At 70.7% G+C, this 56,037-nt stretch carries 57 protein-coding genes (2 of these 57 cut by a window edge); 29 read left to right on the top strand and 28 right to left on the bottom strand.

Going from position 1 to position 56,037, the window contains the following annotated elements:
- Positions 1–1,080, bottom strand: partial view of an MFS transporter gene (locus IE275_RS05060; RefSeq protein ID WP_189707970.1) — the 5' portion only. The gene continues 456 nt to the left of window position 1, outside the view; 1,080 of the gene's 1,536 nt are visible here — the first part of the coding sequence; the start codon lies at positions 1,078–1,080; the stop codon falls past the left edge of the window.
- Positions 1,081–1,304: 224 nt separating this feature from the next.
- Here IE275_RS05060 and IE275_RS05055 point away from each other — a divergent pair, with 224 nt between their 5' ends.
- Genes IE275_RS05055 through IE275_RS05035 form a run of 5 tightly spaced genes read left to right on the top strand, consistent with a single transcriptional unit; the run spans position 1,305 to position 4,538 of the window.
- Positions 1,305–1,988 carry a TetR/AcrR family transcriptional regulator gene (locus IE275_RS05055; protein ID WP_189707968.1) on the top strand — a complete coding sequence of 228 codons (684 nt, stop codon included), beginning with the start codon at positions 1,305–1,307 and terminating at the stop codon, positions 1,986–1,988.
- Positions 1,989–1,993: 5 nt separating this feature from the next.
- The gene (locus IE275_RS05050) at positions 1,994–3,202 is read left to right on the top strand and encodes a sensor histidine kinase (RefSeq protein ID WP_189707966.1); all 1,209 of its coding nucleotides are present in this window, start codon (positions 1,994–1,996) and stop codon (positions 3,200–3,202) included.
- A gap of 59 nt (positions 3,203–3,261) precedes the next feature.
- Positions 3,262–3,963, top strand: a complete 702-nt coding sequence (locus IE275_RS05045; RefSeq protein ID WP_229870104.1) for a response regulator — start codon at positions 3,262–3,264, stop codon at positions 3,961–3,963.
- Between the two features lie 49 nt (positions 3,964–4,012).
- Positions 4,013–4,282 (top strand): type II toxin-antitoxin system Phd/YefM family antitoxin, encoded by a 270-nt coding sequence (locus IE275_RS05040; protein ID WP_189707964.1) that lies wholly within the window; start codon positions 4,013–4,015, stop codon positions 4,280–4,282.
- Entirely contained in the window at positions 4,275–4,538 is a 264-nt protein-coding gene (locus IE275_RS05035; protein WP_189707962.1) for a type II toxin-antitoxin system RelE family toxin, read from the top strand. The genes IE275_RS05040 and IE275_RS05035 overlap by 8 nt, the downstream gene beginning before the upstream one ends.
- Before the next feature lie 133 nt (positions 4,539–4,671).
- Here the strand turns inward: IE275_RS05035 and ychF are convergent, their stop codons facing one another.
- Positions 4,672–5,760: a redox-regulated ATPase YchF gene (ychF, locus tag IE275_RS05030; protein WP_189707960.1), complete on the bottom strand. Its 1,089-nt coding sequence runs from the start codon at positions 5,758–5,760 to the stop codon at positions 4,672–4,674.
- 388 nt (positions 5,761–6,148) lie between these two features.
- Here ychF and IE275_RS05025 point away from each other — a divergent pair, with 388 nt between their 5' ends.
- Complete coding sequence (locus IE275_RS05025) at positions 6,149–6,721, top strand: DUF6542 domain-containing protein (protein WP_229870103.1); 573 nt, start codon at positions 6,149–6,151, stop codon at positions 6,719–6,721.
- A gap of 41 nt (positions 6,722–6,762) precedes the next feature.
- Here IE275_RS05025 and ppgK read toward each other — a convergent pair whose 3' ends face one another.
- Both ppgK and IE275_RS05015 read right to left on the bottom strand, forming a co-directional pair.
- Complete coding sequence (gene ppgK / locus IE275_RS05020) at positions 6,763–7,509, bottom strand: polyphosphate--glucose phosphotransferase (protein ID WP_189707958.1); 747 nt, start codon at positions 7,507–7,509, stop codon at positions 6,763–6,765.
- A gap of 29 nt (positions 7,510–7,538) precedes the next feature.
- On the bottom strand, positions 7,539–8,579 hold the full coding sequence (locus tag IE275_RS05015) for a 4-hydroxy-3-methylbut-2-enyl diphosphate reductase (RefSeq protein WP_189707956.1): 1,041 nt from the start codon (positions 8,577–8,579) through the stop codon (positions 7,539–7,541).
- 125 nt (positions 8,580–8,704) lie between these two features.
- Here IE275_RS05015 and xseA point away from each other — a divergent pair, with 125 nt between their 5' ends.
- From xseA to IE275_RS05000, 3 genes are all read left to right on the top strand, one after another.
- Complete coding sequence (gene xseA, locus IE275_RS05010; protein ID WP_189707954.1) at positions 8,705–9,913, top strand: exodeoxyribonuclease VII large subunit; 1,209 nt, start codon at positions 8,705–8,707, stop codon at positions 9,911–9,913.
- Between the two features lie 10 nt (positions 9,914–9,923).
- Positions 9,924–10,145, top strand: a complete 222-nt coding sequence (locus IE275_RS05005; RefSeq protein ID WP_189707951.1) for an exodeoxyribonuclease VII small subunit — start codon at positions 9,924–9,926, stop codon at positions 10,143–10,145.
- 219 nt (positions 10,146–10,364) lie between these two features.
- Complete coding sequence (locus IE275_RS05000) at positions 10,365–10,955, top strand: malonic semialdehyde reductase (RefSeq protein WP_189707949.1); 591 nt, start codon at positions 10,365–10,367, stop codon at positions 10,953–10,955.
- A 91-nt stretch (positions 10,956–11,046) separates the two neighbouring features.
- Here the strand turns inward: IE275_RS05000 and IE275_RS04995 are convergent, their stop codons facing one another.
- Entirely contained in the window at positions 11,047–11,571 is a 525-nt protein-coding gene (locus IE275_RS04995; protein WP_189707947.1) for a DUF4245 domain-containing protein, read from the bottom strand.
- 127 nt (positions 11,572–11,698) lie between these two features.
- On the opposite strand from IE275_RS04995, the gene glpX reads away from it, so the two are divergent.
- Positions 11,699–12,733, top strand: a complete 1,035-nt coding sequence (gene glpX / locus IE275_RS04990; protein WP_189707945.1) for a class II fructose-bisphosphatase — start codon at positions 11,699–11,701, stop codon at positions 12,731–12,733.
- 64 nt (positions 12,734–12,797) lie between these two features.
- On the opposite strand, the gene IE275_RS04985 is transcribed toward glpX, so the two are convergent.
- Together IE275_RS04985 and IE275_RS04980 are read right to left on the bottom strand one after the other, a co-directional pair.
- Entirely contained in the window at positions 12,798–13,178 is a 381-nt protein-coding gene (locus IE275_RS04985) for a WhiB family transcriptional regulator (RefSeq protein WP_189707943.1), read from the bottom strand.
- A gap of 163 nt (positions 13,179–13,341) precedes the next feature.
- A complete protein-coding gene (locus tag IE275_RS04980) occupies positions 13,342–14,031 on the bottom strand; it encodes a DUF1707 SHOCT-like domain-containing protein (RefSeq protein WP_189707940.1) in 690 nt (229 codons plus the stop codon).
- A 166-nt stretch (positions 14,032–14,197) separates the two neighbouring features.
- Here IE275_RS04980 and IE275_RS04975 point away from each other — a divergent pair, with 166 nt between their 5' ends.
- The 4 genes from IE275_RS04975 to IE275_RS04960 all read left to right on the top strand — a co-directional run bounded on the left by IE275_RS04975 (position 14,198) and on the right by IE275_RS04960 (position 20,582).
- Positions 14,198–15,865 carry a fumarate hydratase gene (locus IE275_RS04975; RefSeq protein ID WP_189707938.1) on the top strand — a complete coding sequence of 556 codons (1,668 nt, stop codon included), beginning with the start codon at positions 14,198–14,200 and terminating at the stop codon, positions 15,863–15,865.
- A gap of 173 nt (positions 15,866–16,038) precedes the next feature.
- Positions 16,039–17,424 (top strand): class II fumarate hydratase, encoded by a 1,386-nt coding sequence (locus tag IE275_RS04970; protein ID WP_189707936.1) that lies wholly within the window; start codon positions 16,039–16,041, stop codon positions 17,422–17,424.
- Between the two features lie 73 nt (positions 17,425–17,497).
- On the top strand, positions 17,498–18,190 hold the full coding sequence (gene fomD / locus IE275_RS04965; RefSeq protein WP_189707933.1) for a cytidylyl-2-hydroxypropylphosphonate hydrolase: 693 nt from the start codon (positions 17,498–17,500) through the stop codon (positions 18,188–18,190).
- A gap of 301 nt (positions 18,191–18,491) precedes the next feature.
- A complete protein-coding gene (locus IE275_RS04960; RefSeq protein WP_373299173.1) occupies positions 18,492–20,582 on the top strand; it encodes a SpoIIE family protein phosphatase in 2,091 nt (696 codons plus the stop codon).
- A gap of 65 nt (positions 20,583–20,647) precedes the next feature.
- Here the strand turns inward: IE275_RS04960 and IE275_RS04955 are convergent, their stop codons facing one another.
- On the bottom strand, positions 20,648–23,077 hold the full coding sequence (locus IE275_RS04955; protein ID WP_189707929.1) for a transglycosylase domain-containing protein: 2,430 nt from the start codon (positions 23,075–23,077) through the stop codon (positions 20,648–20,650).
- 289 nt (positions 23,078–23,366) lie between these two features.
- On the opposite strand from IE275_RS04955, the gene IE275_RS04950 reads away from it, so the two are divergent.
- The 5 genes from IE275_RS04950 (at position 23,367) to IE275_RS04930 (ending at position 28,272) form a co-directional block, all read left to right on the top strand.
- Positions 23,367–24,296, top strand: a complete 930-nt coding sequence (locus IE275_RS04950; protein ID WP_189707927.1) for an SPFH domain-containing protein — start codon at positions 23,367–23,369, stop codon at positions 24,294–24,296.
- Entirely contained in the window at positions 24,293–24,550 is a 258-nt protein-coding gene (locus IE275_RS04945; RefSeq protein WP_229870102.1) for a type II toxin-antitoxin system antitoxin, read from the top strand. The genes IE275_RS04950 and IE275_RS04945 overlap by 4 nt, the downstream gene beginning before the upstream one ends.
- Positions 24,551–24,713: 163 nt before the next feature.
- The gene (locus tag IE275_RS04940; protein WP_189707924.1) at positions 24,714–25,238 is read left to right on the top strand and encodes a PadR family transcriptional regulator; all 525 of its coding nucleotides are present in this window, start codon (positions 24,714–24,716) and stop codon (positions 25,236–25,238) included.
- Positions 25,235–25,924, top strand: a complete 690-nt coding sequence (locus IE275_RS04935; RefSeq protein ID WP_189707922.1) for an ABC transporter ATP-binding protein — start codon at positions 25,235–25,237, stop codon at positions 25,922–25,924. The genes IE275_RS04940 and IE275_RS04935 overlap by 4 nt, the downstream gene beginning before the upstream one ends.
- Complete coding sequence (locus IE275_RS04930; protein WP_189707920.1) at positions 25,921–28,272, top strand: ABC transporter permease; 2,352 nt, start codon at positions 25,921–25,923, stop codon at positions 28,270–28,272. The genes IE275_RS04935 and IE275_RS04930 overlap by 4 nt, the downstream gene beginning before the upstream one ends.
- Before the next feature lie 85 nt (positions 28,273–28,357).
- Here the strand turns inward: IE275_RS04930 and IE275_RS04925 are convergent, their stop codons facing one another.
- The 4 genes from IE275_RS04925 to IE275_RS04910 form a co-directional block, all read right to left on the bottom strand.
- Positions 28,358–28,786: a hypothetical protein gene (locus IE275_RS04925; protein ID WP_189707918.1), complete on the bottom strand. Its 429-nt coding sequence runs from the start codon at positions 28,784–28,786 to the stop codon at positions 28,358–28,360.
- Between the two features lie 4 nt (positions 28,787–28,790).
- Entirely contained in the window at positions 28,791–29,204 is a 414-nt protein-coding gene (locus tag IE275_RS04920; protein ID WP_189707916.1) for a roadblock/LC7 domain-containing protein, read from the bottom strand.
- Positions 29,205–29,382: 178 nt separating this feature from the next.
- On the bottom strand, positions 29,383–30,339 hold the full coding sequence (locus IE275_RS04915; protein ID WP_189707914.1) for a MarR family transcriptional regulator: 957 nt from the start codon (positions 30,337–30,339) through the stop codon (positions 29,383–29,385).
- A gap of 189 nt (positions 30,340–30,528) precedes the next feature.
- Entirely contained in the window at positions 30,529–31,473 is a 945-nt protein-coding gene (locus IE275_RS04910) for a LysR substrate-binding domain-containing protein (protein WP_189708699.1), read from the bottom strand.
- A gap of 163 nt (positions 31,474–31,636) precedes the next feature.
- On the opposite strand from IE275_RS04910, the gene IE275_RS04905 reads away from it, so the two are divergent.
- A complete protein-coding gene (locus IE275_RS04905; protein ID WP_189707912.1) occupies positions 31,637–32,191 on the top strand; it encodes a peroxiredoxin in 555 nt (184 codons plus the stop codon).
- 6 nt (positions 32,192–32,197) lie between these two features.
- Positions 32,198–32,731 (top strand): alkyl hydroperoxide reductase, encoded by a 534-nt coding sequence (locus tag IE275_RS04900; RefSeq protein ID WP_189707910.1) that lies wholly within the window; start codon positions 32,198–32,200, stop codon positions 32,729–32,731.
- Positions 32,732–32,788: 57 nt separating this feature from the next.
- On the opposite strand, the gene IE275_RS04895 is transcribed toward IE275_RS04900, so the two are convergent.
- From IE275_RS04895 to IE275_RS04875, 5 genes are all read right to left on the bottom strand, one after another.
- Positions 32,789–34,144: an AI-2E family transporter gene (locus IE275_RS04895; protein ID WP_189707907.1), complete on the bottom strand. Its 1,356-nt coding sequence runs from the start codon at positions 34,142–34,144 to the stop codon at positions 32,789–32,791.
- 136 nt (positions 34,145–34,280) lie between these two features.
- A complete protein-coding gene (locus IE275_RS04890) occupies positions 34,281–35,009 on the bottom strand; it encodes an aggregation-promoting factor C-terminal-like domain-containing protein (protein WP_189707905.1) in 729 nt (242 codons plus the stop codon).
- A 58-nt stretch (positions 35,010–35,067) separates the two neighbouring features.
- A complete protein-coding gene (locus IE275_RS04885) occupies positions 35,068–35,742 on the bottom strand; it encodes an aggregation-promoting factor C-terminal-like domain-containing protein (RefSeq protein WP_189707903.1) in 675 nt (224 codons plus the stop codon).
- 421 nt (positions 35,743–36,163) lie between these two features.
- The gene (phoH2, locus tag IE275_RS04880) at positions 36,164–37,489 is read right to left on the bottom strand and encodes an RNA 5'-3' helicase PhoH2 (protein ID WP_189707901.1); all 1,326 of its coding nucleotides are present in this window, start codon (positions 37,487–37,489) and stop codon (positions 36,164–36,166) included.
- Positions 37,490–37,839: 350 nt separating this feature from the next.
- Entirely contained in the window at positions 37,840–38,613 is a 774-nt protein-coding gene (locus tag IE275_RS04875) for an isoprenyl transferase (protein ID WP_189707899.1), read from the bottom strand.
- Between the two features lie 801 nt (positions 38,614–39,414).
- Here IE275_RS04875 and IE275_RS04870 point away from each other — a divergent pair.
- Positions 39,415–40,575, top strand: a complete 1,161-nt coding sequence (locus tag IE275_RS04870; protein ID WP_189707897.1) for a winged helix DNA-binding domain-containing protein — start codon at positions 39,415–39,417, stop codon at positions 40,573–40,575.
- Between the two features lie 7 nt (positions 40,576–40,582).
- Here the strand turns inward: IE275_RS04870 and IE275_RS04865 are convergent, their stop codons facing one another.
- Both IE275_RS04865 and IE275_RS04860 read right to left on the bottom strand, forming a co-directional pair.
- The gene (locus IE275_RS04865; RefSeq protein ID WP_189707894.1) at positions 40,583–41,380 is read right to left on the bottom strand and encodes a class I SAM-dependent methyltransferase; all 798 of its coding nucleotides are present in this window, start codon (positions 41,378–41,380) and stop codon (positions 40,583–40,585) included.
- A gap of 74 nt (positions 41,381–41,454) precedes the next feature.
- Positions 41,455–42,021 (bottom strand): dihydrofolate reductase family protein, encoded by a 567-nt coding sequence (locus IE275_RS04860; protein ID WP_189707892.1) that lies wholly within the window; start codon positions 42,019–42,021, stop codon positions 41,455–41,457.
- Between the two features lie 71 nt (positions 42,022–42,092).
- Between IE275_RS04860 and IE275_RS04855 the strand changes: the two genes are divergently transcribed.
- The 7 genes from IE275_RS04855 to IE275_RS04825 all read left to right on the top strand — a co-directional run bounded on the left by IE275_RS04855 (position 42,093) and on the right by IE275_RS04825 (position 49,519).
- Entirely contained in the window at positions 42,093–42,470 is a 378-nt protein-coding gene (locus IE275_RS04855; protein ID WP_189707890.1) for a DUF192 domain-containing protein, read from the top strand.
- Positions 42,471–42,573: 103 nt separating this feature from the next.
- Complete coding sequence (locus IE275_RS04850) at positions 42,574–43,020, top strand: hypothetical protein (protein WP_189707888.1); 447 nt, start codon at positions 42,574–42,576, stop codon at positions 43,018–43,020.
- 5 nt (positions 43,021–43,025) lie between these two features.
- Positions 43,026–45,203, top strand: a complete 2,178-nt coding sequence (locus IE275_RS04845; protein ID WP_189707886.1) for a hypothetical protein — start codon at positions 43,026–43,028, stop codon at positions 45,201–45,203.
- Positions 45,196–45,864, top strand: coding sequence for a hypothetical protein (locus IE275_RS04840; RefSeq protein ID WP_189707884.1), 669 nt, complete (start codon positions 45,196–45,198; stop codon positions 45,862–45,864). Before IE275_RS04845 ends, IE275_RS04840 begins: the two co-directional genes overlap by 8 nt.
- 226 nt (positions 45,865–46,090) lie before the next feature.
- Positions 46,091–46,561, top strand: coding sequence for a hypothetical protein (locus tag IE275_RS04835; RefSeq protein ID WP_189707882.1), 471 nt, complete (start codon positions 46,091–46,093; stop codon positions 46,559–46,561).
- A 10-nt stretch (positions 46,562–46,571) separates the two neighbouring features.
- Positions 46,572–48,863 (top strand): hypothetical protein, encoded by a 2,292-nt coding sequence (locus tag IE275_RS04830; protein WP_189707880.1) that lies wholly within the window; start codon positions 46,572–46,574, stop codon positions 48,861–48,863.
- 2 nt (positions 48,864–48,865) lie between these two features.
- Positions 48,866–49,519 carry a hypothetical protein gene (locus tag IE275_RS04825; protein ID WP_189707878.1) on the top strand — a complete coding sequence of 218 codons (654 nt, stop codon included), beginning with the start codon at positions 48,866–48,868 and terminating at the stop codon, positions 49,517–49,519.
- 30 nt (positions 49,520–49,549) lie between these two features.
- Here IE275_RS04825 and IE275_RS04820 read toward each other — a convergent pair whose 3' ends face one another.
- From IE275_RS04820 to IE275_RS04780, 9 genes are all read right to left on the bottom strand, one after another.
- Entirely contained in the window at positions 49,550–50,167 is a 618-nt protein-coding gene (locus IE275_RS04820) for an OmpA family protein (protein ID WP_189707876.1), read from the bottom strand.
- An 8-nt stretch (positions 50,168–50,175) separates the two neighbouring features.
- On the bottom strand, positions 50,176–50,760 hold the full coding sequence (locus tag IE275_RS04815; RefSeq protein ID WP_189707874.1) for a hypothetical protein: 585 nt from the start codon (positions 50,758–50,760) through the stop codon (positions 50,176–50,178).
- Positions 50,761–50,794: 34 nt separating this feature from the next.
- Entirely contained in the window at positions 50,795–51,427 is a 633-nt protein-coding gene (locus IE275_RS04810; RefSeq protein WP_373299179.1) for a pilus assembly protein TadG-related protein, read from the bottom strand.
- Positions 51,424–51,666, bottom strand: a complete 243-nt coding sequence (locus IE275_RS04805) for a Flp family type IVb pilin (RefSeq protein ID WP_189707872.1) — start codon at positions 51,664–51,666, stop codon at positions 51,424–51,426. Before IE275_RS04805 ends, IE275_RS04810 begins: the two co-directional genes overlap by 4 nt.
- A gap of 111 nt (positions 51,667–51,777) precedes the next feature.
- On the bottom strand, positions 51,778–52,563 hold the full coding sequence (locus IE275_RS04800) for a response regulator (RefSeq protein WP_189707870.1): 786 nt from the start codon (positions 52,561–52,563) through the stop codon (positions 51,778–51,780).
- Positions 52,564–52,612: 49 nt separating this feature from the next.
- The gene (locus tag IE275_RS04795) at positions 52,613–53,917 is read right to left on the bottom strand and encodes a sensor histidine kinase (protein ID WP_308435632.1); all 1,305 of its coding nucleotides are present in this window, start codon (positions 53,915–53,917) and stop codon (positions 52,613–52,615) included.
- A gap of 8 nt (positions 53,918–53,925) precedes the next feature.
- The gene (locus IE275_RS04790) at positions 53,926–54,813 is read right to left on the bottom strand and encodes a DUF5936 domain-containing protein (RefSeq protein ID WP_189707869.1); all 888 of its coding nucleotides are present in this window, start codon (positions 54,811–54,813) and stop codon (positions 53,926–53,928) included.
- 16 nt (positions 54,814–54,829) lie between these two features.
- Positions 54,830–55,774, bottom strand: a complete 945-nt coding sequence (locus IE275_RS04785; RefSeq protein WP_189707866.1) for a type II secretion system F family protein — start codon at positions 55,772–55,774, stop codon at positions 54,830–54,832.
- Between the two features lie 5 nt (positions 55,775–55,779).
- A protein-coding gene (locus tag IE275_RS04780; RefSeq protein WP_189707864.1) for a TadA family conjugal transfer-associated ATPase crosses the window boundary here: on the bottom strand, positions 55,780–56,037 show its final stretch. Its footprint extends 1,080 nt past the window's final position; only the last 258 of its 1,338 coding nucleotides appear in the window; its start codon lies beyond the right edge, outside the window — the gene reads right to left on this strand; its stop codon occupies positions 55,780–55,782.

Here is a 56,037-nt window from a genome sequence, read left to right as displayed (position 1 = left end):
CGACAGCCAGAACAGTCCGGCGGCGAAGACCAGCGTGCCGACGGCGAGCAGGGCACGCGGGCCGGTCTTCGCGATCAGGGCGCTGCTCAGGGTGGCCGTGACGGCCGCGCCGACGGCGAAGGCGAGGAAGGCGAAGCCGGTCCGCATCGGGCTGAAGCCGAGCACGATCTGGATGAAGAGGGTGAGGAAGTAGAAGAGCGCCATCAGCGCGGCGCCGATCGTCAGCATGATCACGTACGAGCCGGAGCGGGCGGGCGAGGCCCAGATCCGCAGCGGCATCAGCGGGGAGGACGTCCGGGCCTCGATGATCAGGAACACCACCAGCAGCGCGGCGCCGCCCACGATCGGCAGGACGGTGGCGGTGTCGCTCCAGTCGTGCGAGGCGGCGTTCATCAGGCCGTACACGAGGAGGGAGGTGCCGCCGGTCACGGAGATCGCGCCGGGCAGGTCGAGCCGGCCGCGGCTGGGGGTGGACTCCCGGAAGGCGCGGGGCGCGCCGAGCAGCACCAGCAGGCCGATGGGTACGTTGACGAAGAGCACCCAGCGCCAGCTCAGTGCGTCGGTGAAGACACCGCCGAGGACGTTGCCGAGGGCGCCGCCGAGGCCGGCGACCGCGCCGTAGACGCCCATCGCCTTGTTGCGTTCGGCGCCGGGCGCGAAGGTGCTGGTGAGCAGGGCGAGCGCGGCGGGGGCCACCAGTGCGGCGGCGACGCCCTGGAGGGCGCGGGCGGCCAGCAGCAGTTCCTGGCTGTTCGCCATGCCGCCGAAGAGCGAGGCGGCGGTGAGCAGGGCGATGCCGGCGATGAACGCCCTGCGCTGGCCGAACTTGTCCGCGATCCGGCCGCCGAGCAGCAGCAGGCCGCCGAAGGCGAGCGCGTAGGCGTTGACGACCCATTCCAGGTTGGTGGCCGAGAAGTCCAGCGCCTGCTGGATCGAGGGGAGGGCCACGTTCACGATCGACACGTCCAGCACGACCATCATCTGCGCGACGGCGATGAGGGTCAGGGCGAGGGACTTGTGGGCGGAACCGCCGGGCGGGGCCTCCCGCGCCGACATCTTTGCCTGTGGCTGTGTGGACACGGATCACTCACTCCTGAGAGGACCTGTGGGGCAGTCGGCGGCCCCTATGGGACACCTTGCCCCGAATTTATGAGACAGACTGTTCCGAATCTCTGGAACAGGATGCACCATAGACATCTGTGGGGCAAGGTGTCCCAGAGCGGGATCCGAGGCAGACTGTCCCAGAACCCCTGGCACGGCGGTCCTCCCCCGACCCCGCCGCGCGCACGACCGAACGGAGCCGGATGTCCGCATCTCCCGTCCCCGAGCCGACCGGCGCCCTCGACGCCCCCGACGCACCCGGCCGCGGCCCCGACCCGCGCGCCGAGCGCAGCCGGGCCGCCGCCCTCGCCGCCGCCCGCGACCTGCTGGTCGAACAGGGCTGGTCGGCGGTGACCCATGTCGCGGTCGCGGCCCGCAGCGGAGTCGGCCGCTCGACCCTCTACCGCCACTGGCCCGACGCCTCCGGCCTGGTCCGGGACGTCATCGCGCAGCGCATCTCCACCGCCCGCGTGCCCCTGACCGGCGTGCTGCGCGAGGACCTCGTCCACCAGCTCGACGGCCTGCGCCACCTCCTGCACGACCCGGTGAGCGACCGCGGACTGCGCGCCGTCATCGAACGCGCCGGCGTGGACCCGGTCTTCGCCCGTCTCAAGGAGGACCTCTACCGCCACGGCTCCCAGGACTTCCGCACCATCCTCGAAGCCGCCCGCACCCGCGGCGAACTCGCCCCGGACCTCGATGTCGACCTCGCCGTCGACCAGCTCGCCGGCCCCCTGATGTACCGCCGGCTGCTGGCCGGCCGCCCGGTCACCGAGGAGTACGCGCGCCGGGTCGTGGACGACTTCCTGGCCGCCCACGCGCCCCGGGGCACGGTCCGCGACGGGGGCCGGGACACCCCGGCCGACGAACACCCCCTCGTACCCTGATGGACATGGCCTCCTCACCCGTCGCCGCGCCGGCCGAGCCCGTCTTCCGGATCGACCGGACGATGGCACTGGTCGGCGCCTGCCAGTTGTTGGAGCTGGGCTGGATCGTCCTGGGCCGGACGGCGGACGGCGCGCTCGCCGCGCTGGCCAGCTGCGCCGCCGCGGCCGCCGGCTGGCTGGCGCTCGGGTTCCGCGCCCGACGGCCGCTCGCCGCCGCCGTGGTCGCCCTGCTGGTGACGCTGGTCTACTACACGCACGCCGGCATCAACGGCCCCACGCCCGCCCTGATCTTCATGGTCGCCCTCTACAGCGTCGCCAGATCGGGCCAGCTGACCGCGGTCGTCGCCCTCGCGGTGCTCATCATGCTGGTGATCGCCTACGGCGAGCTGGGCGTCGTCGACCAGCAGCGCAGCGTCGACAACATGTCGATCGCGCTGCTCAGCGGCTGGTTCCTCAGCGTGATCGCGTTCAGCCACGCGATGCGCACCCGACAGGCCTATCTGGCCGAGGCCGAGGCGCGGGCCCTGGCCGCGGAGCGCGAACGCGACGTACGGGCCAAGCAGTCGGCGACCGAGGAACGGCTGCGGCTGGCCCGCGAGCTGCACGACGTGCTGGGCCACAACATCTCGCTGATCCACGTGCAGACCAACGCCGCCCTGCACCGCAGCACCCGCCGCCCCGGACAGACCGCCGAACTCATCACCGCCCTGGAGTTCGTCCGCGACACCAGCAAGGAGGCCCTGCGCGAACTGCGGGGCACCCTCGGGGTGTTGCGGCAGGTGGACGAGGCCGCGCCCACCGCGCCGACGGCCGGCCTCGACCGGCTCGGCGAACTGGCCGACCGGGCCGCCGTCACCGGCCTGAACGTGAAGGTCACCGTCGAGGGCGAGCAGCCCGTCCTCTCCCCCAAGATCTCCCTGGCCGCCTACCGCATCGTCCAGGAGTCCCTGACCAACATCACCCGGCACGCCCAGGCCGCCCACGCCACCATCGAGGTCACCTACACCCCGGACACCCTGCGCGTCCGCATCGAGGACGACGGCCAGGGCACCGCCGACACCGGCTCCCAGGGCAGCGGCATCGCGGGCATGACCGAGAGGGCCCGCGCACTGGGCGGCCGGCTGACCGCGCACGACACCGGCCAGGGCTTCCGGGTGGACGCGACCCTGCCGCTCGCCCCGGCGGAGCCCTTCCCCGAACGGAGCGTCAACTGATGTGCCCCGCGGGCCGATTCATCCACGACATCACGGAACTCCCTGTTTAGGGTGGCCTCATGACGACGACGATGCCGCCGACACCGACGCCCCCACGCATCAGAGTGCTGCTCGCCGACGACCAGAAACTCGTCCGCGCCGGGTTCCGCTCCATCATCGACGACGAGGACGACATCGAGGTGGTCGGCGAGGCCTCCACCGGCACCGAGGCCGTCCACCTGACCCACGCGCTGCGCCCCGACGTCGTCCTGATGGACATCCGCATGCCCGAGGAGGACGGCCTCGCGGCCACCCGCCGCATCGTCTCCGACGACGCGCTCTCCGAGGTCCGCGTGGTCATCCTCACCACGTTCGACGTGGACGACTACGTGTACGGCGCCCTGCGCGCCGGCGCCTCCGGCTTCCTGGTCAAGGACACCGAGCCGATGGAACTGCTGCACGGCATCCGGGTCTGTGCCCGCGGCGACGCCCTGATCGCCCCCGCGGTGACCCGGCGCCTGATCGCCGAGTTCGCGGGCCGCGTGGTCCAGCCGGACGTCAGCCCCCGCCTCAACGTCCTCACCGAGCGGGAGTTCGAGGTCATCCGCCTGGTCGGCGCCGGCCTCACCAACGACGAGATCGCCGCCCGCCTCGTCCTGAGCCCCTACACCGCCAAGACCCATGTCAGCCGCATCATGAGCAAACTCAACGTCCGCGACCGCACACAGCTGGTGATCATCGCCTACGAGAGCGGCATGATCAAACCAGGCTGGCTGGGCTGACCTCGGCGAGCGATTGTGTACACATGGCACACTCGGTACCCTTGGGCGCATGACGCACCCGTTGCCCATAGAGTCCATCCGCGATGTCCGGGCTCACCTGGCCGAGGTCGTGGAGCGCGCGGATCGCGACGACGTGCCCACGGTGATCACGCGCCGAGGCAGGCAGGTGGCCGCGGTCGTGTCCATCGAAGTGCTCCGGAAGTACCAGGAATGGGAAGAGCGCGAGATCAACCGGATCATCGACGAGCGCATGGCCAACCCGGCGCCCGGCATCCCGATCGAGGACATCATGAGGGAGACGCTGGCACGCGGTGACTGAGTACCGAACCGTCTTCCGCCCCGAGGCGCAGGCCGAGCTTCGGAAGATCCCCCGCGACATGGCGCTGCGCATCCTGGCCAAGCTGACCGAGCTGGAAGGCGACCCGCTCGGCTTCAACACCACCGCACTCGTGTCCCAGCCGGACCGCCGCCGGCTACGGGTCGGCGACTACCGCGTCGTCTACACGATCGACAACGGAGAGCTGGTGGTCTGGGTCGTTCACGTGGGACACCGGTCCACCGTTTACGACACCTGATCGCCACCGACGACACGTCGGAGCATCCGGCACCCGTCCGGCACGGCAACGACGAAGGGGTCGGACTCGACAGAGCCCGACCCCTTCTGACGTGCACGTTCGACTCGACACCTCCCGTGCAGCATGTGCACCGCTACACGTTGAAGCGGAACTCCACCACGTCCCCGTCCTGCATCACATACTCCTTGCCCTCCATGCGGGCCTTGCCCTTGGCGCGGGCCTCGGCGACCGAGCCGGTCTCCACCAGGTCGGCGAAGGAGATGACCTCCGCCTTGATGAAGCCCTTCTGGAAGTCGGTGTGGATCACGCCGGCGGCCTCGGGGGCGGTGGCGCCCTTCTTGATCGTCCAGGCGCGGGACTCCTTGGGACCGGCCGTGAGGTAGGTCTGGAGGCCGAGGGTGTCGAAGCCGACGCGGGCCAGGGTGGCCAGGCCGGGCTCCTCGGCGCCGACGGACTCCAGGAGCTCCATGGCGTCCGCCTCGTCCAGCTCGGCGAGGTCCTGCTCCAGCTTGGCGTTGAGGAAGATCGCCTCGGCGGGGGCGACCAGCGCGCGCTGCTCGTCCTTGAAGGTCTCGTCGACCAGCTCGTCCTCGTCGACGTTGAAGACGTAGAGGAAGGGCTTGGTGGTCAGCAGGTGCAGGTCGTGCAGGAGCTCCTCGTTGCCCGAGCCCTGGACGATGCCCGCGGAGAAGAGGGTGTCGCCCTTCTCCAGGATCTCCTTCGCCGCCTCGACCGCTGCCACCTTCGGCGCGATGTCCTTCTTGATCCGCGACTCCTTCTGGAGGCGCGGCAGGACCTTCTCGATCGTCTGGAGGTCGGCGAGGATCAGCTCGGTGTTGATCGTCTCGATGTCGTCCTTGGGCGAGACCTTGCCGTCGACGTGCACGACGTTCTCGTCCTTGAAGGCACGGATGACCTGGCAGATCGCGTCGGACTCACGGATGTTCGCGAGGAACTTGTTGCCCAGGCCCTCGCCCTCGCTCGCGCCGCGGACGATGCCCGCGATGTCGACGAAGTCGACGGTCGCCGGGAGGATCCGCTGCGATCCGAAGATCTCGGCGAGCTTCGTCAGGCGGGCGTCGGGGACACCGACCACGCCGACGTTGGGCTCGATCGTGGCGAACGGGTAGTTGGCCGCCAGCACGTCGTTCTTGGTCAGGGCGTTGAACAGGGTCGACTTGCCGACATTCGGCAGACCGACGATTCCGATCGTGAGCGACACGTTGCGACTTCCCGTAGTGAGAGGGCCAGGGGGCCGGTGCCCGGGTTTCCCGCGAGGGAGCGGACCAGGGGGTCTCAGGGCCGGCCGATCCACCAGTTTACGGCGTGCCCGGCATCGGGCCGGCGGACCTGTCGAACGGATGGCCAAGGTCCCTCCCCCGGCGTGTCTCACGCCCGATTCGCCACATAAAACGACCTAACTTGGTGGGGTGGAGCAACACAGGACGCGTCCCCCCCACCCCGCTCACCCCGGCCCGCGACGCGACACCCCGCTGCCGCCCCTTCCACCTCAGGCGGACCGTGAGCGGGGGGAACGGGAACGAGGGGAACGGGGGGCACGAGGGGAACGGGGCCGAGAGCGGGAGCGTGGACGCGGGCGGGAGCGTCAGGTGCCACGCGCCGTCCCCCGGGCCGCGCGGGCCGGCCGTGACGCCGCCGGGTCCGCCGGCCGGTCCCCGGGGTCCTCGCGGCCCGCGTCCGGCGCCCCGCGGCCGCCGCGTGTGCCCCGCCCGTCCGCCGGCGGCAGCCGTCCGGCACCGTTCTCCGTCCGCCGGCTGCCGAACCCCCGGCTCACCGGTCTCGGCAGCGGGCTGTTCGGCTCCGCGGTGATGTTGGCGCTGGGGGGTCTGGACATCCTGCTCTTCGGGGCGTCACTGACGGTGTACGGCGTGCTGTTCCTGCCCGTGTGCGTCCTGACCGCCCTGTGGGTGCGCCCCGGCGACCTGCCGGCCCCGCCCGTGGTCATGCCGATCGCCTTCGCGGTGGGCGTGCTGCCCGTGGCCGACGGCGGCGACGGTGCCGCGGCCCGGCTGATGGGCCTGGTCACGGCGCTGGCCACGCAGGCCGGCTGGCTGTACGCGGGCACGCTCGCCGCCGCCGTGACCATCCTCGTCCGCGGTGTACGCAGGGCGACGGCCCGCCGCCGCGCCGCCACCGCCCAGGCCGTCCGCCGCCCCCGCTAGGAGGCGCGGCCGGGAGGGCCGCCGGGGCTGCCCGGCAGGCGTCAGCTCTCCTTCGCCGCCCGCATCGCCGCTCCCACGATCCCCGCGTTGTTCTGGAGCTGCGCCGGGACGATCTCCGCCCTGATGCCCTCGATGAAGTGCAGGAACTTGTCGGACTTGCGGCTGACCCCGCCGCCGATGATGAACAGCTCGGGCGAGAACAGCATCTCGACATGGGCGAGGTACTTCTGGACGCGGTGGGCCCAGTGCTCCCACGTCAGCTCGTGGTCCTCCCTGGCCTTGCTGCTGGCGCGCTTCTCCGCGTCGTGTCCGTGCAGCTCCAGGTGGCCCAGCTCGGTGTTGGGCACCAGGACGCCGTCGACGAACAGGGCGCTGCCGATGCCCGTGCCGAACGTCAGCAGGATGACCGTCCCGCTGCGGTCGCGGCCCGCACCGAAGGCCACCTCGGCGACGCCCGCCGCGTCCGCGTCGTTGACGACGGTCACGGGCAGGCCGCCGAGGCGCTCACTGAACAGTGCGCGCGCATCGGTGTCGATCCAGCTCTTGTCGACGTTGGCCGCCGTGCGGATGGTGGATCCGCCGGTGACCACGCCGGGAAAGGTGAGGCCGACCGGGCCGGTCCAGCCGAAGTGCTCCACGACCTGCCGCACGCCGTCGGCGACACCCTCGGGCGTCGCCGGATGCGGTGTGAGCACTTTGCAGCGCTCCTGGGCCAGGTCGCCCCTGTCCAAATCCACAGGGGCGCCCTTGATCCCGGATCCGCCGATGTCCACGCCGAAGATCTGCATGGCCCTACGTTACGACGATCGACTGACAGTCACTCAGTCGAGGCGGCGGGCCGTGCCTCCGCCGCGCCGCTGCCGCCCCGCTCGGCCACCAGCGCCGCCGCCTCCTCGCGCAGGTCCCGGCGCAGCTCCTTCGGCAGCGAGAACGTGATGTGCTCGTCGGCCGCCTTGACCAGCTCCACGTCGCCGTAGCCGCGCTCGCCGAGCCAGCCCAGGACCTCCTCGACGAGGACCTCGGGGACGGAGGCACCGGAGGTGACGCCGACCGTGGTCACGCCCTCCAGCCAGGCCTCGTCGATCTCGCTGGCGAAGTCCACCAGGTACGCCGCCCGCGCACCGGCGATCTTGGCGACCTCGACGAGCCGCACGGAGTTGGAGGAGTTGCGCGAGCCGACCACGATGACCAGCTCGGCCTCGGCGCCCATCTGCTTCACGGCGAGCTGACGGTTCTGCGTGGCGTAGCAGATGTCGTCGCTGGGCGGCGAGATGAGCTGCGGGAACTTCTCCTTCAGCGCGTCGACGGTCTCCATCGTCTCGTCGACGGAGAGGGTGGTCTGCGACAGCCAGACGACCCTGGACGGGTCACGGACCTCGACCTTGGCGACGTCGGCCGGGCCGTCGACGAGCTGGATGTGGTCGGGGGCCTCGCCGGAGGTGCCGATGACCTCTTCGTGGCCCTCGTGCCCGATCAGGAGGATGTCGTAGTCCTCGTCGGCGAAGCGGACGGCTTCCTTGTGGACCTTGGTGACCAGGGGGCAGGTCGCGTCGATGGTGGCGAGCTTCCCGCGCGCGGCCTCCTCGTGGACGACCGGGGCGACGCCGTGCGCCGAGAACATGACGATGTTGCCGGGCGGCACCTCCTCCGTGCGCTCGACGAAGACGGCGCCCTTCTTCTCCAGGGTCTGCACGACGTACTTGTTGTGGACGATCTCGTGCCGGACGTAGACCGGGGCCCCGTACTGCTCCAGGGCCTTCTCCACGGCGATCACGGCACGGTCGACGCCCGCGCAGTAGCCCCGGGGAGCGGCGAGCAGGACACGGCGGCGGCCAGGCGAAGCAGTCATGCGTCCCATCGTAAGGCCGGGCCCGAAGGGCCGGAGTTCCCCTCGGGGGTGAAGCGGAGTCCCTCGCGGGGCGGAGCGGACGGACCACGTCGGCCTGACCGGCATTGTCGGTGGTGGCCACTACGCTCGGTCGCATGGCTGTGAACACGTCCGCGGACGCCCCGCTGCCCGTCGGCGAGGTGTCGCGGCTCATCGGGGGGTGGATCGACCGGCTCGGCGCGGTGTGGGTCGAGGGTCAGATCACCCAGTTGTCCCGGCGCCCGGGTGCGGGCGTCGTCTTTCTGACCCTGCGGGATCCGGCGCACGACATCTCCGTGGGCGTGACCTGCTACCGGCAGGTGTTCGACGCGGTGGCGGACGTGGTCGGCGAGGGCGCCCGGGTCGTCGTCCACGCGAAACCGGAGTGGTACGCGCCGCGGGGCCAGCTGTCGCTGCGGGCCGTCGAGATCCGGCCGGTGGGCGTCGGAGAGCTGCTGGCCCGGCTGGAGCAGCTGAAGAAGTCGCTGGCCGCGGAGGGGCTCTTCGCGCCCGAGCGGAAGAAGCCGCTGCCCTTCCTGCCGCAGCTCATCGGGCTGGTGTGCGGCAGGGCCTCGGCCGCCGAGCGGGACGTCCTGGAGAACGCCCGGCACCGCTGGCCCGCCGTCCGCTTCGAGGTGCGCAACGTCGCGGTGCAGGGGGTGCACGCGGTCACCCAGGTCGTGCAGGCCGTGAAGGAGCTGGACGCGCTCGACGAGGTCGACGTGATCGTCGTCGCCCGGGGCGGCGGCAGTGTGGAGGACCTGCTGCCGTTCTCCGACGAGCAGCTGGTCCGCGCGGTCGCGGCCTGCCGTACGCCGGTGGTCTCCGCGATCGGGCACGAGCCGGACAACCCGCTGCTGGACCATGTGGCCGACCTGCGCGCCTCCACCCCGACCGACGCCGCGAAGAAGGTCGTCCCGGACGTGGGCGAGGAGCTGGAGCGGGTGCGGATGCTGCGGGGGCGGGCGCGGCGGTGCGTGGAGGCGTTCGTGGAGCGGGAGGAGCGCGGGCTCGCCCACGCGCTCGCGCGGCCGGCGATGCAGGATCCGCACCGGATGATCGACGAGCGCGCCGACCAGGTCGCCTCGCTGACCGACCGGTCCCGGCGCTGCCTGCGGCATCTGCTGGACCGCGCGGACTCCGAGCTGACGCACACGCACGCGCGTGTGGTGGCCCTCTCGCCCGCCGCCACGCTGAAGCGGGGGTACGCGGTGCTCCAGAAGGCCGACGGGCACGTGGTCCGGGATCCGGCCGAGGTGGCGGCGGACGAAACGCTGCGCGCGCGGGTCGCCGAGGGCGAGTTCACTGTTCGAGTCGACAACTAGGACTGGACGCATGACGAGCAAGACCGAGGAAACCCTGGGGTACGAGCAGGCCCGCGACGAGCTGGTCGAGGTCGTCCGCCGCCTGGAGGCGGGGGGCACGACGCTGGAGGAGTCCCTCGCCCTGTGGGAGCGGGGCGAGGAGCTGGCCAAGGTGTGCCGGCGCTGGCTGGAGGGCGCACGGGCGCGGCTGGACGCGGCCCTGGCCGACGAGGAGGAGAAGGGGGAGGGCTAGGGAGGGGCTGGGAGGGCCGCCGGTCGGGCCGGAGAGGCCGGGGAGCCCGGAGAGGCCGGGGAGCGAGCGGGCCCGGGGGGCCGGAGGACGCGCGAGAGGCTGTGAAGCGGATCACCACGATCCGGATTTTGTTGAACCTTGAACTTCATTGGCGTAGCGTCATGGACGTCAGCCGGTCCGGCGTTCCGGATCCGGACGCGCACCCCAGGAAGTCGACAGATGTCTCTCGTTCTTGACCCCGCCGCCCAGGACCTGCTGTTCCGCGAGGCCCGCACCGCGAACACCTTCACCGACGAGCCGGTGACCGAGGAGCAGGTCCAGGCGATCTACGACCTGGTCAAGTTCGGCCCGACCGCCTTCAACCAGACCCCGCTGCGCATCACCCTGGTCCGCTCGGCCGAGGCCCGCGAGCGCCTGGTGAAGCACCTGGCCGAGGGCAACCAGGCCAAGACCGCCGCCGCCCCGCTGGTCGCGATCCTCTCCGCGGACAACGAGTTCCACGAGGAGCTGCCGCAGCTCCTCCCGCACTTCCCGCAGGCCAAGGACATGTTCTTCGCCGAGCGCCCGGTCCGCGAGAGCGCCGCCGCGCTGAACGCCGCCCTCCAGGCCGCTTACTTCATCATCGGCGTGCGCGCCGCCGGTCTGGCCGCCGGCCCGATGACGGGCCTGGACTTCGAGGGCCTCCGCAAGGAGTTCCTGGACGACGACCACACGCCGCTGATGGTCGTCAACATCGGCAGGCCGGGCGAGGACGCCTGGTTCCCGCGCTCCCCGCGACTGGCGTACGACGAGGTCGTCACCACCGTCTGAGAACTCACCGCCCGACGGCGGCGACGCAGACACGAAGAGGCCCCCGGCTCGGCAGCCGGGGGCCTCTTCACGCGTATGCGGAAGGCGGCGCTCAGGCCGTCTTCAGCGCCTTCGCCATCTCGGTGAGCCGCTCGAAGGGCGCCGTGCCCGCCACGACCGTCGTCGAGCCGTCGGTGCCCTCCAGCACGAGCGCGTCGTAGCGGCCGCCGGTGTAGCGGGTCCAGGTGCTGCCGCCGATCTCCTCGGTGGCCTTGGTCGCCGTCGAGCCCTGGCTGGCCTCGTCGATGAACTCCGCGCGCTTCTGAGTGGACTGCTCGACGGTGACGTACTCCCCGTCGGGGGCGTGGAAGCCGAGATGCCAGGAGTCGAAGTCGGCGCCGTCGAAGCGCACGGACGTCGCCTTCCAGGTCTCGGGCAGGCCCTCGGGCGCGGCCACCGGGTACGACGCCGCGCGGCGCGCGGTGAGCAGTTCGACGCGGTAGTCGACCCGCTTGATGTCGGGAGTGTGATCGTCGTGCGGGATGAAGAGGTAGATCACCCACGCCGCGATCACGATGAGACCCAGGGAGAGGATCATGTCCCGGGCCGACTTCTGCTTGCCGTTCGCACCTGCCACGCCCCCTATCGTCGCAGGTGCCCGGCGCGCTCATCCGTGGGGGCCCCTGCTCATTTTGTCGGACTGACGATAGAGTCGATCCTCGAACCCTCATCCGGCCGTCGTCGTATCAGAAAGGTGCGCTCCGATGACCGAGCATCATCATTTGCCGTCCGAACTCGATGTCCCCTCCGAGGCCCCCGACCGCAACCTCGCCCTGGAACTGGTCCGTGTGACCGAAGCCGCCGCCATGGCCGCCGGCCGCTGGGTGGGCCGCGGCGACAAGAACGGCGCCGACGGTGCCGCGGTGCGCGCGATGCGGACCCTCGTCTCCACCGTGTCGATGAACGGCGTGGTCGTCATCGGCGAGGGCGAGAAGGACGAGGCGCCGATGCTCTTCAACGGCGAGCGCGTCGGTGACGGGACGGGCCCCGAGGTCGACATCGCCGTGGACCCGATCGACGGCACCACGCTGACGGCGAAGGGCATGCCGAACGCGATCGCCGTCCTCGCGGCCACCGAGCGCGGCGCCATGTTCGACCCGTCCGCCGTGTTCTACATGGACAAGCTGGTCACCGGCCCCGAGGCCGCCGAGTTCGTCGACATCAACGCGCCCGTCGAGGTCAACATCCGGCGGGTCGCCAAGGCCAAGCGGGCCACGCCCGAGGACGTCACCGTCGTCATCCTCGACCGGCCGCGGCACGAAGGCATCATCAAGGAGATCCGGGACACCGGCGCCCGGATCAAGCTGATCTCCGACGGCGATGTGGCCGGCTCCATCCTTGCGCTGCGCGAGGGCACCGGCGTCGACCTGCTGCTCGGCATCGGCGGCACCCCCGAGGGCATCATCTCGGCCTGCGCGGTGAAGTGCCTCGGCGGCACCATCCAGGGCAAGCTGTGGCCCAAGGACGACGAGGAGCGGCAGCGGGCGATCGACGCGGGCCACGACCTGGACCGGGTGCTGACCACCGAGGACCTGGTGCAGGGCGAGAACGTGTTCTTCGTCGCCACCGGGATCACCGACGGTGAGCTGCTGCGCGGCGTGCGGTACCGGTCGGAGACCGCGACCACCGACTCGATCGTGATGCGGTCGAAGTCCGGGACGGTGCGGCGGATCGACTCGGAGCACCGGCTGAGCAAGCTGCGGGCCTACAGCGCCGTCGACTTCGACCGCGCGAAGTAGCCACTACGGACAGTGGGGCGTCCCCGGTGCGGAGGGGACGCCCCACTGTCGTGCGAGCGGCTCGTCAGCCCGCCTGCGCTATGTGGCCGGCCGTCGTCCTCGCCGCCTTCTTCAGCTCCATGTCACGGCGCCGGCGGCGGGCCAGTACGACGCGGCGCTCGGCGGCGGTGAGGCCGCCCCAGACGCCGTAGGGCTCGGGCTGGAGCAGTGCGTGTTCGCGGCACTCCACCATCACCGGACAGCGCGCGCAGACCCGCTTGGCGGCCTCCTCGCGGGAGAGCCGGGCGGCGGTGGGCTCCTTGGACGGTGCGAAGAACAGCCCCGCCTCGTCGCGCCGGCACACCGCCTCGGTGTGCCAGGGAGCGTCTTGGTCCCTGTCACGCGCTGGCACCCGCTGGGCCGGAACGGCGGCGACCTTCAGGGACGAATGCGGCGGTTGCAGCACGGGTCTACTCCTGACGACGGCTTCGCGAGCGAGAGGCGATGCAGCAAGGCCTACCCGCTGTACGCGCGCCTATGCACTGAGTTCCGAACCGCTGGGTTCCGGGGACCGCCGTGCGCAACCGTGCGCGGACCGGTTGGTTTCGGCCGTGACGGCTCCATGGCCGTCAATGGTCCAGGTGCTTGCGCAGACTTCTGTCGACCTTGCGGTGCACCCGGTCGAGGATGTCCTCGACGAGCTTGCCGCGCTTGGGCCGGCCCTCGATGTTGCCCAGCACCGCCCAGCCGTCGACGTACACCACGGGCGCCTCGGGGGAGGCCGCGTCGAGGGTGTGCACCTCGAAGTTGCCGAGGACGCCGCCGCCGGTGCCGTGCAGCGACACGTTCTCCGGGACGCGGACCTCGACGTTGCCGAAGACCGCGAAGGCCTTGACCACGACCTGCTGGTACTCGAAGAGCGCCTCGCTGAGGTCGATCTCGACGGTGCCGAAGATCGCGTACGCGTGGATCCGGCGGCCCGCGCGCCAGCGGCCCCGGCGGACGGCGCTGCTGAACACCGCGATCACGTTGTCGTCGGGGTCGGCGGGGATCGCTCCGGCGGTGGGGCGCGACGGGGCGGAGTGGGGGCTCGCGCGCCGCTCGTGCGCGGCGGGCAGGTCCCGGATGAACACCTCCAGTTCGCCGACCGTCTTCGCGGCCAGCACGCCCTCGACGCGCTCGGCGTGCTCGTCGGCGGTCAGCCGGCCCTCGGCCAGGGCCTCGCGCAGGATGTCGGCGATACGGTCACGGTCGGCGTCCGAGGCCCGCAACTCGGCAACCGGTGTGGGGGCGGCGGCGGTCTGCTTCTGAAGGTCCACCCGGCCAGCGTACCCACACACGATAGATCGCGATAGTCCCCCTCGCGGGGCGGCCGCCGTCGAACTGAGCCTTACCTCACAAGCTCGGCGCCGGAGGCAGGTTCTACGCTGGTGAGGCCCGCCAGCGTCGGCGGGGCACCGTCCGCCGAGTGAGGAATGGGCTGAGATGCCTGAGTTCGCATACACCGATCTGCTCCCCATGGGAGAGGACACCACCCCCTACCGGCTGGTGACCTCCGAGGGTGTCTCCACCTTCGAGGCCGACGGGCGGACCTTCCTCAAGGTGGAGCCCGAGGCGCTGCGCAAGCTGGCCGCCGAGGCCGTCCACGACATCCAGCACTACCTGCGCCCGGCCCACCTCGCGCAGCTGCGCCGGATCATCGACGACCCCGAGGCGTCGGCCAACGACAAGTTCGTGGCGCTGGACCTGCTGAAGAACGCGAACATCGCGGCGGCGGGCGTGCTGCCGATGTGCCAGGACACCGGCACCGCGATCGTCATGGGCAAGCGCGGACAGAACGTGCTGACGGAGGGCGGCGACGAGGCGGCCCTCAGCCAGGGCATCTACGACGCGTACCTGAACCTCAACCTGCGCTACTCGCAGATGGCTCCGCTCACCATGTGGGAGGAGAAGAACACCGGCTCCAACCTCCCGGCCCAGATCGAGCTGTACGCCACCGACGGCGCCGCGTACAAGTTCCTGTTCATGGCGAAGGGCGGCGGCTCGGCCAACAAGTCGTTCCTCTACCAGGAGACGAAGGCCGTCCTGAACGAGGCCTCCATGATGAAGTTCCTGGAGGAGAAGATCCGCTCGCTCGGCACGGCCGCCTGCCCGCCGTACCACCTGGCGATCGTCGTCGGCGGCACGTCCGCCGAGTACGCGCTGAAGACCGCGAAGTACGCCTCCGCGCACTACCTGGACGAGATCCCGGCCGAGGGCTCGCCGCTCGGCCACGGCTTCCGGGACAAGGAGCTGGAGGAGAAGGTCTTCGAGCTGACGCAGAAGATCGGCATCGGCGCCCAGTTCGGCGGCAAGTACTTCTGCCACGACGTGCGCGTGGTCCGCCTCCCCCGGCACGGCGCGTCCTGCCCCGTCGCCATCGCCGTGTCCTGCTCCGCCGACCGCCAGGCGGTCGCGAAGATCACCGCCGAGGGCGTCTTCCTGGAGCAGCTGGAGACCGACCCGGCGCGTTTCCTGCCGGACACCACGGACGAGCACCTCGACGAGGCGTCGGACGTCGTCCGGATCGACCTCAACCAGCCGATGGAGTCGATCCTCGCCGAACTGACGAAGTACCCGGTGAAGACCCGTCTGTCGCTCTCCGGACCGCTCGTCGTCGCCCGCGACATCGCGCACGCCAAGATCAAGGAACGCCTGGACGCGGGCGAGGAGATGCCGCAGTACCTGAAGGACCACCCGGTGTACTACGCCGGCCCGGCGAAGACCCCCGAGGGCTACGCCTCCGGCTCCTTCGGCCCGACCACCGCCGGCCGGATGGACTCCTACGTCGAGCAGTTCCAGGCCGCGGGCGGCTCCAAGGTCATGCTCGCCAAGGGCAACCGTTCGCAGCAGGTCACCGACGCCTGCGGCGGCCACGGCGGCTTCTACCTCGGCTCCATCGGCGGCCCGGCCGCCCGCCTCGCCCAGGACTGCATCAAGAAGGTCGAGGTCGTCGAGTACGAGGAGCTCGGCATGGAGGCCGTCTGGAAGATCGAGGTCGAGGACTTCCCGGCCTTCATCGTCGTCGACGACAAGGGCAACGACTTCTTCAAGGACCCGGCCCCGGCACCGACGTTCACCTCGATCCCGGTGCGGGGCCCGGGTCTGGTGTGATCCGGTGACGCACGCCCGCCCCCGGTCGACGCGGGGCGGGCGGCGCCGCGGGGCCCGGCCTGCCGTCCCGCCCGGGGCGTCGCGGCCGGGCGGAGACCCGTCTCACAGGACCGACGCCCTCCGGACGGCCGAACGCGCGGAACATCCGCGGCGCCCCGTTCGCTGTACCGGTCATGAGCGACTACCGCATCGAGCACGACTCCATGGGCGAGGTCCGGGTCCCGGCCGAGGCCAAGTGGCGGGCGCAGACCCAGCGCGCCGTCGAGAACTTCCCCGTCTCCGGCCAGCGCATCGAGCGGGCGCACATCGAGGCGCTGGCCCGGATCAAGGGCGCCGCGGCGAAGGTCAACGCCGGGCTCGGGGTGCTCGACAAGGACATCGCCGACGCCATCCAGGAGGCCGCCCTGGAGGTGGCCGAGGGCCGGTGGGACGAGCACTTCCCCGTCGACGTGTTCCAGACCGGCTCGGGCACCTCGTCCAACATGAACACCAACGAGGTCATCGCCACCCTGGCCGGTGAGCGGCTCGGGCGGGACGTGCACCCCAACGACCACGTCAACGCCTCGCAGTCGTCCAACGACGTCTTCCCGTCGTCGATCCACATCGCCGCCACCGCCGCCGTCACCCGCGATCTCGTCCCGGCCCTGGAGCATCTCGCCGACGCGCTGACCCGCAAGTCGCGGGAGTTCGCGGACGTCGTGAAGTCGGGGCGCACCCACCTCATGGACGCCACGCCCGTGACACTGGGCCAGGAGTTCGGCGGGTACGCCGCCCAGGTGCGGTACGGCGTCGAGCGGCTGAGGGCGTCCCTGCCCCGGCTCGCCGAGCTGCCGCTGGGCGGCACCGCCGTGGGCACCGGGATCAACACCCCGCCCGGCTTCTCCGCCGCCGTCATCGCGGAGGTCGCCCGGGCCACCGGGCTGCCGCTGACCGAGGCGCGCGACCACTTCGAGGCGCAGGGCGCCCGGGACGGGATCGTCGAGACGAGCGGGCAGCTGCGGACCATCGCGGTCGGGCTGACCAAGATCGCCAACGATCTGCGGTGGATGGCCTCCGGTCCGCGCACCGGTCTGGCCGAGATCAGCCTCCCCGACCTCCAGCCCGGCTCCTCGATCATGCCCGGCAAGGTCAACCCGGTGATCCCGGAGGCGGTGCTGATGGTCGCCGCGCAGGTCGTCGGGAACGACGCGGCCGTCGCCACGGCCGGCGCGGCCGGCAACTTCGAGCTGAACGTCATGCTGCCGGTCATCGCCCGCAACGTCCTCGAATCCGTCCGGCTCCTCGCCAACGTGTCCCGGCTGCTCGCCGACCGGACCGTGGACGGCATCGTCGCGCACCGCGAACGCGCCCGCGAGTACGCCGAGTCCTCCCCGTCCGTGGTCACCCCGCTCAACAAGTACATCGGCTACGAGGAGGCCGCGAAGGTCGCCAAGAAGGCGCTGGCACAGCGGCGGACGATCCGGCAGGTCGTCCTGGAGGGCGGCTACGTGGAGCGCGGCGACCTGACGGTCGAGCAGCTCGACGAGGCGCTGGATGTCCTGCGGATGACACACCCGTAACCTTTCCCGCCACCGGGCCAGAACCGTGACGCGTGCGACAGCGTCGTATGCCCATGGCACCTAATATCTGTTCATGGCAGACGGCGGAGTGGTGAGGCGCGTGGGAACGGGTGGTACGGCGGCCTTCTGGGAGCCCGGGGACCAGATCCTGTGGCGGTACCGGGAGAACGGCGGCGCGGGCTTCCACATCGCCCGCCCGGTCACCGTCGCCCGGGACGACGAGGACGTGCTCGCCGTCTGGCTCGCCCCGGGCACCCAGGTCGTCAAGCCCGTCCTCACCGACGGCACCCCGCCGCACCAGGAACCGCTGCGCACCCGCTACACCCGCCCGCGGACCGTCCAGCTCGACCGCTGGTTCGGCACCGGGGTGCTGAAGCTGGCCCGGCCCGGTGAGCCCTGGTCGGTGTGGCTGTTCTGGGAACCGGGCTGGCAGTTCAAGAACTGGTACGTCAACCTGGAGGCCCCGCTGGCCCGTTGGGACGGCGGGGTGGACTCCGAGGACCACTTCCTCGACATCTGCGTGTATCCGGACCGCACCTGGGACTGGCGCGACGAGGACGAGTTCGCGCAGGCCCAGCAGGACGGCCTGATGGACGGGGCGGCCGCCGAACGGGTGCGCGCGGCGGGACGCGCGGCCGTGGACGTGATCCGCGCCTGGGGTCCGCCGTTCGACGAGGGCTGGCAGCACTGGCGCCCGGAGCCGTCGTGGGCCGTACCGTTGCTTCCGGAGGACTGGGACCGTACGCCCGCGCACGTGTCCACATGAGACCCTTGATGCGCCCCGGGGCGGGAAACGTAGGATCGTCCTCCGCAAGAGCATGCAACAGCAACTCCCGGGGCAGGCGCCGGGTCTGACCGAACGTCACCGAGGGGCGGCAGGACGTGAGCGAGGGGTACGAACGCACCACCGGCGGGGCCGAGGGCCGCGCCCGGTTCCCCGGTGGCACAGGAACAGCCTCTGACCACGCGGGAATTCCGTTCCGGGGACAGCTATTCCGGGTATCGGGTTCTCTGCGGGACGAACTGCGCGCGCGGCGCGCAGCCCCGGACGGATGGATGCGACACGCGTGACGGAGCAGCCCACCAGCTACGAACGCCCCCAGGGCGTCGACCCCACGGACCCCCGCGGGGCGCGCCTGCGTTCCCCGGCGCCGGGCGCGGCCGCTTTACCGCCCGCCGTCGCCCAGGGCCGCGCCGAGGACACCTCCAACGCCACCACGCCCGGTGAGAAGAGCGGCAAGGCGGGCAAGGGCGGCAAGGGAAAGGATCCGGCCGGTTCGGACCCCGAGCACTCCCAGCCGTCGGCGGGCGCCGAGCCGGACACCCACCGGCCGCGTCCGGCCCCCGAGTCCATCCCCGCCCAGCCGGGCGGCGAGGCGCGCTCGGAGCGCCGTACGGGACAGGGCCTGACGCCCGGCCGGCCCACGCCGATGCGCCGCGACGGCGACCGGCTGCGCTTCGTGGGCGCCGCGACCCGGCGGATCGCCCGGGGCCTGGACCTGGACGAGATCGTGATGGGGCTGTGCCGGGCCACCGTGCCCACCTTCTCCGACGCGATCCTCGTCTATCTGCGCGACCCGCTGCCGGTCGGCGACGAGCGGCCGGTGGCCGACCGCGTCATGCTGCGGCTGCGGCGCACCGACCGCATCCCGGACGAACGGGACACCGAGACCGGTTTCGCCGCGCTCGCCCTGCCGCCGCCCGAACCCGCCGAGCTGAACGCCGAGTTGTCGGCCGCCGTCGCCGAACTGTGCGAGGTGCGGCCCGGCGGGGCGCTCGCGGAGGTGCTGCGCGGGGTGCGTCCGGTGTTCGCCGACAATCCCGCCGCCCGCGCCGCGCTGCCCGAACTCCTGGGCGAGGACAGCACGTTGGTGGTGCCCGGCGGCCAGCGGGCCGTCCTGGCCCCGCTGCGGGGCCGGCGCCGGGTGATCGGCGCGGCGGTCTTCCTGCGCCGCCCGGAGCGCATCCCGTTCGAGAACGACGACCTGCTCGTGGCCGCCCAACTCGCCACGCACAGCGCCCTCGGCATCGACAAGGCGGTCCTGTACGACCGTGAGGCGTACATCGCCGACGAGCTCCAGCGCACCATGCTCCCGGAGACCCTGCCCCGCTGCACGGGCGTCCGGCTGGCCTCCCGCTATCTGCCCGCCGCGGAGACCGCGCGGGTCGGCGGCGACTGGTACGACGCGATCCCGCTGCCCGGCAGCCGGGTGGCGCTGGTGGTGGGCGACGTCATGGGGCACTCCATGACGTCGGCCGCGATCATGGGCCAGCTGCGCACCACCGCCCAGACCCTCGCCGGGCTCGACCTGCCCCCGCAGGAGGTGCTGCACCACCTCGACGAGCAGGCCCAGCGGCTGGGCACCGACCGCATGGCGACCTGCCTGTACGCCGTCTACGACCCGGTCTCGCACCGCATCACCATCGCCAACGCCGGCCATCCCCCGCCCGTCCTGCTGCACCTGGGCGGCCGGGCCGAGGTGCTGCGGGTGCCGCCGGGCGCGCCGATCGGCGTGGGCGGTGTGGACTTCGAGGCGGTGGAGCTGGACGCGCCGGCGGGCGCCACCCTGCTGCTGTACACCGACGGCCTGGTGGAGTCCCGGCTGCGGGACGTGGCGACCGGCATAGAGCAGCTGCGGGAGAAGCTGGCCGCGACCGCGCAGCTCACCGGGCCCGATCACCCGCCGCCGCTGGAGGCCCTGTGCGACGAGGTGCTCGACATGCTCGGGCCGGGCGACCGGGACGACGACATCGCGCTGCTCGCCGCCCGCTTCGACGGGATCGCGCCGAGCGACGTGGCGTACTGGTTCCTGGAGCCGGAGGACGCGGCACCGGGCCGGGCCCGGCGGCTGGCCCGGCGGGCCCTGTCCCGCTGGGGCATGGAGGACATGACCGACTCGGTGGAGCTGCTGGTCAGCGAGGTCGTGACCAATGCGGTGCGGTACGCCTCGCGGCCCGTCACCCTGCGGCTGCTGCGCACCGATGTGCTGCGCTGCGAGGTCGGCGACGACGCGCCGCAGCTGCCCCGGCTGCGGCAGGCCCGGCACACCGACGAGGGCGGGCGTGGGCTGTACCTGGTCAACCGGCTCGCCCGGCGGTGGGGGGCCACCCGGCTGAGCACCGGCAAGGTGGTGTGGTTCGAGCTGAACCGCGGCTGAGCTGAGCCTGTGACACGTGAAGGGCGCCCGGTGATCCGATCACCGGGCGCCCTTCGTGCCGTCCCCTACTGCCCGCTCTGCGGGTCCGGTGGGTTCTCCGGTTCCGTGGACGGATCCTCGGTGCTCGGTTCCGTCGAGGTGCCGCCGGTCGGCTCGTCCGTCGTCGGTTCGTCCGTGGTCGGCTCGTCGGTCGTCGGTTCCTGCGTCGTCGGCTCGTCGGTCGGGGTCGTCGAGGCCGACGGGCTGGAGGACGCGGACTCCGTCGGCGACGGGGACGTGGTCGGGGACGGGGACGCCGTCTGGACCGCCGCGCCCTGGTCGGTCTCCAGGTCGAACTTGCTGACCTTGGTGGAGACGCCGAAGGTGTACGCCGCCCAGATCTGCGCCGGGTAGCCACCACCGTTGATCCGGCCCGCGTCGCCGGACAGGCCGCTCGTGGCACCGGTCAGGGTGGTCTGGGGGTGCGGGGCCTTCGCGGACTCGCCGAACAGGCCGACCGAGGTGACCAGGTCGGGTGTGTAGGCGGTGAACCAGGCCGACTTGTTGTCGTCGGAGGTACCGGTCTTGCCCGCGACCTTCTGGCCCTTGCGCAGCGGGTTGTCCCGCACGGAGGTCTTGGCCGTACCGTCGTCGACCACGCCGGTGAGCACCGAGGTGACCGAGTCGGCGGCCTCGCGGCTGATGACTTCCTCGCCGATCGGGCTGATGTGCTTGAAGGACGGGTGGGCGCTGTTCTCGGCCGACTTGATGATCGCCGGGGTGACCTTCTTGCCGTGGTTGTCGAGCGTGGCGTAGACACCGGCCATCTGGAGCGGGCTGGCGCCCATGGTGCCCAGGGTCTGCGCGGGTACGGCCTTCAGGTCCTCGGTGTCCATGCCGAGGTTGCCGCCGACCTTCAGCACCTCGTCCATGCCGACGTCGACGCCCATCTGCGCGAACGCGGAGTTGATGGACTTGTTCATCGCGGTCTGGACGGTGACGTCGCCGTAGTTCTGGCCGTCCTCGTTCTGCGGGGCGAAGGCGATGTCGCTGCCGACGACCGGGCGCTCGCTGGTGCCGTCGTAGAGCGTGTTGGCGGTGATCTGGTCGCCGTCCTGCGTCTTGGCGTCCTCGTCGAAGGCCGCGGCGAGGATCACCGGCTTGAAGGTGGAGGCGGGCTGGTAGTCGGTGCGGGTGGCGTTGTTCAGGTAGTGCTCGGTGTAGCTGGTGCCGCCGTACATCGCCTCGACCGCGCCGGTGTGCGGGTTCACCGAGACCGCGCCGGCCTGGACGTCGGCGTCGACGGAGCGCTTCTTCTTGTCCAGCTTGCTGGTCAGCTGGTCCTTGACCGCCTTCTCCAGCGCCTTCTGCTTCTTCTTGTCGATGTTCAGCTCGATGTTCCAGCCACCGCGACTGACCATGTCCTCGGCCGACTTGAGGTCGTCGGCCGTGCCGGTGGCGACGAGCTGGCGGGCCAGTTCGGCGTTGGCCGCGTCGACCAGGTAGCCGATCTGGCCCTCCTGGCTCGGGTCGGCCTTGGGCTCCTCGGGCACCGGGAACTTCATGTCGTCGCGCTCGGACTTGTCCAGCCAGTCCTGCTCGACCATGTTGTCCAGGACGTAGTTCCAGCGGTTCTGCACCAGCTTCTTGCCGGTCTCGGAGGCGACGGCCCAGTCGTACTGGCTGGGTGCCTGGAGCAGCGCGGCGAGGTAGGCGCCCTGCTGGACGTTGAGCTTGTCGGCGTCGACGCGGTAGTAGGCCTGGGCGGCGGCCTGGATGCCGTAGGCGCCGCGGCCGTAGTAGCTGGTGTTGATGTAGCCGGCCAGGATGTACTCCTTGGACTCCTCACGGTCCAGCTTGATCGAGATGACCAGTTCCTTCAGCTTGCGCGTGACGGTCTGTTCCTGGCTCAGGTAGTAGTTCTTGACGTACTGCTGGGTGATCGTCGAACCGCCCTGCGCGCCCTTGCCCATGAGGGTGTTGAGGACACCGCGGGTGGTGCCCTTGAGGTCGACGCCGGCGTCGTTGTAGAAGGTCTTGTTCTCGGCCGCCACGAAGGTGTGCTGGACGGCCTTGGGTACCTTCGCGAGATCGACGTTCTCCCGGTTGACCTCGCCGTCGCGGGCGAGGATCGCACCGCCCTTGTACTTGTAGACGTTGCTCTGGAGCTTGGCGTCGGGGTTGCCGACCGGGATGGGCGTGCTCATGTAGAGCCAGACGACGGCTCCGATGACGGCCACGGTCAGGCCGAGGACGGTGCCGAGGACCTTCTTCCAGGTGAAGATCCGGCGTATGAGGCTCTTGTCCTTCTTGCCGCCCTTGGCGCCCTTGGCGCCCGCGCCCTTCTTGGCGCCCCGGCGGGCTGCCGCGCGCCCCCCGGCCGCGACGCCCTCGGCGGGCTCGGCCGCGGCCGACTCGTTCACCGAGGAGGGTGCCTCCGCCCGCGACGAGCGGTCCCTGGGCGCCGCGCGGCGGCCACCACGCTGTCGCGCTCGTCTCTCTTCCGCTCGTCCCATGAGTCCGCTCGCTCCGCTTCCTACTCGGCCGTCACACCAGTGCCCGGAGGCAGGTCAGCTCAGAAAGCTAACACCGTCGGCTGTGACGGAGGGTTCTCGATCCGGCGTTCGGAAGGGGTGAGAATCAGCACCCTGCCCGGTGGAACCGGCACACCGCTCCACCAGTACCGACGTCCGAAAGGCCCCAGGGGTTGCGATCCTCTTGTAAAGTGATATCACTTAGCTAGAACGATGTGAGCGCGAGGGCCGTGCGAGAGGGCCCGAGCCGATACGAAACGGGGGACCACCCATGTCCGCAGACACCACCGCGGCGACCACGCCCGAGATGCCCGCCCCACGCGTCCAGGAGTTCCCCGCGCACAGCGTGGGCGGTGGCCTGGCCCTGCTGTCCGGCCTGGTCGGGCTGCTGGCCGGCGCCGCGATGATCGCGCTCGGCGCCGGGACGGACGCGACCGGCGCCAAGGCCGGGCTGATCACCGGCGGCATCCTGGTCGGGCTCGCCGCGTTCCTGTCGATGTGCGGCCTGAACACGGTGGCGCCGGGCGAGGCGCGCGTGGTGCAGCTCTTCGGGCGCTACCGGGGGACGATCCGCGAGGACGGCCTGCGCTGGGTGAACCCGTTCACCTCCCGCGAGAAGATCTCCACCCGGGTCCGCAACCACGAGACGGCCGTCCTGAAGGTCAACGACGCCTACGGCAACCCGATAGAGCTGGCCGCGGTCGTGGTGTGGAAGGTGCAGGACACCGCGCAGGCCACCTTCGAGGTGGACGACTTCCTGGAGTTCGTCTCCACCCAGACCGAGGCCGCCGTGCGCCACATCGCCATCGAGTACCCCTACGACTCCCACGAGGAGGACGGGCTCTCGCTGCGCGGCAACGCCGAGGAGATCACCGAGAAGCTCGCCGTGGAGCTGCACGCGCGCGTGGAGGCGGCCGGCGTGCGGATCATCGAGTCCCGCTTCACGCATCTCGCGTACGCTCCGGAGATCGCCTCGGCGATGCTCCAGCGCCAGCAGGCGGGCGCGGTCGTCGCGGCCCGGCGGGAGATCGTGGACGGTGCCGTCGGCATGGTCGAGGCGGCGCTCGCCCGGATCGCCGAGCAGGGCATCGTGGAACTGGACGAGGAGCGGAAGGCGGCGATGGTGTCCAACCTGATGGTGGTGCTGTGCGGGGACCGCGCGCCCCAGCCGGTGCTCAACACCGGGACCCTCTACCAGTGACGGTCCCCTCCGGGGGCTCAGCCCCGCAAGGCCGCCCGCAGCGCAAGCAGGTGCTGTTGCGGCTGGATCCCGCGGTGTACGAGGCGCTGGCCCGGTGGGCCGGGGACGACCTGCGGTCCGCCAACGCGCAGATCGAGTTCCTGCTGCGGAAGGCCTTGAAGGACGCGGGGCGGCTGCCGGGTGACACCGGCCCGCTGCCCCGCCGCGGCCGCCCCCCCGGGGGCTCCTCCCCCGGCGGTCCGCCGCCGGCCTGAACGGCCCCGCCCTCGCACTCCCCCGCCGGGGGCGTCCCGCGGCGGGGCCGCGCTGTTGCAGAACGGTGACAACAGCCCCTCACCTGCGCATCACCACCCCCCGCGGACCACTGCACACTCCGCGTATACACCCGGCGTATACACCGCGTGTACAGTCCTCCCCATGTCCATCGGTCACACCCTCCTGGGACTCCTGGAGTCCGGGCCCCGCCACGGTTACGACCTGAAGCGGGCCTTCGACGAGAAGTTCGGTCACGACCGGCCGCTGCACTACGGCCAGGTCTATTCGACGATGTCGCGCCTGCTGAAGAACGGTCTCGTCGAGGTCGACGGCATCGAGGCCGGCGACGGCCCAGAGCGCAAGCGGTACGCGATCACCGACGCCGGGATCACCGACGTCGAGCGCTGGCTCGCCACGCCCGAGAAGCCCGAGCCGTACCTCCAGTCCACGCTCTACACCAAGGTCGTCCTCGCGCTGCTCACGCACCGCGACGCGGCCGACGTGCTCGACACCCAGCGCGCGGAGCACCTGCGCAGCATGCGGATCCTGACCGACCGCAAGCGCAGCGGCGATCTGGCGGACCAGCTGATCTGCGACCACGCCCTGTTCCACCTGGAGGCCGACCTGCGCTGGCTCGAGCTGGCCACCGCGCGCCTCGACAAGCTGAAGGCGGCGATGACGGCATGAACGCTCCCGGGGGATCCCTGCTCGTCGCCGAGAACCTGCGCAAGGCGTACGGCCCGACCATGGCGCTGGACGGCGCCGCGTTCTCCATCCACCCCGGCGAGGTCGTCGCCGTGATGGGCCCGTCCGGATCCGGCAAGTCGACCCTGCTGCACTGTCTCGCCGGGATCGTGACGCCCGACTCGGGCTCGATCACGTACGACGGCCGCGAGCTGGCGACGATGAACGACGCCCAGCGCAGCCAGCTGCGGCGCTCCGAGTTCGGGTTCGTGTTCCAGTTCGGGCAGCTCGTGCCGGAGCTCACCTGCGTGGAGAACGTGGCGCTGCCGCTGCGGCTGAACGGCACCCCGCGCAAACAGGCCGAGCGCACCGCCCTCGGCTGGATGGAGCGCCTGGAGGTCGACGACCTCGCGAAGAAGCGGCCCGGGGAGGTGTCCGGCGGACAGGGGCAGCGGGTGGCCGTGGCGCGCTCGCTGGTGACGAGCCCGCGGGTCGTCTTCGCCGACGAGCCGACCGGCGCCCTGGACTCGCTCAACGGCGAACGCGTGATGGAGCTGCTCACCGAGGCGGCCCGTTCGGCCAGCACCGCCGTCGTCCTCGTCACGCACGAGGCCCGGGTGGCCGCCTACTCCGACCGCGAGATCGTCGTACGGGACGGCAAGTCGCGGGACATGGAGCGGGTCGTATGAGCCTGCGCCAGTCGTCCAGAGATCTGGGCCTGGGGGTCCGGTTCGCCTTCGCGGGCGGGCGGGAGGGCTGGATGCGGGCCGTGCTGACGGCGCTCGGCGTCGGACTCGGCGTGGCGCTGCTCCTGCTGTCCACCGCGCTGCCGAACGCGATCTCGGTCCGGCACGACCGCGAACAGGCCCGCCTGGACTGGTCGTTCACGGAGGAACCACCGACCGCGGCGGACAACACCGTGGTGATCGCCAACACCGACACCACCTTCCGCGGCAAGGACGTGCGGGGCCGGCTGGTGGAGCCGGAGGGGCCGCGTGCCCCCTTGCCTCCCGGGCTGAGCGCGTACCCGGCGAAGGGCGAGATGCTGGTCTCCCCCGCGCTGAAGCGGCTGCTCGCCTCGGACGGGGCGAAGCTGCTGCGTGAGCGGATTCCCTACCGGATCACCGGGACCATCGGGGAGAGCGGGCTCATCGGCTCGCAGGAGCTCGCCTACTACGCGGGCGGCGAGGGGCTCTTCGCGCACGAGGCGGGATCGAACGTGTCCCGGCTGACCGCGTTCGGGAACCCGAACCCGACCCCCGAGGCACCCGACCCGGTCCTGGCCCTGCTGAACATCGTCGTGATCGTGATGCTGCTGATGCCGGTCGCGGTGTTCGTCGCGGCGGCCGTGCGGTTCGGCGGCGAGCGCCGCGACCGCCGGCTGGCGGCGCTGCGGCTGGTCGGCGCCGACGGCCGGATGACCCGGCGGATCGCGGCGGGCGAGGCGATGGCGGGCGCACTGCTCGGCCTCGTCCTCGGTGCCGGGTTCTTCCTGGTCGGACGCCAGGTGGCGGGGTCGGTCGAGGTGATGGGCATCAGCGTGTGGCCCAGCTACCTCAACCCCTCGCCGCTGCTGGCCGCGCTGGTCGCGGTGGCGGTTCCTGCGGCGGCCGTGCTGGTCACCCTGTTCGCACTGCGCTCCGTGGTGATCGAGCCGCTCGGTGTGGTGCGCTCGGCGAAGCCCACGCGGCGGCGCCTGTGGTGGCGGCTGGTGCTGCCGGTGGCGGGCCTCGCCATGCTCTACCCGATGCTCGGGCAGGGCCGCTCGAACGGCAGCTTCAACGAGTACCTGGTGACCGGCGGCGTCATGCTGCTCCTGATCGGCATCACCGCGCTGCTGCCGTGGCTGGTGGAGCGCTGTGTGGCCCGGCTCGGCTCGGGCGGGGTCGCCTGGCAACTCGCCGTGCGACGCCTTCAGCTGAGCAGCGGTACGGCGGCCAGGATGGTCAACGGCATCGCGGTCGCGGTGGCCGGCGCGATCGCCCTTCAGATGCTGTTCGCCGGGGTCGACGGCCAGTACACCAAGTCCACCGCCCAGGACCTCAGCCGGGCGCAGATGCAGGTGACCGTTCCGGCCGACGCCCCGATGGCGGCGACCGTCGAGAAGTTCACCGACACCAAGGGCGTGCGGAAGGTCACCGCCGTGTGGGAGAGCTACCTCGGTGACGCCTCCTGGAACAGCGAGAACGGCCCGCAGCTCGCGGCCGAGCTGACCGTCGGCGACTGTGCCGCGCTGCGCGAGGTGGCGAAGCTGCCCTCGTGCAAGGACGGCGACCGGTTCGTCCTCGACGGCAGCGAGTACTCCGTCGACGGGCCGAAGATGAACGTGCCCGGCAAGATGCTGTACATCGAGTCGCCCACCTCCGGACCCGCCTCCGCACCCGAGAAGGAGGCCACCTGGACCGTCCCGGCGGGCATCACCCAGGTGCGGTCGATCGAGGACCCGACCGGCAGCAGGCGCGGCGGCTTCCTGATGACACCGGCCGCCCTGCCGAAGGACTTCGAGGGCATGGTCCGCGGCGAGCTGTACCTGTCGATCGACCAGTCCGTGCCCGACGCGTTCGAGTACGCCCGCAACACCGCCGCCGCGGTCAACCCGCTGGCCGACCCCACGGCGTGGACGGCCTCGACGACGTCCGACAAGTTCGAGTCCCTCCGCACGGGGCTGCTCGTCGGCGCGATCTGTGTGCTGCTGCTGATCGGGGCGAGCCTGCTGGTCGCGCAGCTGGAGCAACTGCGCGAGCGCCGCAAACTGCTGTCGTCCCTGGTCGCCTTCGGCACCCGGCGCCGCACGCTGGGCCTGTCGGTGCTGTGGCAGACGGCGATCCCGATCACGCTGGGCCTGCTGCTGGCCATGGCCGTGGGGCTCACGCTGGGCGCGATCCTGCTGAAGATGACGGACACGCCGGTCGGCATCGACTGGAGCAGCGTGCTGTCGATGACGGGGGCCGGCGCGGCGGTCGTCCTGGTGGTGACGCTGCTGAGCCTGCCGCCGCTGATGCGGCTGATGCGGCCGGACGGGCTGCGCACGGAATAGCCTCCCGGGCCGGGCCTTCCCGCGCCACGGCCGCACGCATCACGGGCTCACGGTCCCTCCCCGCCCGGGGAGGGACCGTTCGTGCTCACAGCTGGTACTCCCGCACCACCCTCCGCACCTGCGCGAACAGCATCCCCACGTTGACGGACTTACGGCAGACGACCACCGCGACGACGTCCTGCTGCTCGGTCATCCTCACGAACAGGTGGGTGAGGTTCTCGCTGTTGACGAGGATCTCCTGGAAGAAGTGGTTGTCGCTCTGGATCCCGCGCCGCTCCTTGAAGACGTCCTCGATCATCACGACCGTACGGCCCTGGAACAGGTCGAGGGTCGCGCCCGCCAGCAGGTCGAGGACCTCGGGCGGGTGATTGTCGACGGTCTCGTAGGAGAGCAGCATGCCCGTGGACATGTCGACGACGCCGGAGGCGACGCAGTCGGGGGCATCCGTACGCAACGACTTGACCAGGCCCATCACCTGGTCGGAGAAACCTGGGGTCATACGCTTCGTCGCCATCCCTTCAGACTCCTTCGGCTGCCTTCTCGGACTGCTGGGCCGTCCCGGCCCGGTCGGTGAGGATCAGATCGATGCGGCGCAGGGCCGGCTGGGTCGCCGTGTGCAGGCGGTCCACATCCATGCCCTCGTCCCCGAGGACGACCATCAGCGCGGTGTCGCCGACCGCGTAGAACGCGGCGCAGCCGTGGCTGCCGTAGGCGACCGTGCGGTGCAGGGCGCCGCGGGCGGTGGCCTCCGCGGTGCGGCGGGCGAGGCCGAGGCCCGCCGCGGCGAGGGCGGCGAGGCCCTCCGGGTCGATGGAGTCGGCGGTGTCGGCCGCGATGAGCAGCCCGTCCGCGGCCGCGACCGCGGTGTCGGTGATGCCGCTCACCTGCTCACGCAGGCCACGCATCTCCCGTGCGAGGGCTTTATGGTCCATGGATGCAACTCCCCTATTTCTGATCGCATTTGACCGTCTGGATTCTGTGGGGGTTTCGGTGTGGAATTTGGTGGGGTTCTCGGTGCGTTCTCGGTGCGTTCTCGGTGGGATTTCGGTGGGGGCGGGTTCGGGTTCGGTGAGGGCCTGCGCGCTTCTCGGTCCGGGTTCGGCCGGATCGTCATTTCGTCGTCGGGTTCCGCAGGCGGAAGAACTCCTTCCAGCCGGTTTGGCTTTCCGGTCTCTCTCCGGGGGTGGCCTCGGCACCGTTCCCGGCAACGTCCCCGCGGTCCGGCGCGAGCGCCTCGGTGATGCCACTGGCACCCGGACGGCGCCGGGGCAGGGTCGCCGGGGACGGGGGCGGGCCGGACGGCGGGACGGGGACGGGAGGCGGCGGCGAGGCCGGTTCCCGGGGGCGGACGCCGTGCCCGCCGGGCGGCACCCGCACCGGGATCGGGGCGGGCGCGCCCGCGCACTCCAGGAGCCCGTCGCCGAGCATCCGCGCCACCTCGACCGTGACGGTGTACACCCCGCGCCCGGTACGGAAGGCGAGATCGCGGGCGGTGCGCCGGCCGTCGGCGTGGGTGAGCACCTCCCGCTGCAGCGGGCCCAGCCGGCCGGCCGCGTAGGAGAGGGCGGCCGGCACCGGACGCTCACGCTCCGGGCGTACCGGGCACGGCAGCGCCAGCAGCGCGGCGAGCTTGCGGGACGCCTCCTGGAGCAGCCGCGTCGGGGGTTCGCCGACGGCGATCGTGGCCGGCGGCGGCCCGTCGGACGGAGCGCGTTCACAGCCGTCGACGCTGCCCGCGACAACCGCGAACACGGCGTCCTGAAGGGCCATCGCGCAGACCACCCGGAGCTGAGCGGCCCCCGCGTAGCCCTGGGCGATGAGTCCCGCGGCCGGCCAGCGCGCCCCGCCGGACTCGCGTACCAGCCCGGCCCACTCCTCGCCGCCGATCCGTCCGGAGCGCAGCAGCAGGGCCTCCGGTCCGGGCGCGCCCGGCGACTCGACGGCGACGACCAGCCCGCCGCGGAAGTGGAAGGTGCCGCCGGGCAGGCCGGTGACCCGCACCTCCCCGGTGAAGCCGTCGCGTCCGCACGCGGCGAGGTCGCGTGCCAGCAGCTCGTAGCCCGACATCACTCCCCTTGACAGGTGGCACCCGCGGATCGCACAAACGCCTGACGCGTAGCGCTGAGGAGGGAATGTGTATCAGCCGGGGCGCATATACCCACGGCGGATTTCCGAGCTGCTCTCAGGTGACGGAAGTTGCTCCGGCGGTGGGCCGAATTCTCTTTGTCGGGTGCGCATTTGACCGGTTGGCGGACATCAGTCGTCACCCCCGAGAACCCTTACCGGAAGCGGCCGCAGCGCCTCCCGCAGCGCGCCGGCGAGTTCCTCGTACTCCGCGCCGCGGGCCGCGCCGGTGCGCCGGGCGAAGGCGATCCGGCGGGTGGGCGCGGGTTCGGCGAAGGAGGCGGTGCGCAGCTGGGTGCTGCGGCTGGTCTCGACGGTGACGGCGGTGCGCGGCAGCAGGGTGCAGCCGAGGCCGCCGGCGACGAGCTGGACGAGGGTGGCAAGGCCGGCGGCGGTGGTCGTCACCGGCGCGTCCGCCCGGCCCGCCTCGCGGCAGATGTCGAGGGCCTGGTCGCGCAGACAGTGCCCTTCGTCCAGGAGGAGCAGATTCAGCTCCTTGAGGGCCTCGCGCGGGACGCCGGCCCGGCCGCCGAGCGGGTGCTCGGGGGGCGTGACGAGCACGAAGTCCTCGTCGAAGAGCGGAAGTTCGACGACACCGGGGACACCGAGAGGGACGGCGAGCAGCAGCAGGTCGAGCCGGCCGGTGTTCAGGCCGTCGATCAGGGTGGCGGTCTGCTCCTCGTGCACCTGGAGGTCGAGCTGCGGATAGCGGTCGTGGACGAGCCGCAGCACGGCCGGCAGCAGATACGGCGCGACGGTCGGGATGACGCCGAGGCGCAGCGCGCCGGTGAACGGCGCCCGGACCGCCTCGGCCTCCTCCAGCAGCGCCCCGACCTCGGCCAGCACCGCCCGGGCCCGGACGGCGAGGCGCTCGCCGGCCGGGGAGAGCAGCACCTTGCGGGTGGTGCGCTCCAGCAGGGTGACGCCGAGGGTCTCCTCCAGGGCGGAGACGGCGCCGGAGAGGGCGGGCTGGCTCATGCCGATGGCGGCGGCCGCCTCCCGGAAGTGCAGATGCTCCGCGACGGCCGCGAAGGCCCGCAGCTGGGACAGACTGGGCTGGCGCCGCTTGGCGCCCATGCCCATGGGGCCGGAATTACTCACGGTCACTGATAGCCACCTCCGATCAACACAATCGAGTGTAGCCATTTCCTGAATCAATGCACCTTGTGCCACGATCGAGGCCGACCGACCCCAGGGCGGTGTCCGCGATCCGGACACCCCCTCGCTGCAAGGAGAGCGTGTGCTCACTGTTGGTGACAAGTTCCCCACCTTCGAACTGACCGCCTGTGTCTCGCTGGAGCAGGGCAAGGAGTTCGAGCGGATCCACCACAAGTCCTACGAGGGCAAGTGGCTGGTGGTCTTCGCGTGGCCCAAGGACTTCACCTTCGTCTGCCCCACCGAGATCGCCGCGTTCGGCAAGCTGAACGACGAGTTCGCCGACCGTGACGCGCAGATCCTCGGCTTCTCCGGTGACTCCGAGTTCGTCCACCACGCCTGGCGCAAGGACCACCCGGACCTGACGGACCTGCCGTTCCCGATGCTGGCGGACTCCAAGCACGAGCTCATGCGCGACCTGGGCATCGAGGGCGAGGACGGCTTCGCGCAGCGCGCCGTCTTCATCGTCGACCCGAACCACGAGATCCAGTTCACGATGGTCACCGCGGGCTCCGTCGGCCGGAACCCCAAGGAGGTCCTGCGGGTCCTGGACGCCCTCCAGACCGACGAGCTGTGCCCCTGCAACTGGTCCAAGGGCGAGGACACCCTCGACCCGGTCAAGCTGCTGGCCGGGGAGTGACCTGAGATGTCACTGGACAGCCTGAAGTCCGCGATACCGGACTACGCCAAGGACCTGCGGCTCAACCTGGGCTCGGTCATCGGCAACTCCGACCTGCCGGCGCAGCAGCTGTGGGGCACGGTCCTGGCGACCTCGATCGCCTCGCGCTCCCCGATCGTGCTGCGCGAGCTGGCGCCTCAGGCCCGGGCGAACCTGTCGCCGCAGGCGTACACCGCGGCGAAGTCCGCGGCCGCCGTCATGGCGATGAACAACGTCTTCTACCGCACCCGGCACCTGCTGTCGGACCACGAGTACGGCAACCTGCGGGCCGGTCTGCGGATGAACGTCATCGGCAACCCCGGCGTCGACAAGGTCGACTTCGAGCTGTGGTCGTTCGCGGTCTCCGCCATCAACGGCTGCGGGCTGTGCCTCGACTCCCACGAGCAGGTCCTGCGCAAGGCCGGCGTCGACCGCGAGGTCGTCCAGGAGGCCTTCAAGATCGCCTCGGTGATCCAGGCGGTGGGCGTGACCCTGGACGCGGAAGCGATCCTCGCCGAGTAGCACCCCCGCACCGTCGCCCCGAAGGCCCCGCTCACCCTGGGTGAGCGGGGCCTTCGGCTATGCGCGAGGGGTGTCCTGCGGGTCGGCGGGGACCGGCGCCGGCACCGGCGCCACGTCCATCGCCGTCGCCCCCCTGGGCTTCGGCGACGTCCGCAGGGCCGGCTCCTGCGCGTACGCCCGCAGATAGCCCACCACGGTGTTCGTGACCGCGACGAGCGGCACCGCGACCACCGCGCCGCCGATGCCCGCCACCATGCCGCCGGAGGCCACCGCGAGGACGACCGCGAGCGGGTGCACACGGACCGCGCGGCCCAGGATGAACGGCTGGAGGATGTGGCCCTCGATCTGCTGCACGGCCAGCACGACCGCCAGCGTCATCACGGCGGTGAACACGCCCTGCGTCACCAGCGCGACCACCACGGCCAGCGCGCCGGAGGCCACCGCGCCGACGAGCGGGATGAAGGAGAACAGGAAGATGAAGACGGCGAGCGGGACGGCCATCGGCACGTCGAGGAAGTAGATGCCGAGACCGATGAAGATCGCGTCGATCAGGGCGACCACCACCGTGCCCCGCACATACGCAGTGAGCGTCGCCCAGGCCCGCGGCCCCGCGCCCGCCACGCCGGGCCGGGCGGCGGCCGGGACCAGCTTGAGGGTCCACTCCCAGATCCGCTTGCCGTCGTAGAGCAGGAACAGCGTCGAGAAGAACGACAGCAGGATGCCGGTGAGCGCCTCGACGACGACGGTGACACCCTCCAGGCCCGCCGAGGTGATCGAGTCGGTGTTGGCGCCGACCGCCTCGCGCAGGTTCTTGGCGATGCCGTTGATCTGCTTGTCGGTGACGTGGAAGGGGCTGTTGAGCAGCCAGCGGCGCAGATCGTCGATGCCGTCCTGGACCTGGTCGGAGAGGTTGTCGATGTTCTCCATGACCTGCCAGGTCACGAACCAGCCCATCAGGCCGATGACCACGAACCCGAGGATCGCGGTGAGCGCGGTCGCGAGCCCCCGGGGCATCCCCAGCCCCTTGAGGCGGGCCACGGTGGGTTCGAGGAGCGCGGTCAGCAACAGCGCCACCACGAACGCCAGGACGACGAGTTGGACGGCGCTGATGACCCGCATCAGCACCCAGACGGTCCCGGCGAGCACCAGCAGCCGCCAGCCGGCCTCCGCGGCCACCCGGACGCCCCACGGCACCACCTGTGCGGGATCGGGGCGCGGAACGGCCGGTACCGGGTCCTGCGGGGGCGGCACGGCGACGGGCGGCGTCTGAGGTTCGGGGGCGGCGGGCGGCGGCGTCTCCGGCTCGGGGGCGGCGGTCTCCCGCTCGACCTCGGCGCGGCGCTCGTCGAGCCGCTCCCCCATCTCGGTCAGACCGGCCCCGAGCCGGCCGAGCCACCCTGGCACTCGCGACATGATCCGCCCTCTTCCCCCGTCTCTCCCCACCACTCCCCCTGGAGTCGTCGGCTTACGACCGTACAGGGCGAAAGCCCCTCACCTAAGGACGGGGAGGGGCTGCGCGGGGTTGAGCGGGGGTGGCGACGGCGCCGGCTCAGTAGGAGCCGTTGGCCTGCCAGAAGGCCCAGGCGTCGCAGGGACTGCCGTACCGCTCGTTCATGTAGTTCAGGCCCCACTTGATCTGGGTCGCGGGGTTGGTGCGCCAGTCGGCGCCGGCCGACGACATCTTCGAGCCGGGATAGGCCTGCACAAGACCGTAGGCGCCGGATGTCGGGTTGACGGCCCGGTAGTTCCAGGTGGACTCGTGGTCCACGATGTTGCTGAAGCACTGGAACTGGCCGCTCGGCACCATCTGGCGTGCGATGGCCTGGACTTCGGCGACGGTGTACGACGCCTGCTGCGGGAAGCTGCCGGCGTCCGACACCGCGGTGTCGTCGTTGTCGGCGGTGGCGGCCTTGGTCGCCGCCTCGGCCTTCTCGCGGTCCTTGGCCTCCTGCTCGGCCTTCGCCTCGTCCGCGGCGGCCTTCTGCTTGGCCACCGCGTCCTTGGCCGCCTGCACACGGGCGGCTTCCTCCGCCGACTTCTTGGCGGTGGCGTCCGCGGCGACGGCCTGCACCTGGGCCTGCTGTCCCAGCGAGGCCGACTGCACCTGGGCCTGCCGGCCGTCCGGTAAGTCGGCGAGGAGGGTGGAGTCGCCCGCCGTCGCCTGAGCGCCGTCGCCGGGCTGCCCGGTGTTGGCCTGGGCCACTCCCATCACACTGCCCACAGCGGTGACCGCGGTGGCCGAGACCACCGCGAATCCCCGGGCCGATTTCAGGCTCACACCGATTCCTTCTGTTCCGTGTTCGGGAGAGAGGAGGCACGGCCGAAGCCGCGTGGGCCTAGTACCAGTGGTTGGCCTGCCAGAACGACCAGGCCTCGCACGGGCTGCCGTACCGGCTGTCCATGTAGCTCAGGCCCCACTTGATCTGGGTGGCCGGGTTGGTGCGCCAGTCGGCGCCGGCGGAGGCGTACTTGCCGGCGGGCAGAGCCTGGAAGAGACCGTAGGCGCCGGAGGAGGCGTTGACGGCCTGGTAGTTCCAGCTCGACTCGTGGTTCACGATGTTGCTGAAGCACTGGAACTGGCCGCTCGGCACCATCTGGGACGCCATGGCCTGGATCTGCGCGATGGAGTAGGAGCTCTGCACCGGGAAGTCGCCCGAGCTGCGGCTGGCCTTGGCCTTGGCCTCTTCGCGCTCCTTGGCGGCCTTCTCGGCGGCTTCCTTCTTCGCCACTGCGGTCTCGGCGGCGGCCTTGCGGGCCGATTCCTCGGCGTCCTTCTTGGCGCCCTCGTCGGCGGCGATGGCCTGGAAGTCGGCCTGCTGCGCGAGGGACGCGGTCTGGACCTGGGCCTGCTGGCCCACAGGTATGTCAGCGAGGAGTGTCGCGTCGCTCGCCGTCGCCTCTGCGTCGTTCGTCTGGGCAACACTGCCCGACGCAACGCCGACGACGCTTCCGACAGCGGTGACCGCCGTGGCCGAAGCCACTGCGAATCCCCGGACCGAGATCCGGCTCACACGGTTTCCTTCCAGCACCGCCCGCTTCGGTGACCCTGGCGGACGCAATCGTGCCCCTGACGCTGGCCTCCCCACTGCACGGTCACGGGAGACACGGGCCCGGTGGGCAACTCCCCGGAAGGGAGCGCCGCGTGGTGCTCGGGCGGCATACGGCGACGCTATGGAGTTGAAGGGTGGTGCAGATGCGTTTCCGTACCTCTGGGGGTACAGGTGTGCCGTATGCGGGGCCTGACAGGAATGAGACTCTGCCGTAACCCGACACCGCGAGGCAATTCCGGGTTGAGTGTGAAAGCTCACACCAGTTGGGACCCCGTTTATTTTGCGAAACCCCCACATGCGCCGGCGCCGCCCGGCTAGGCTCGCAGCCTTTGTCGGACGGCGCCAACTGACGCTCAAAGCTTATGAACTTGTGCCTTCAGGGTCAGATATGCCCGTCCTCCAGCATTTCGGTCACAAGCGCCGCGATCTGGGACCTCTCGGACCGGTTCAGCGTGACGTGCGCGAAGAGCGGATGCCCCTTCAGCTTCTCGACGACGGCGACGACACCGTCGTATCGCCCGACGCGCAGATTGTCCCGCTGTGCCACGTCATGAGTGAGAATCACCCGCGAGTTGGCGCCGATCCGGGAGAGAACGGTCAGCAGGACGTTCCGCTCCAGCGACTGGGCCTCGTCGACGATCACGAAGGCGTCGTGCAGGGAACGGCCCCGGATGTGGGTCAGGGGCAGGACCTCCAGCATGCCTCGGGCGGTGATCTCCTCGATGACCTCGCGGCTGGTGACCGCGGAGAGGGTGTCGAAGACCGCCTGCGCCCAGGGGCTCATCTTCTCGGACTCGGAGCCCGGCAGATAGCCCAGCTCCTGCCCGCCCACCGCGTACAACGGCCGGAAGACCATCACCTTCTGGTGCTGGCGGCGCTCCAGGACCGCCTCCAGACCCGCGCACAGCGCCAGCGCCGACTTGCCGGTGCCGGCCCGGCCGCCCATCGACACGATCCCGACGTCCGGGTCGAGCAGCAGGTCGAGCGCGATGCGCTGCTCGGCGCTGCGGCCCTTGATGCCGAACGCCTCCCGGTCGCCGCGCACCAGCCGGATGTTCCCCTCGGGGGTGACCCGGCCGAGCGCCTTGCCGCGCTCGGACTGGATGGTGAGACCGGTGTGCACGGGGAGGTCCGAGGCCTCCGGGGCGTACACGTGTCCTTCCTCGAAGAGGATGTCCACCTGCTCACCGGACAGACTCAGTTCGGACATCCCTGTCCAGCCGGAGGAGTCCGTGATGGCCAGCTCGGCTCGGTACTCCTCCGCCAGGAGGCCGACCGACGAGGCCTTGATCCTGAGCGGGAGATCCTTCGACACGACGGTGACGTCGAACCCCTCGGCCTGGAGGTTGCGCGCGACCGCGAGGATGCGTGAGTCGTTGTCCCCCAGGCGGTAGCCGGACGGCAGCACGCTGGGATCCGAGTGGTTGAGCTCGACACGCACGGTCCCGCCGAGTTCCCCGATCGGGATGGGGGCGTCGAGGCGACCGAACTTCACCCGGTAGTCGTCCAGCAGGCGCAGCGCCTGGCGGGCGAAGTAGCCGAGTTCGGGATGGTGCCGCTTGGCCTCCAGCTCCGTGACCACGACGATGGGGAGCACGACCTCGTGCTCGTCGAAGCGGGTCAGGGCGTTCGGATCGGCCAGCAGGACGCTGGTGTCGAGAACATAGGTGCGCCGGTCTGGCATACGGCGCTTTGTGCTGGTCACCACGGAAGGACGTACCCCCTCGGATGAGGTCGGGGAGCGACGGAGTGGAGCTGGACCGGTCGACGGCCCGGTTGCACGGGCCGGGGACCGGCCTCCCGCTGCTTCTTCCGTGCCGTGACCGCACGGTCGGGCTGGTGCAAAGGGCCTCCCGGGCGGACGGCCCCGTGCCGCCCGCTGAGATCCGACACCCGTGGTTCGGGCGTCGACCTGCTTGGCTTATGCCCTCGAACATGCGCCACCATGCCAGGGCATATGACGGCGCGCCGGTGAACTCCTGGTTACTTTCGCCCCAAACCGGGGTACTCCTCGCAGCCCCGTGCGGACGGGGCGGAGGTGACGCGGGCGTCCGGGCGTCAGCTGCCGTAACGGCGGCCGCGTGCCGCGTAGTCGCGCAGGGCGCGCAGGAAGTCGACCTTGCGGAAGGCCGGCCAGAAGACGTCGCAGAAGTAGTACTCGGAGTGTGCCGTCTGCCAGAGCATGAACCCGGAGAGCCGCTGCTCCCCGCTCGTGCGGATCACCAGGTCGGGGTCGGGCTGGGCGCCGGTGTAGAGGTGGCGGCCGATCAGGTCGACGGTGACGGAGTCGGCGAGGTCCTCCAGCGAGGTGCCCCGGTCCTGGGCGTCGAGGAGCATCGAGCGCACGGCGTCGGCGATCTCCTGGCGGCCGCCGTAGCCGATGGCGACGTTGACCAGTATCCCGTCGACGTGGGCGGTGCCCTCCTCGGCCTCCTTCAGCGCGGTCTGGACGTGCGCGGGGAGGATGTCGGCGGTGCCGACGTGGTGGACGCGCCAGCGGCCGTCCGCGGCGAGGGTGCGGACGACGTCCTCGATGATGCCGAGCAGGGGGACGAGTTCCTCCTGGGGGCGGTCGAGGTTGTCCGTCGACAGCAGCCAGAGGGTGACGACCTTGACGTCCGTCTCGGTGCACCAGCCGAGGAACTCCTCGATCTTCTCGGCACCGGCGCGGTGGCCGTGTTCGGTGGTGGAACCCGAGGCCTTCGCCCAGCGCCGGTTGCCGTCCATGATGACGCCGATGTGCTGGGGCACCTGAGCGTGGTCCAGGTGACCTTCCACCCGGCGTGCGTACAGCCTGACCAGAAGGCCGCGCAGCTTGTCGCGCAGGTTCACTTTGTTGTCAGCCCCTCTGTACGGTGCGGTCCCCCGACGACGGCGAAGCCTACCCCTGCGGGGCCTGGGCCGTGAGCACGGGCCGGGGTTGCGGGCGGGGCGGGTGGCCCGGGGCGGGCGGGGTGCGTTGTCCGCGGCCGGCGGGGTGCGTCGGCGTGGGCCGGCCGGTTGCGCGGTCCGGGGCGGGCCGGGCGCGTCGGCCCGGGCCGGCCGGTTGCGTGGCGCGGGGCACAAAAAACGGGCCGGTCCGTGGGGGGGGGGGAGACGGACCGGCCCGAGGGGGGGTTTCCACCATAACCCTTCGTAAGTGATGCTGCGTGCATCGGCGCGCGACAACTACTCTCCGCAGTCGTCCGGCGACGCCGCGGTGGCCGCCCAAAGCATGGTTCATGGGTGATTCATGGCCGGAACGCAACGGAATCCCAGGGAGCGAGGCCGCCCACCCAGAGAAGCGGAGGTTTTGGCGCGACTTGGGCGACGGTCGGCCAGTTGGCCACCCGTCCCCCTGACGGGCTACCCGGGCCGCGAACGCCGACTTGACGCGGACGCCACCGCGCAGCCCCCTCCGCCGCGCGGTGACGTCCACGCAGCTTTGCTCACGCGAATTGCCTCGGCATGAACTTACGTGAGGCCGACACCGCTTGCGAACCGCCCGCGATAACGATGTGGAAACTCCGTGAAGACAGCGGGCGTTCTGGGAGGGAGTGGCCGGTAATACCCTTTTGACTGCCGTGGCCTGGGTCACACACCGGGGGCCGAAGAGGACAGGATCCGACCTCTTCGCGCTCTAGCGTCGGCGCCATGACCTTGAGGATCAGTTGGCGAGAAGCCTCCGCGCGCCGTCTGCGACGGCAGTTCCTGGCCAATCCGCTCGGGACCGGCTCCCGGCGGCCCGCGGAGACCGTCGCGGCCATGCTCGGGGCGCACGCGCAGGTGCCGTCCGCCGCGGAACTGTCGGTCGGGGTGCGCACCGAGGGGGTCACCCGGGCGGACGTACGGACCGCGCTGTGGGAGGACCGGTCGCTGGTGCGCACGCACGGCCCGCGCGGCACGGTGCATCTGCTGCCCGCCGCCGAACTCCCCCTGTGGAGCGCGGCACTGACCGCGGTCCCGGCCGGCCCGAGCCCCTTCCCGCCGGGCGTCCGGCTGACCGACGAGCAGGCGGCACAGGTGGTGGCGGCGATCGGGGAAGCACTGGACGGGGCGCAGCTGACGGTGGAGGAGCTGGGCGAGGAGGTCGTGGCGCGCACCGGGCCCTGGGCCGGGGACCTGGTGATGCCCGCCTTCCAGGACCTGTGGCCGCGCTGGCGGCAGGTCCTGCACCGGGCGGGCCAGTCGGGCGCCCTGTGCTTCGCCCCGAACCGCGGCCGCAAGGTGACGTACACCCGCCCGCCGCACTTCGGCCCCCTCGCCCCCGAGGAGGCTCTGCGGCGTCTCGTCCTGCGCTACCTCGCCGCCTACGGTCCGGCGACACCGCGGCACTTCGCCAAGTGGCTGGCGGCCCCCGGCGGCTGGGCCGCGGACCTCTTCGCGCGGCTGGCGGCCGACGGGGAGGTGGAGGACGTGCTGTTCGAGGGCGCCCCGGCATGGGTGGCGGCGGGCGACACCGACTTCCCCGAGCCGGCGGCGGACGTCCGGGGCGTCCACCTGCTCCCCTACTTCGACGCGTACGCCATCGCCGCCCAGCCGCGCGAGCTGCTGTTCCCCGGGGCCGCGTGGCAGCGGGCGCTGGCGGGCGGCCAGGCCGGTAATTACCCCGTGCTGCTGGTCGACGGCGTGGTGGCGGGCGTCTGGCACCAGCGGCGCCGGGGCCGCCGTACGACGGTCACGGTGGAGCCGCTGGGCCGGCTGACGGCACGCCGGACCCGGGAGCTGGAAGCGCGGGCCGAGCGGGTCGGCGAGGTGCTGGAGGCGGCGGCGGAACTCGTCATCGGCGAGGTGACGACCGGCCCGCACGCGTGAGCCGCGCTCACCCCACGGGCTTGCGCGCCTCGATCAGATGGCGGCTGCTGTGGGCGACGAACGGGCCCTCGGCCCCGATCCGCTCGTGCAGCTCCCTCAGCCGGGGCAGCTGGTCCGACACCGTGAAGCCCGGCACCATCCAGATCACCTTGCGCAGGAAATGCACGACGGCGGCGATGTCGTGGAACTCCACCCGCAGGCGCTCCGCCCGCAGATCGACGACCTCGAGACCCGCCGCCCGTGCGTCCGCGCACTCCCGCTCGGGGTCCCGGGCACCGCTCACCTCCGCCGGCTGCGGCCCCAGGAACCACTCCACCAGCTCGAAGACGCTCCTCGGCCCCACATGCTGCGCGAAGTACGTCCCGCCCGGCTCCAGCACCCGCGCGATCTCCCCCCACAGGGGCCGCACCGGATGCCGGCTGGAGACAAGGTCGAAGCTCGCGTCCGCGAACGGCAGCGGGGCGTCCTCGGGGGACGCGACGACGACCACACCGCGCGGCCGCAGCAGCGCCGTGGCCCCGGCGACATTCGCCGGCCACCCTTCGGTGGCGGCGACGAGCCCGGGCCCCCGGTCCACCCGCCCGAGCGCGAAGTCGAGCACTTCTCCGCCCCCGGTCTGGATGTCCAGCGCGGCCTCGGCCCGACCCAGCCGCTCCCCCAACGCCACCGCGAACCCCCACGAGGGCCGCGCCTCACCGGCTCGCCCCTCGAACCACGAGAAGTCCCATCCCTCGGTGGGAACGGCGACACCTTCGGCGAGAAGGTCCTCGAACGTGGGCTTCTGGTCGCGGCCGGGGTCTGTCATGGGGCGATGGTGACAGACGGGAAAGGAGGGGTGCCGGTGATTTTCCGCCCGCCCAGCGGTGGGGCGGCCCTCGATCAGCCCCGCACCGCGTACCGCAGCAGCACCACACCGTTCCCGAAGGTGCGGGACTCGATGAGCCGGAGCGGGGTCAGCGCGTCGGTGTCGGGGAAGAGGGGCTTGCCCCGGCCGATCAGTACGGGATGGACGCAGAGATGGATCTCGTCCACGAGGCCGTGCCCGAGGAACACGGCGGCGAGGTCGGCGCCGCCGAGGCCGAGGTCACCGGCGCCGGGGCGGTTCTTGAGGGCCTCGACCTCCTCGGGGACGACCTCCCGGACGATCGTCGTGTTCCAGTCGGCGCTCTGAAGCGTCCGTGAGTACACGTACTTCGGCATGTCCCGCCAGATGGCGGCGAAGTCGGCTTCGATGGCGGAGGCGTCCGGATCGGCGTCGGCCGTGGGCCAGTAGGCGGCCATCAGCTCGTGGGTGACGCGCCCGCCGAGCAGAGCGCCCATCTGCCGGATCGTGTCGTTGAAGTACTGGTGCAGCTCCTCGTCGACCACGTGCCAGGAGATGTCCCGGTCCGGGCCCTCGATGTACCCGTCCAGGGACACCGACATCATCAGGACGATCTTCCGCATACGACGCTCACCTCTTCACCCCGGCTCGCTACCGTGCAGAGGGTAGCGACGCGGCAAAGGAGAGAGGGCGTATGGCGCGCTGGCGGGACGGACGGGGAGAACTGGTCGTCGGCGGGGAGCACGGCCTCCGGGTCCCCCTGGAGATCGCGACCTCCTACCGGGCCCGCACCAAGGGGCTGCTCGGGCGCGACTCCGTCGAGGGGGCCCTGCTGCTGTCCCCCGCCAACAGCATCCACACCTTCCGCATGCGCCTGCCGATCGACGTCGCCTACCTCGACCACCGCCTGACCGTGATCGCGGTACTCACCATGCCCCCGAACCGCCTGGGCCTGCCCCGCCCGCGATCCCGGCACGTGCTGGAGGCGGAGGCGGGCGTGATGGAGGGGTGGGGGGTTCGGGTGGGGGTGCGGGTGGGGGTGCGGGTGGAGAGCGTGCCGGAGGAACGCTGACAGGGTCGACCGATAGCGTGTTCAGCACATCGCAGAGCGGCCGCACCGTTCACAACTCCTGGACGGGGAAGCGGCGCAGAGCGCACACGGGGAGGTTCCACGCATGGCGTGGGAGGAATGGGAACGGGCGAAGGCCCAGGTGGCCGATCAGCCTGCCACACGGATGCAGCTCAACCAGTACCCGGCCGATCAGGGAGGCGACGGCACGCAGGGAGACCTGGTGGCGTCGCAGAAGGACCTCCAGGCGGTCGGCACGGCGGCCCACGATCTGTTCGAGGACTTCACCACCTACAGCGGGCACGCGCGCGTGGCATCCGAGGCGGCCGCCGGCGGACTCAAGGGCGAGGGATTCGCCCTCGGCGGCGCGCTGGAACATGTGACGGAACGTTGGAGCGAGCAGACCAGGACCCTGTTGGACGCGTGCGCCCACATCTCCAACCACCTGCGGTTCACCAAGAACCAGCACGCCGCCGACGACTCCTACATCGCCGGGGCGGTCAGCAGCATCGCCACGCTGGACGAGGGCTTCGACGACCGGAAGGGCCACTGACGCCGATGGACCTCGACGCGCTGCGGCACGGCGACTTCTCCAAACTCGGTGAGGCGGTCACCGACTGGGAGCAGATGACGAAGAAGCTCGCGGATCTGAAGAAGGATGCCGAGGACAACCTCAAGGCCAAGGCGGACAAGGCCAAGTGGGCGGGGGTCAACGCCACCGTCACCCGCGAGTTCATCGCCAAGACCGCCGCCGAGTTCACCGACGCGCACACCCAGGCCGACTCCGTCACCAAGATCCTCAGTGACACGCGCGGTGAACTCGTCGGGTACCGGACCCAGTTGAACGACGCCATCACCCGAGGCGCGCAACAGAACCTCACGGTGATCGACACCGGCGAGGGCACGTTCACCGTCACCGGGAACACCCGGCCCGACTGGGCGTCCGACCCCGGCGGCAAGACGGGCGCGACGGACCAGAAGGCCGTCGAGGCCCTCCGCGACGAGATCCAGGGCATCCTGAGCAAGGCGACGGAGAGCGACAAGAGCGCCGCGAAAGTGCTGCAACTGCTCGTCGACCAGGCGAAGTACGGTTTCGCGGACGCCTCCTACGCGGACCGGGACTCCGCGGCCGCGGCGGTCGCCGCCGCGGAGAAGCTGGCGAGGATGGCCAAGAACCCGGCCGACATGTCCCTCGACGACATCGCCGAATTCAACCGGACGATGGGGACGTACAGCGGCGATTCTCTCTTCGCGGAACAGTTCGCGACGCGCCTGGGGCCCAAGGGGACCCTCCAGTTCTGGACCGACATGACCTCCGCCCACGCCGGCGCCAGGAACTCCGAACTGGAGACGATGAAGAGCCTCCAGAAGAACCTGAGCCTGAGCCTGGCCACGGCGTCCCTCTCGGACTCCGACGCCATGCGGGACTGGAAGAACGACCTCGTCGCCGAACGCAACACGAACTTCCGCGCCACCGGATCGATGAACCCCGTCGGCGCCCTGGGCTCCCAGGTCATCAGCAGCCTGATGCGCCAGGGGCAGTACGACACGGAGTTCCTCGACGACTACCGTAAACAGGTCTTCAAGGCGGACAAGGGCGCCGGCGAATCGAACACCGACGCCCTGTGGGTGAAGGGCTACGACGCCCTCGACCTCGTCTTCGGCGAAGGCAACGGCCGGGACCCGCTGGAAGGACTCTTCGAGGGGCTGTCGCACAATCCCGAGGCGGCTACCCACGCGTTCGAGTCCAAGTCGGACCTGGACCACATGCTGGCCACCACCCCTTACACGGACCGGGGAGAGCCCCTCGGCCGTGCCTTGGAGGCCGCGGTCACCGGGCTCGCCAACGGCGACACCAGCTCTGTGGCTCCGCCGCACAGCACGACTCAGGTTCAGATCATGGCGAACGTCATGGAGGCGGTTGCACAGCCCCACGGTGGCGCTGATCTCGTGGGCAAGGGCCTGGGAGACAGCTTCGGGAACATGGCGGCCTCCTACATGCCGGAGATCAGCCAAGCACTGAACGGCCCTCATTCCGGCGCGGTCTTCCTTACGAACAGCGAAAACCCGAACGGGTTCGAAAAATCGGTTCCTGAAATCGCGAGATTCATTTCCGCAGTGTCCACGGACCCTGCCGGACGAGCCGGAATCGTATTCGGGGAAAGCATCTACACTGCCGGCCTCACAGAGACACATTTGTCGAACCCGTCCCTGTTCGACGGATCCCCCGAGCAGGTCCTCAAGGATATCGGCAGGAACGCGGGCCTCATCGAGGGCCTCGTAGCTCATTCCGTAGCCGACAACGAAGTCCAAGGTGCCGTCAAGGGCGAGACCGAGTACAACAATGCCATGAAGGCGAAGGGAGATTACGCCAAGACCTGGATCTCGGTCGGCATGACCTTCATCGAGGTTCCCGCGACATATGGCGGGGCCGCCATGGGGGGTGTGATCGGAGGCGGGCTCGCGACCATCGGTGGCGCGGCAGTCGACCACATCATGGGCCCACAGGCGAGCGGGGCGCGCGACGAAGCCCTCTACCAGTCCGCGCACAGCTACTACGACACACGCAACTCGGTGACCGAGCAGACGGTGTGGTCGGTGGAGGAAGCCATCAACCGGAACCACGTGGATCTTCCCAGAGATGGAGTGACCGACGAAGTCGGCAACTCCGTCATCGAGGGATTCGACAGCGCCAGCGAGTTCCTCTCTCGCAACAAGGAGCGCCCGAATGGATAAGGCGAACCCAAGTCAGGAGAAAGCCGCCACCTGGGCGAGCGCGAAAGGGTTCTTTGTCGGTCTGACGGTTCTCTGCGTCGCCGGTGCCGCCGTCTGGTTCGGGTACGTTCAGTTCTTCACCAAGGGACTCGATCACCTGCCCGCCAAGGTGTGTGACGGAACGGTCGAGCGAGACACCGTGAAGCAGGTCCTGCCGTCGGCACGATCGGCGGAGGAAGGGTCCAAACGCCAGAGCTCGGGGGAAGACCTCACGTTCTATTGCCATGTCGACACCAGCGGCGACGCTTCACTCTGGGGCGAGGCCCGGATCCGCCCCCTCTCCCGAGCCGACTGGCTCGAGAGTTATCAGGAGAGCGGCGACGGCAGTCGGCTCAGCCGCGCCTCCGTCGACGGCATCGAAGCGCTGGCGCGGTCCGACGACAAGTACGCGGCCGTGTACGTGCCCTGCGTGCCGCGCTCGGTCGATTCCGCCGACGCCTCCGAGGACTACGGGGTCGTGACCAGGGTGTACGCGGAAGGAGACACCGAGGCGACCGGTGAGGCGCTCGAACAGAGACTGACCGACATCGCGTACCGGCTGTCCGAGCACACCTACGAGCTGGCCGAATGCCAGAACTCCCTCGCCTTCCCGGAGGAGTTGCCGCGTTACGAGAACGGCTGATGCCGGACGCGGTGTGCGGGGGATGCCCCGGCGCGCTGTGGCGATCCGCGGTCATGTGGCCAATTTCTCGTGCCACAAGCAGAGTTGAGACCTCCGCCGCCCCTCCTGCCTCCCGTACCGTCCGTTAAAGTCCTGGCAAAGGCCGCGGCCCGCGTGTCCGGCGACCGCTTGCCCCGGTCCGCCGCACAGGTCGTGACCGTCACGGGGGCTACGGGAGGGCACCGGCATGGCGTGGGAAGAATGGGAGCGGCTCAAAGCCGACGCGGCAGGGAACGACGCGACGCGGATGCGGCTCAACCAGTTGCCCGCGGACCCCGGCGGGGGCAGCGGTGACCTGGTCGTCAACCAGGACGACCTCGGTGCCGTCGGCCACGACGCCCATCTGCTGTACGAGGAGCTGCGGGACGGGGCGGACATCGCCGGCGCCGGGGCGAACAAGGAGGGCGCCGGCTCCTCCAGCCAGGCCGCGAGCGCGCTGAAGTCGCACGGCTTCACCTGCGGCGGCGCTCTCGAGACGACGGTCGAGATCTGGACGTCACAGCTCAAGACGGTCCTCCAGGCCTGCGCCCACATCTCCGACCACCTGGACTTCACCAAGAAGCTGCACGCGAACGAGGACGCCAAGATCGGGGCCGTGATCCTCGACAGCGGTGGCGCCGCCCTGCCCGTGTCCGAGATCAGCAAGTACTTCAAGTAGGAGCAGCCCGGTGGCCCTCACGTACACGGACCTCCTCGAGGTCGATCTCGGCAAGCTCGGCACCGCGGTCTCCGACTGGAAGAAGAGCGTGGACGCGCTCAGGACCGCCGCGGACAACGCGGCCAAGGGCATGCGGGCCAAGTCGGACGCGGCCCGGTGGGCCGGTGCGAACGCCTCGGTGACCCGGGAGTTCGTCACGAAGACGACCAAGGAGATAGCCGACCTGCACGCCGAGGCCGACAGCATCCACAAGGTGCTCCTCGACGGCCACACGGAGCTGGTCGCGCTCCAGAAGAACATCAGGACCGCGGTCCAGCAGGACGCCCCGAACCTCGGCATTCGTGTCGAGGACATCGGCGAGGGCAAGGTCCGCTGCTTCTTCCCGCATGTCCGGGGCGACACGGACGAACGCACCCAGGACCAGCTCGACGCCAGACAGGAGCTGGAGGACCGCATCAACCGGACGGTCGCGCACGCCTCCGAGATCGACGCCTCCCTGGCCCGTGCGCTGGCCAAGAGCCACGGCGGCGACAAGCACAACGCCGGTCACCGGTCGTACGAGTCCCTGGACGACGCCCAGGCCGAGCGGGCGGCCGAACTGGCCAAGCTGGGCCCGGAGATGAACGACAAGCAGTACATGGAGCTCAACTCCATCCTGCGGTTCAACGCCCGGGACGCGGACTTCTCCACGGACTTCTACCAGTCGCTCGGCGGCCCGAAGGAGACACTGGAGTTCTACGGCCGCATGTCCCTGGACGGCACGGTGGGCGACAACAAGGAACGGCTCGCCCTCAGCCGCCAGCTCCAGCGGAACATGGGCCTCGCCCTGGCCTCGGCCACCGACCCCGACAACAAGTCCCACCTGCCGGCGAGCTGGTCGTCGGAGTTCCGCAAACTGGGCACCCAGCCCATCCAGCTGGAACCCGGGTCGCCCAACTCCCCCTACGGCTACCAGGTGCTCGGCGGCCTCCTGCGCTACGGCAACTACGACGCGCGGTTCATCAACCCGATCGCCGAGCACGTCGTCCAGCTGCACAACAAGGACCCGTACCGGTTCATGAACAACAAGCCCATGCTCGGCGGGGCCGATCTCGACTACGGCTTCAACCCGTCCGGCAAGACCGGCGCCGGCTACGACCCGCTGACCAGCGTCCTGGAGGGGCTCGGACACAGCCCCGAGGCCGCGAAGAGGTTCTTCACCGACCCGCCGACGGCGTACAACGAGGACGGCACCGTCGACAAGGACGGCACGGTCGGCTTCGACTCGTACTTCGACGAGCTGAACAAGAAGGACTTCACGTGGGCCCCGGACAGCCTGGTCCACCCGGGCAGCGACGAGGCGAAGCACGTCCGCGACATGGGCCCCGACGCCTTGGGCCACGCCCTGGAGTCGGCGACGACCGGCGCGGCGTGGGACGCGGATCCGCCGGTGCTGCACCGGGACGAGGAGTCGTGGAAGATCATGGACCAGGTGATCGACCGCTACAACGCCACCTCGGCGGACGGCCCGCACGAGGCCATCAAGGACAGTCTCGCCCGCATGGGCGCGGCGTACATCGACGATCTCAACTACTCGACCTACAACTTCGGCGGCTCCGGCGACGCCCTGGGGCGTGGCGAGATCTTCGGAGCCGCCGGCGACGGACGCGAACACCGGGACTTCGGTGAGACGGCCGCCAGGAACTTCATGATGCTCGTCGGTCGTGACGAAGACGGCTACCAGACCCTGTCGGCCGCCCAGCAGGTCTACACGGCCAGCGGTCTGACGGCGCACGAGGACGACAAGGGATCCGGCCTGGCCTTCGCGCACAACGCCTCCAAGGTCCACGGCATTCTCGACGCGACACGCGAACTCGAGATCCGCACGGAGTTCAAGGACGACGAGGACGCGAGGAATCTGGAGCTCGAAAAGCAGGGCGAGTGGCGCAAGTTCGGTGTGAGCAGCTCGGTCGCGGCGGTGGTGGGAGTGGGTTCGGTCGTGGTCCTCGGCCCCGCGGCCGGAGTGGTGGCCGCCACCGCGGTTCCGCTGCTCATGGAGACCGCCGGCGAGTCGGCCAACACGGCCTACGGCAACCACACCTTGCAGTACCTGAAGGACAACGAGTACAACAACGACCCCGAGGCCCTCGCGGCCACGCAGACCGTACGGGAGATCGGCGAGCGGGGCGCCTGGGTGCCCGTGCAGAACTACGGCCAGACCGTCGGTATGAGCCAGGACGACATGCGTGAACTCCAGCCGCTCATCGCGGGCTCCTACTATGACGGGCGGGCGCTGGTGGGAGACCTGGAGAAGGTGGGCTGAGGATGCGCGGGACGATCAGCTGGACGGCCTGGGGCGGGGCACTGGCGGCGCTCGCCCTGCTGACGGGATGTTCCGACGAGGAACCCTCCCTGAGTGAGAGCTCACCGGTTCAGTGGAAGGCGTGCGACACCCTGTTCGGCGCCGAGAACATGACGTCGCTGCGCGACGCGCTCGGCACGGACGGGCTGCGGTTCACGAACACGGCCCTCTCCGCGAACGACCTGCGGGACCGGCTGACCGAAGAGGTGGTCGAGTGGACCCCGACCGCGAAGTACTACTCACTTCAGGAGTACGCGCCGTGCAGCTTCGCGGGCAGCACCCGGTTCTCCACGACGGTGGAATGGGCCAAGGACGCACTCACGACGGTCCGGTCGTCCTCGTCGCCCTGGCGCCACTCGGGCGGTGACGTCTACGTGGACGACCTTTCGGGCGCCGGCAGCCTGCAAACCGACGTGATCTTTCCCTGCCGGGTCAGTGGGGCCGTGAGCGCTCAGCAGGAGCGCATACCCCTCGAGATCAGAGTGGAGGTGGGGGCGGGCAAGGTGTCGTCCGCCCTGCACGAGCGGCTGGTCGTCGGCTTGGCCCGGTCGCTGAGCGACGAGTTGAAGTGCGCCAACAAACCGAACATCCCGGACGATCTGAAGCTCGACCACTGACCCGGACGGCCGCCCCTCCGCACCCGGGCATCAGCCGGCCGTCCTCGGGAACGTGACCTCCACCCGGCGGTTCTTCTTGCGGCCCTCCTCCGTGGAGTTGTCGGAGATGGGGTACTGCTCGCCGTAGCCGCGTACCTCGAAGGTGATGTTCGGGTTGTTGAGGTCGCCGGCGAGTTCGGCCTGTACGGCGTCGGCGCGCTGTTTCGACAGGACGTCGCCGTGGGCGGAGGAGCCGAGGTTGTCGGTGAAGCCGAAGACGCGGACCAGGGTCGTGTTCTGCTTCTTGATCTCGTCGGCGATCACGGCGATGCGGGCCTTCGCCTCGGTGCCGAGTTTCGCGCTGTCCTTGCCGAACAGGACCTCCGCCTGGAGGGCGAACGTCACGTCCGCGTTCGTGTCCTCGCGGCGTTCTTCGCCGGCCTGGTCCTCCACGACCTGCTTGATGTCCAGCACCTTCGGCTCGGCCAGCGTCCCGCCCTCGGGGAGCTTGAGGTCCGGGTCGTTGGGGTCGACCTCCACCGGCGCGGTGGCCGTGGGTTCGGTGCCCGGGGGCACGCTCGGCGTGCCATCGTCGGCCCGGGCCGCGGGGGCCGTCCCGGCGAACACGAGGGTGGCCGTGGCCACCGCCAGAGCGAGACGTGGGGTCATGACCGTCCTCACCCGGAGATCTTGATGACCGCGCTGGGGAACAGCGGGAGCGAGAACGTGACGTCCGTGGAACTCGCCGGCGGGGCCGGGAACTGGAGGAAGACGTCGATCGATTCGCCGGCCTTCAGCGTGGAGAACCCGGTCGTCGTCAGCGGGCGGCCCTCCGTGTCGCGCAGGACGTAGTAGCGCTTCTTGCTCTTCGAGTCGACGAGGGTGGCTCCGCCGAGGGACCGGCCGTTGTTCATGATCTCGGTCTCGTTGCCGCTCAGCACGGACGGGATCGTGGCCATCTCTCCGCTGTCGTTCTTCAGAGAGCCATTCACGGTGACGAAACCGCCGGTGTCCCGCACAGCCGTGGTGATTTGGAGGAGCAGCCCGCTCGGGCCCTTCAGTTCGGCAATCGGCGCCTCGGACTGGTTTTCCTGCGTACTCGGCTGCGATCCGCTCTCCTTGGACGTGGACGACGAGCTACGGGGTTTCTTGTCGTCGTCGCCACCACCTCCACCGCAAGCAGCCGTGCCGAGGGCCAGCCCGGCCACGACCGCCAGCGCGACCATCCCCCTGCGGGCTTTCGCGGTGAACCGCATGCTCATCACTCTGCTTCCTTCTCCACTCGTCGTTCGCTCGTCAGCCGGTGGCCAGGTGGACGTCGAAGAGGTCCTCGGGTCCGGGCAGATCGGTGAGGTCGTCCGGGTCCAGCTCCCAGTCCCGGTCCTCGCAGGTGAGCCTCGGAAGCTGTAGCTCGTCCTCGGCGTCGTCCCCGGGTTCCTCGGCGTCGTCCCCCGTGTCCTCGTCCGGGAGCTCGAACGTGCACAGCGGCTCGATCACGGCCGTGGCGGAGGCATGCGCCCGTCTGTCCGCGGTGCCGGGCACGACGGACGTTCCGACGGTCTTGTTCGTCTGGACCGTGACGTCGTACGCCAGGAGGCCGTCCGGGACACAGGCAACGTTGCCGGCGTCGTTCATCGCCGCGAGCTGGTCCGCGCGCCAGCACGCGTTGTTTCCTCCGACGCCGTCGAAGATGTCCTGCCACCCTGCCGGGTCGAGCACGTCCAGCGCCCACAGATCGGCCAGCTCGTCCCTGGTCTCCTGTGCCGCCGCCAGTGCCGCCGCGTCGGCCGCCGTCTGGGCGCCGTTGCGGTTCACCGCCGCCTGGCCGACCGCGAAGTACGCGAACGCGAGAAAGAGCAGGCCCGCCACCACCGTGATGTAGATGGGGAAGGCCTGCCCTGAGTCGCCGTACGCGCGAGGTCGGATCAGGGAGCCACCTTGCCGATCTGAGTGGTGAGCTTGTCCACGATCGTCTGTCCCAGATTCGTATTCGCGATCAACACCACGATCGCCACCACCACCGCGATGATCCCCAGATACTCCACCGCCGTCTGCCCCTTGTCGTCGGCCGAGGCCGAGCGGCGGCGTACCGCGGCGACCGTCGTGTCGGTCCAGCCGCTCACCCGGACCTTGGCCGCGACGGCGGTCTTCAGCAGCAGGTCGCTCATGGTGTTCCTCCCGGTCTGAGGCATTGGCTCGAGGACCGTAAGGGGGCGTGGGTGTCGTGGGCGAGGGTCCCAGGGCCCAATTGCGGGCCCAGCGGGGGGCGCGGCGGGGGGTCATGATGTCACCGCCGTGCCCAGCCACTTGGCCGCGGCCTCGGAGCGGCTGGTGCTGTGGAGCTTGGCGAAGATGCGGTTGATGTGGTTCTTGACCGTCTTCTCGCTGATGAAGCAGGCGGCGGCGATCTGCTGGTTGGTCATGCCGGAGGCGATGAGGTCCATGATCTCCGCCTCCCTCGCGCTGAGTCGGAACCTCTCCCTGTCCGAGAGTCTCGACGTTGAATGTCCCACAGTCGGTTGCAGTTGCGAAAGCGATTTCGTGGAAGTCAGGGAAAATAGGGGTATTGGGTCCAGTTGAGCATGTGCAGTCGCATCGCTTCGGATCTGGGCCAGCGCCGCCGTCGCCGCCGTCGGGCTGAAGTGGGCCCTTCCCCGCACACTGTCCCGTACGGCGGACAGCAGCTCGTCCACGGTGAACTCGCCGTGTACCAGATAGCCGCCGGCCCCGCGCCGCAGCGCCTCCTGGACGATCTCCGACTCGTGGCTGTAGGTGAGCATCACGACGGGGGCGATCCGCGCGAGGTGGGGCAGGGCCGCGAGGCCGTCCACGCCGGGCATGCGGACGTCGAGGAGGACCACGTCGGGGCGGTGGCGGACGGCGGCCTCGTAGGCCTCTCGGCCGTCGGCGGCCTCCGCCACGACAGCGATGTCCTCCCGTCCGGAGAGGAGGGCGGTCAGGCCCGCCCGCACCACCGGGTTGTCGTCGGCCACGACCACGCGGACGGGCGTGCAGCGGGGTGGGGACGGGAACACGTCCTGCGGTGCTCGGTCCGGGTTCGGCATCGGCGCCTCCTCTCGTCCAGTCGTCGACAGCGCTGTGTGGAGCATCGGTTCAGGCCGGCGGAGCCGTCAGCCCCGCCAGTGGCAGTTCCAGCCGTACCTCGGTCCCCCGCGCGTCGCCGCCGCTGCCGATGCGGATCCGGGCGCCCACGCAGGCCGCCCGTTCCACCATGCCGACGAGGCCGAAGTGGCCGGTGCGGCGCAGCTGTTCGAGGGTGGTGCCGGGCGGGAGGCCGCGGCCGTCGTCGTGCACGCTGAGGGTGAGCAGCTCGCCGTGGACGCCGGCACTGACCTCGACACGGGTCGGGGCCGCGTGCCGGTGGGCGTTCTCCATGGCTTCCGCGGTGATGGTGAGGAGCTGGCGGGCCACGGTCGGCGGGACGGGGAGCGTCGTACGGTCGCCGGTGGGGCGGTAGGTGACCGGCAGGCCGGTGCGGTCGGCGAAGTCGCTTGTGCGGGCGGCGAGTTCGGGCAGGACGTCCACTCCCTGGGCCGGGTCGGGCTCGCGGCGCAGGTCGGTGAGGAGTTCGCGGGACTCGGCGGCTGCCCGGCGGGCGGAGCGGGCGACCAGTTCGGCGTGCCGGCGGACCATCACCGGGTCCAGCTCGGCCGCGCGGGCCAGGGCCTCGGCGGTGAGCGCCACGCCGTGCAGGGTCTTGGCGACGGAGTCGTGCATCTCGCGGGCGAGCCGGGCACGTTCGGCGGCGAGCGCCTCGGTGACGGCGAGGCGGGCCCGGACGGCGGTCAGCGCCTGGGTGGCCTCGCCGAAGCGGAGCATCAGGCCGCGCAGGGTCGAGCCCACCGCGCCGGTGATGACGCAGAGGCCGGGCAGCAGCAGTTTCTCGGCGAGGCCCACGTCCGGGCCCCGCTCCAGGGTCGCGTGGACCAGGAGCAGGATCAGCGACTCCAGGGAGGCGAAGCAGGCCGCGCCGCGCCAGCCGTAGACGATGCCGGCCAGCAGCGGGGTGCAGACGCTGACGTAGGCGAGGGTGGTGTCCGGGCCGGCGGAGATCAGGAGCAGGGTGCCGAAGACGGTGTCCGCGGCCAGCAGGGCGGGGTGGCGCAGCAGGAGGGGGCCGAAGCGTTCCCAGTCGCGGAAGAGGACGTACGAGCCCATGAAGGTGACGACCACGGCCGCGCCGACCAGACGGACGCCCAGGCCGGGTGAGGCGTTGAGGAGGGCGGCGGGGGCGGCCACGGCGATCATGGCGAGGCGGAAGCCGAAGACCTGCCGGCACATCGCCTGGAGGGCGTTGACCTGGAGGGAGAGCGAGGCCTCGCCCTTGGTCCCGGTCTCGCCCCCGACAGATCCCCCGTCCCCGGACTCACCCGCGCCGTACGCCGTCATGACCCTCATCGCCCCGCCTACTCCCCCGTGATCGAGCTGAAGTCCGTGCCGGAGCCGAGCAGCATCCCCGCGCCGAGGAGGAGCATCGTCGCCGGGACCATGAACGTGGTGATCATCAGGGTGGCCTTGGGGACCGCGCGGGCCGCCTTGCGGCGGGCGTTCTGCGCGTCCGTGCGGCGCATGTCCTTGGCGATCGAAACCAGGGTGTCGACGATCGGGGCGCCGAGCTCCTCGCCCTGCTGGAGGGCGGTGACGAACATGGCGACCTGTTCGGAGTCGTTGCGGCGGCGCAGTTCCTCGAAGGCCTCGCGGCGGCTGACGCCGAGGTCCATCTGGCGCAGGGTGATGCGGATCTCGTCGGCCCAGGGGCCCTCGTACTTGGACGCCACCCGGTCCAGGGCCTGGCGGAAGCCGAGGCCCGCGCTCACGACCACGGCGAGGACGTCGAGGAAGTCGGGCAGGGTACGTTCGATGGCGTCCTTGCGGACCCGGATCGCAGACCAGATGCCGACCTCGGACCAGAACGCGGCGAAGGCGAGCATGAGCAGCGCCACGAAGAAGCTGCCCTGGAGGAAGGCGGCCAGGGCGCCGAGGCCGCCGATCGCGCCGTAGACCGCGCGGCGGGCGGCGTAGCGGTCTATGGTCAGGCCGCCCGGGTTGCCCGCGAGGTCGATCCTGCGGCGGTAGCGGGCGACCTGCTTGGGGCCCATCAGGCGCAGGACGCCGGGTGCGTAGCGCATGCCCAGGCGGTCGACGAGGGAGCCCACCGCGCCGGTGCGGGTCGCGCCGACCTCCAGGGCGAGTGCCAGGTCGCCGGGGAGTTTCGCGTCGGCCCGGTACATCCGGATCCCGGCGAAGACGCCCCAGACGCTGAGGCCCATCACGAGTGCGAGCAGCAGTTCCATGGTTCTGAGCCTCCGTTCAGACGTCGATGCTCGACATACGGCGGATGAGGACGAAGCCGACGGCGTAGAGCGCGAAGGCGACGATGACGCAGGCCTGGCCGACCGGTGAGCCGGTCATCCGGTCGAGGGTGCCGTCCGAGACGCTGTCCATGAGGAACAGCGCGCCCACGCCCAGCACCGGCACGGCGTACGAGGTCAGGTTGACCTGGGACAGCTGGGTGCGGACCTCGCGCCGGGTCTCCTTGCGTTCCTCCAGAGTCTCGGTGAGGTTGCGCAGGGCGCCGACGACCTGGCCGCCGGCGCGGTTCGAGAGGACCAGGGTGGTGACGAGGACGACCAGTTCGCGGGAGGGGAGCCGGTCGGCGAGTTCGCCCAGCGCGTCGTCCATGGAGTGGCCGACGGCCAACTGGTTGGCGACCTTGGAGAGTTCCTCGCCGGCCGGGGCCTCCAGTTCCTCCGCCGCCATGCCGATCGCGGTGCGCAGGGCGAGTCCGGCGTGGGTGGCGTTGGCCAGGATGCGGGCGAGTTCGGGGAGTTGGTTGATGAACCGCTCGATGCGCTTCTGGCGCTGCCAGTTGAGGAACTGCAGGGCCGCCCAGATGCCCAGCAGGCCGGCCAGCGGGCCGAAGAAGGGCGCCAGCACCGCCTGGCCGACCAGCCACAGGCCGGCCACCGTCGCCAGCATGTACACGAGGAACTCGCCGGGTGTGACGTCCAGGCCGGTCGCCGCCAGCTTCAGTTCCAGTTTCCGGCCGGTCCGGGTGCGGCGCAGCCGCCGGTCCAGGTCGCGGAAGCGGCGCCGGCGGCCGGTCGGGGGCGCCTGGCCGGTGTACGACAGCCGCTCCACGAGCGCGGCCCGCTGGGCGCGGCCCTTGGCGTACAGGTGCACGCCCGCGACGGCCAGGGCGCAGGTCAGCAGGGCCGCACCGGTGGTGAGGGTGATGAGGTCGTCGAGGTCCATGGCTGCTACCGGGCTTCCCTGGTCGTCAGTTCGTGTGCCGTGTGTGCCACTCCGAAGGCCGGCGGGATCGGCTGGCTCGCCATGTAGAGGCGGTCGGCGGTGCGGCGCGGCAGGGGGAAGTACTCGAAGGCGCCGTGGATCCTGCCGTCGGGGGTCATCGGCCGGGCGTTGAACCGGGCGATCGTGGCCAGCCGGTACGGCTCCCCGCCGTGGCTGTCGAGCAGGGCGATCTCGGTGATCCGGCGGGCGCCGTCGGCGAACCG

It is taken from the genome of Streptomyces phaeofaciens, assembly GCF_014648915.1.
In the GTDB taxonomy this organism is placed as follows: Bacteria; Actinomycetota; Actinomycetes; order Streptomycetales; family Streptomycetaceae; genus Streptomyces; species Streptomyces phaeofaciens.
The sequence above is the reverse complement of the archived record's forward strand: the minus strand, read 5'-3'. Positions and strand labels throughout refer to the sequence as shown.

Bases quoted from the DNA above. Each gene is read 5' to 3' on its own strand.
- IE275_RS04920 (WP_189707916.1), bottom strand. From the start codon at position 29,204: ATGGACCATAAAGCCCTCGCACGGGAGATGCGTGGCCTGCGTGAGCAG.
- IE275_RS04900 (WP_189707910.1), top strand. From the start codon at position 32,198: ATGTCACTGGACAGCCTGAAGTCCGCGATACCGGACTACGCCAAGGAC.
- IE275_RS04820 (WP_189707876.1), bottom strand. From the start codon at position 50,167: ATGACCCCACGTCTCGCTCTGGCGGTGGCCACGGCCACCCTCGTGTTC.
- glpX (WP_189707945.1), top strand. From the start codon at position 11,699: ATGACCGAGCATCATCATTTGCCGTCCGAACTCGATGTCCCCTCCGAG.
- IE275_RS04870 (WP_189707897.1), top strand. From the start codon at position 39,415: ATGACCTTGAGGATCAGTTGGCGAGAAGCCTCCGCGCGCCGTCTGCGA.
- IE275_RS04785 (WP_189707866.1), bottom strand. From the start codon at position 55,774: ATGGACCTCGACGACCTCATCACCCTCACCACCGGTGCGGCCCTGCTG.
- IE275_RS05005 (WP_189707951.1), top strand. From the start codon at position 9,924: ATGACGAGCAAGACCGAGGAAACCCTGGGGTACGAGCAGGCCCGCGAC.
- IE275_RS04840 (WP_189707884.1), top strand. From the start codon at position 45,196: ATGGATAAGGCGAACCCAAGTCAGGAGAAAGCCGCCACCTGGGCGAGC.
- fomD (WP_189707933.1), top strand. From the start codon at position 17,498: ATGGCAGACGGCGGAGTGGTGAGGCGCGTGGGAACGGGTGGTACGGCG.
- IE275_RS04970 (WP_189707936.1), top strand. From the start codon at position 16,039: ATGAGCGACTACCGCATCGAGCACGACTCCATGGGCGAGGTCCGGGTC.
- IE275_RS04825 (WP_189707878.1), top strand. From the start codon at position 48,866: ATGCGCGGGACGATCAGCTGGACGGCCTGGGGCGGGGCACTGGCGGCG.
- IE275_RS04925 (WP_189707918.1), bottom strand. From the start codon at position 28,786: ATGGCGACGAAGCGTATGACCCCAGGTTTCTCCGACCAGGTGATGGGC.
- IE275_RS04950 (WP_189707927.1), top strand. From the start codon at position 23,367: ATGTCCGCAGACACCACCGCGGCGACCACGCCCGAGATGCCCGCCCCA.
- IE275_RS04835 (WP_189707882.1), top strand. From the start codon at position 46,091: ATGGCGTGGGAAGAATGGGAGCGGCTCAAAGCCGACGCGGCAGGGAAC.
- IE275_RS04850 (WP_189707888.1), top strand. From the start codon at position 42,574: ATGGCGTGGGAGGAATGGGAACGGGCGAAGGCCCAGGTGGCCGATCAG.
- IE275_RS05050 (WP_189707966.1), top strand. From the start codon at position 1,994: ATGGCCTCCTCACCCGTCGCCGCGCCGGCCGAGCCCGTCTTCCGGATC.
- IE275_RS04910 (WP_189708699.1), bottom strand. From the start codon at position 31,473: ATGGGCGCCAAGCGGCGCCAGCCCAGTCTGTCCCAGCTGCGGGCCTTC.
- IE275_RS05000 (WP_189707949.1), top strand. From the start codon at position 10,365: ATGTCTCTCGTTCTTGACCCCGCCGCCCAGGACCTGCTGTTCCGCGAG.
- IE275_RS04855 (WP_189707890.1), top strand. From the start codon at position 42,093: ATGGCGCGCTGGCGGGACGGACGGGGAGAACTGGTCGTCGGCGGGGAG.
- IE275_RS04935 (WP_189707922.1), top strand. From the start codon at position 25,235: ATGAACGCTCCCGGGGGATCCCTGCTCGTCGCCGAGAACCTGCGCAAG.
- IE275_RS04860 (WP_189707892.1), bottom strand. From the start codon at position 42,021: ATGCGGAAGATCGTCCTGATGATGTCGGTGTCCCTGGACGGGTACATC.
- IE275_RS04815 (WP_189707874.1), bottom strand. From the start codon at position 50,760: ATGAGCATGCGGTTCACCGCGAAAGCCCGCAGGGGGATGGTCGCGCTG.
- IE275_RS05015 (WP_189707956.1), bottom strand. From the start codon at position 8,579: ATGGGACGCATGACTGCTTCGCCTGGCCGCCGCCGTGTCCTGCTCGCC.
- IE275_RS04975 (WP_189707938.1), top strand. From the start codon at position 14,198: ATGCCTGAGTTCGCATACACCGATCTGCTCCCCATGGGAGAGGACACC.
- IE275_RS04800 (WP_189707870.1), bottom strand. From the start codon at position 52,563: ATGCCGAACCCGGACCGAGCACCGCAGGACGTGTTCCCGTCCCCACCC.
- IE275_RS04790 (WP_189707869.1), bottom strand. From the start codon at position 54,813: ATGGAACTGCTGCTCGCACTCGTGATGGGCCTCAGCGTCTGGGGCGTC.
- IE275_RS04930 (WP_189707920.1), top strand. From the start codon at position 25,921: ATGAGCCTGCGCCAGTCGTCCAGAGATCTGGGCCTGGGGGTCCGGTTC.
- IE275_RS04895 (WP_189707907.1), bottom strand. From the start codon at position 34,144: ATGTCGCGAGTGCCAGGGTGGCTCGGCCGGCTCGGGGCCGGTCTGACC.
- IE275_RS04805 (WP_189707872.1), bottom strand. From the start codon at position 51,666: ATGAGCGACCTGCTGCTGAAGACCGCCGTCGCGGCCAAGGTCCGGGTG.
- IE275_RS05040 (WP_189707964.1), top strand. From the start codon at position 4,013: ATGACGCACCCGTTGCCCATAGAGTCCATCCGCGATGTCCGGGCTCAC.
- ppgK (WP_189707958.1), bottom strand. From the start codon at position 7,509: ATGCAGATCTTCGGCGTGGACATCGGCGGATCCGGGATCAAGGGCGCC.
- IE275_RS04915 (WP_189707914.1), bottom strand. From the start codon at position 30,339: ATGTCGGGCTACGAGCTGCTGGCACGCGACCTCGCCGCGTGCGGACGC.
- IE275_RS04865 (WP_189707894.1), bottom strand. From the start codon at position 41,380: ATGACAGACCCCGGCCGCGACCAGAAGCCCACGTTCGAGGACCTTCTC.
- IE275_RS04940 (WP_189707924.1), top strand. From the start codon at position 24,714: ATGTCCATCGGTCACACCCTCCTGGGACTCCTGGAGTCCGGGCCCCGC.
- IE275_RS04955 (WP_189707929.1), bottom strand. From the start codon at position 23,077: ATGGGACGAGCGGAAGAGAGACGAGCGCGACAGCGTGGTGGCCGCCGC.
- IE275_RS04795 (WP_308435632.1), bottom strand. From the start codon at position 53,917: ATGAGGGTCATGACGGCGTACGGCGCGGGTGAGTCCGGGGACGGGGGA.
- IE275_RS04845 (WP_189707886.1), top strand. From the start codon at position 43,026: ATGGACCTCGACGCGCTGCGGCACGGCGACTTCTCCAAACTCGGTGAG.
- IE275_RS05045 (WP_229870104.1), top strand. From the start codon at position 3,262: ATGACGACGACGATGCCGCCGACACCGACGCCCCCACGCATCAGAGTG.
- IE275_RS05055 (WP_189707968.1), top strand. From the start codon at position 1,305: ATGTCCGCATCTCCCGTCCCCGAGCCGACCGGCGCCCTCGACGCCCCC.
- xseA (WP_189707954.1), top strand. From the start codon at position 8,705: ATGGCTGTGAACACGTCCGCGGACGCCCCGCTGCCCGTCGGCGAGGTG.